The following is a 57,671-nucleotide window of genomic DNA, read 5'->3' as shown; positions in this document are numbered from 1 at the left end:
GTGAAATCTGCCGTGATAATTTCATCACCTTCTTTCAGATCAAGCGCCATTAAAGCAATCTGAAGAGCATCTGTACCATTGGCGCAGGGAATAACGTTTTTTACGTCCAAATAAGACTCCAATTCATTTTGGAAAGACTTTACTTCCGGCCCGTTGATGAAAGCCGCTGAATCCATTACATTTAAAACTGCATTATCTACCTCATTTTTTATCTTGTAATACTGACTTTGTAAGTCAACCATCTGAATTTTTTTCATAAACAAATATTTGTGTAAAAATAAGGATTTTAAAATCCTATCAAAAATTTTATTGATTTTGTTTTATCTTTATAGAAAATAAATACATGAAAAAAACTTTACTCTTTTGTCTTTTAGCGGGTTACTCTGTCAGTTTTGCGCAGACATCGCTTGTTTTTGTATTTTTTAAAGACAAACCCAACAAGGCTGCATTTTATGCAAATCCCTTGTCAGAGCTGTCTCAGAAGTCCCTCAACCGAAGAACTTCACTCGGAATTGCGCTGAATGATCAGGATGCTCCGATCGAACAGTCTTACATTCAAGCTGTTCAGAATCTTGGATTTACGGTGACGGATTATTCCAAATGGCTGAATGGTGTTGCGGTAAATGCAACTCCGGCTCAGATTACGACACTTCAATCCCAAACTTATGTTCAGTCTGTTGAAAGCTTTGCACGAAATTCTTCAGTTGTTCCGAAATTTAAAAATATAAATAAATGGGAAAACCCTACCGATAATTCCACAAACAAAACCTTAACGGTTTTCGATTACGGTTCAGGAATGGAACAAATTGATCAGATTAATCTTCGTCCGCTTCACCTTGCAGGTTACACAGGAACAGGCGTTACCATTGCGGTGATTGACACAGGATTTCCTATGGTAGATACAGGTTCTGCCTTTGCAAGATTATGGACAAATAACCACATCAAAGGTGGATATGATTTTGTAACCAAAAGCAGTACAAATATTTACAACACAACTTTAAATAACCACGGTTCAGCCATTTTAGGTTCAATCGGAGGCTACATACAGGATACTTTTGTAGGTTCTGCACCCGATGCAGATTTTTATCTTTACCGAAGCGAAAATGCAGCCGTTGAAATCCCTGAAGAAGAATTGTACTGGATCGAAGCTGCGGAAGAAGCCGATAGAAAAGGCGTTGATATGATAACAACATCTTTAGGTTACGCAACTTTTGATGATCCGAAATACAATTATACGTACGCCAACCTCAACGGAACAACATCTTTCATTGCAAGAGGTGCAGAAATTGCCGTTAATAAAGGGATCTTCACCTTATTTGCAGCCGGAAACTCAGGGGCGCAAACATGGCATTATCTTTTAACTCCGGCGGATAATGCAAAAGTTTTTACCATCGGAGCGGTAGATTCGGCAGGAGCTTCTTCCAACTTTTCATCTTACGGGCCAAACTCTGTGGGTGTAGTAAAACCGGATGCAAGTGCAAGAGGAACATTGGCGACTTCAGTTTATAACAATTCGACAATTTCCGTTACGGGAACATCGATTGCAACGCCGATTGCAGCAGGTGGAGTTGCCTGTCTTATTCAGGCTTTTTATACCATGAATCGTGATTTGATGAGAACGAAATTAAGAGAAACCGCATCACTTTTCCCCAATCACACCGATCAGATGGGATTTGGAATTCTGAATTTCGGAAAGTTCTTTAATAATGTTTTAAGTACCTCGGAATTGGTAAAGAAAAACAATATTGCCATTTTCCCGAATCCGGTTAAAAATATTTTAAATATCGCCTCCGAAAGTGAAGTTCTTTCGCTGGAAGTGTATGATAATTTAGGACGATTGATTATTAAAGCTAACAATCAAAAATCTGTGAAAGTCGAAGATTTTGCGAAAGGTGTTTATTACCTGAAAATTCAGACGAAGGATAAGATGTATTATGAAAAATTTATAAAGGAATAAATTGAAAAACCTCTCGGATTGAGAGGTTTTTTTGTTATTCTTTGTCCTGACTTTCTTTTTTCTTTCTTAAAAATCTTCCTGCAAAAAATGTTATTAAAGGAAGAATAATGGAAGGAATTGTATACTTCGGATTTTCTGCAAGATATTCCAAATATCCCCAAAAAGTATTAGTAACAGAGATATTTACATTTACAAATTTCTCTTCTTCAAATAAAATTTCATTATTATCCATCGATTGAAATACAAAAGTAAGATGCGTATTTGATGAATATTTTTTAGGTTTTAAAAGCCATTTCCAAACAATTTCTTTTTGGTTTTTATCTAAAATTTTGATTTCGTCATCATCAGAATTCAATACATCAAAAATATCTTTATCATATTTCATCGTTACTTTTATTTTATTGGTAACCGTCACATTTTTAGATACTTTAATATCAGAAGATTTTATCTTTTTATTATTCGATTCAGTTGCTTCTTTTTGCATTGACGCAATGCTTTTTTCAATATCATTCATATTTACCATCGCTAAAACATTGTAACTGTTGTCTTTGCTCATATCTTTTGGAGCATAAATCAAAGTATTTGCTTTAATCTCTTTTGTCTGAAAAACAGGTTTAGCAGCAACACTATCTTTTTTAGTTATGACTTTAGAAGAATCAGGTTTATTCAAATTGATGGTATCTTTTCCTGAGGAAGTTGCGGCAGTACTGTCTGAAGCAGCTTCTATAGAATCGGGTAAGGTAAGAGTATCTTGTCCTGAAGAAGCTCCTTCAGTTGGAGCAGAATCTTTATTATTACAATGAATACAAAGAAAAATAAGAACAAAGAATATTGTTCTTCTAAGAAAAGTTTTTGTTTTCATGGCTTTTCAGTTAAAGTTTTTAGTTAATATAAAATTACACAAAATCCATCATAATCAATTGATTTAAAATAAAAAACACGACAAAATTGCCGTGTTCTTATATTTTTAAAAGTTTTAAATTTTTACGCCGAATTCCTACTCGCATTAATATTCCCAAACAAAGAACGCGTCACCAGTTTTCCATACGCTTCCAAATCGCCCTCTCCTTTCTGAATTTTCATTAAAGCATATTGCTGAATACTCAACAAAGGCAAAACAATTCTTTCACGGATTTTCACCGATTTTCTGGAAAGCGGATCTTCTTCCTGAAGCATTTTAAAGCCTGTTAATTCAAGCATAATATTTTTGGAAAGATTATATTCATCAAACAAAACATTCCAGAATGCACCGAATTTTGGGTTGTTTTTAATATAATACGTCAGTGGAAAATACGTCTTATTCATACTCATCATCGAGTTCAAAACTAAAGTTTTAAAGAAGTCAGAACCTTTGTACAATTCCCTCACCTCATCAAACCTTCCCTGCTCTTTCATTTGCTGCATCGCAAAACCGAAACCGAAAAATCCGGGAACATTCTGCTTCAACTGAGCCCAAGAACCTACAAACGGAATGGCTCTTAAGTCTTCAAATTTCAATTCGTTTCCTCCTCCTCTTTTCGAAGGGCGGCTTCCAATATTGGTTTTTCCGTAATATTCGAGCGTACTCATTTCCTGCAGATAAGGAACAAACATCGGATGCGCCTTCAAATCTGAATATTTCTGATAACTGATATCCGCCAATTCAATAATTAAAGCTCTTTCTTTTTCCGTTAAATCTTTTTTAGCATTTTTAAAAACATCATTCTCCACACCGGCGGTTAAAAGCTGTTCAAAGTTGTATTTTGCCTGTTCTTTATTTCCGAAAATACTTGTAATTGTTTGCCCTTGAATCGTTAATTCAATTTTATTATTGGCAATCGTCTTTCCCTGAGAAGCATAGAAATCGTGGGTTTTTCCGCCACCTCTTGCGGGAGGTCCGCCTCGACCGTCGAAAAAGACTACTTTAATTCCGTTTTGCTCGGAAAGTTTAGTTAAAACTTCTTTTGCTTTATAAATTTCCCAGTTTGCCTTCAGATAGCCACCGTCTTTCGTTCCGTCTGAGAAACCAAGCATGATTGTCTGCTGATTTCCTCTTTTTGATAAATGCTTTTTATAAATCGGATTTTGATACAATTCAGTCATTACATTTTCGGCATTGGCAAGACCTTCCATCGTCTCGAAAAGCGGAACAATATCCATGTTGATTTCTTCATCCTGATAACCGCAAATCTTGAAAAATGCGTACACATTCATCACATCTTTTACCGCATCGGAATTGGAAATAATATAACGGTTCATCCCTCTCAATCCGTTCAGTTGCTGGATTTCTGAAACTTGGAAAACCGTGCGTAACGTATCTTTTACAATATCTTCAAAGTCATCAGGATTTATTCTTTCTGAGATTTGAATTAATTGATTAAACTTATCTTCAAAACTTGCTTCCTTAGTTCCATTCAATTTAGCAAAAACCGTATCGATTACCTGCTGATGAATTCTGCTGTCCTGACGAACATCCAAAGTCGCAAAATGAGTTCCGAAAATCTTCACACGATCTTTGAAATTCACTAACAGATCGATGAACAAAGAATTGTGTTGCTCAACCAAAATCTTTTCTGCTTCTTCCAGCCTTTTGATGATATCTTCTGCCGTAATTTTTTCGTTTCTGAAAATTGCAGAGTACAATTCGTTGCTCAACTTCGTCAAAACATCAGAAACACCTCTGAAACTCAGTCTTCTTCTTACTGTTTTCAGATTGTTATAATACGCTTTTAAAATCGCAGAATGAAGTTCTTCCGCTACTCTTTTCGTAACATCTGCTGTTACAAAAGGATTTCCGTCGCGATCACCTCCCGGCCAGAAACCAAGCTGGATCAAGTCCTCGTGCAAGTGAAAATGATCGCTTCCGAAAGTCGTTTTTATCTTCGTAAAAAGTTCGCCAATTGTGTCGTAATAAACATATCTCAAATAATAAATAATGCTCAAAGCTTCATCAATCGGAGTTGGTTTTTCTTTGTTTACGAAAGGGGTCTTTCCCAACTGCTGCAACAGCATGTCGATATTGGTGATAGAATCTGTCGTGATCGCGTTTCTCAAATCATGAAGAATTCTCTGCACTGAATTTGGATAAAACTGTGTCGGGTGAGCTGTAAATACAATCTTCACCGCAAAATCTTTAAGTTTTTCACGAATTTTCTCGAGTTTATGGTCTTGTAAAGATCGTTCGTACATATTGGTTACTGTTCCGTTATCACTTTCGGAATGCAGGTTTGGAAAAGCAGCATCTTCAATACTATCGAATAAAACAACCTGTCTTTCAATATATTGTATGATTTTAAAAAGCAGCTCTGTTTTTTGCTCTTCGGCTTGTAAATCGGTATGATTTTTAAAAAATTCTTCAACGATTTCTTCGGGTGTTTTTCCGGCTTCGTAACCGATCTTACTTTCTTCGCAAAGGAAGGGAAGCAACATCCCGATATTCGTCATTTTATCATAAGGCAGGCTCATAAATAATGAATTGTAGATCTGGAACTTATTTTCCACGATCTGCCTGAATTTTTCTGCGCGTTGGTCGTGTATCATATAACAAATGTAGGGGATTTGAACTAATATTAAAATATTAATTTAGGTAAAAAAAAATTAAGTTTTTAATTAAATTAGCAATTAAAAACTAATGGAAAAAATTTGTGTATTTTGTGGAGAGAAACCAGAAAATAAAAATAAAGAACATATCTTACCTCAATGGTTACTTAAATTAACTGGTGATCCTAATAGAATTGTCAAATTTGGAACTGTTAATGGAAAAACCATAAAGTTTAATTGGAAACAATTCACGGCACCAGCATGCACAAAATGTAATGATAGGTATGCTAATTTTGAGGCGGAAATTAAAACTATTATTGAAAAAATATGTTTTAAAGAAGAAATAAATGGTAGGGAAGCTTTGAAAGTTTTGAATTGGCTTGATAAAGTTCGAATAGGTTTATGGTTAAATTATTATTTTCTCGAACAAAATAAGGGAGGAATAATACCTAGGCTATGTATTGATAATAGAAGTGGGAAAAAAGATAGATTCTTACAAATTCATTTTTTAGAATCTGAAACCCACAGCAAAGGATTAAATGCTTTTGGTGTAGAAACTTTCTTATTTCAATACAATCCTTCTTCTTTTGCATTAAAAATCAATAATTTACTTTTAATTAACGGCTCTACCGATTTTATGATTTCTGAAAATTGTGGATTTCCATTCCCAAAAAATATTGAAGTAATAAAGAATGGACAATTATCACTTTCTGGATGGGTATATAATAGAGAAACTAATTTAGATATATATGGAATGAATTTACGTAAAGCTGCTTTAACTTTATATCAACCTATTCAAACCGAATTAACTAATCTTTTTAATTTTTATAATGATTCATATTTAATCCTAAATTGCCTAGATAGAGATAAAAAAATTGGCAATATTTTTTTACTAGAAGATAATCAATTAAAATCAATATACGAATTAGAAAAAAAGATTAAGTATAATTCAATAACAGGAAATGATGTAAGTTATATAGGTGAAATAGTTTCTCAAGTTTATCAATTGCAAATTAATGTTATTAAAAATCTAAAATTTAAACAAGAAAATAGATTCGCAAGAGAAATAGAATTAAATAAAGAATATGCTGAATTTTATACTAAATTTCACGAATATAATAATATTGTCGACAAAAATTAAGTAGCTTTAACTCATATTGAACAATCCCATGAAAAAAACACTCCTATTTCTAATAATAACTCTCCTTTTCATCTCCTGTGAAAAAGACTGCTACAACGCACCACAACCCATCGTTTTCGAGTTCGTCAATTCCAATAATGAAAATCTTATTGCCAACGGAACATTGACGGCTTATTCAATTCAGGACGAAAATAATGTGGGTGTACAACTCACCAAAACATCCGATAATATGGTTATTTTGGAAAATGTGGGCGCTTACAATGGCGTAAAAAATTACAAATTCTATTCTAATGTCAAACTTTTTGATTTTTCAATATACTCATCGGAATTCAAAGGAGGTTGTGATGGTTTTCAAATCAATAAATTAACCTTTACAGGTGTTGGAATCGACGTAACAGACGAAAAAGGATATTACAAAATTGTCTTGCAATAAATCCTGACTTTACTAAATTTGCAAAAACAACAGAATGAAAGTATTATTTCCGGCTTTATTGTTATTATCAGGTTTGGTTTTCGGTCAGAAAGCCGTCCCCTTCGATTTCAAAAAAATTCCGGAAATATTAGATAATACCGAATTACTCTACCCTTTCATCATTCCCAACAAGAGATACAACTACTGGTCGGTTCTTCGTAATAATCCTGATCCTGATAAAGCGATTATTTATGAAAGTCAGGCTCCGGATTTTATGACGATCAATGATCCCGCTCCGGAAAAAGGTTTCTTTCAAAAATGTTTGGGAGAAGACTGTTTTTCATATCTTATTGCTTGCAAAAATAGTCAGTCAAAATATTTTTCCAATGAACAGCAGTTGAGAGATTTCATCGGAACTGTTGATAATCTTCCTGAGGCGATTTTAATTGCCAATACTTATGGATACACTGTGGACTCCTCGAATCCATTAAGCAGTTCTTATAAGACTGATGAAAAATATGTATCTCTGTATCTTTCTAAAATCAACAGTAATTCCGGAATCAAAGATTATTCTTTTATTCAGATCAATAGAAAAACCGGAAAACTGGAAGTAAAAAAATAGGAAGATGGATGGAAACGGGAAGTTACTACTAGGCGTATCTTTTTTAGAATGATCTTAATAACTGCCAACCTCCAGCTCCAAACTTCCAACCAAATTAAATATTTATCGCGCCTTGCCCAGAAGCAATTAAATAAGCATCTTTCAACGTTTCAGAATATGTTGGGTGTGCATAAGAAATTCGGAACATATCCTCTGCTGTAATTTCGTATTCCTGAGCGATAACGCCTTGTGCAATCAAATCTGCAGCTCTTGCTCCGATGACGTGAACGCCCAAAACTTCGCCATATTTCGGATCCACCAAAACTTTGGCAAAACCATCCATATCCATCGAAGCTCTTGCTCTTGCACTTGCCGAAAATGGAAATTTCCCAACGTTGTACGAAATATTATTTTTCTTTAAATATTCTTCGGAATAGCCTACAGAAGCCACTTCCGGCCATGTATACACCACACCCGGAATTCTATCGTAATGAATATGATGTTTTTGTCCGTTGATCGTTTCTGCCACCAAAACACCTTCTTCCTCGGCCTTGTGAGCCAACATTGCGCCACCAATCACATCGCCGATTGCAAAAATATTGGAAACTGCAGTTTGATTATTTTCATAAACTTTAATAAAACCTCTTTCATCCAGCTCTACATTTGTATTTTCTAAGCCCAAGCCTTTGGTAAAAGCCTTTCTTCCGACTGCAACCAAAACATATTCGGCTTCCAGTTCATTTTCTGCTCCATTTTTATCTTTAAACAAAACTTTTGCGGAAGATCCCAAATTCTCAGCTTTGTAAACTCCTTGATTTAAGCGGATATCAATTCCTTCTTTTTTGAGAATTTTCTGAAGATTTTTTCCTAATTCATTATCCATCGTTGAGATCAAGTTATCAGCATATTCCAAAATGGTAACCTGAGTTCCAATACGGTTGAAAATCGATGCCATTTCAACACCAATAACTCCTCCTCCAATAATTACCATTGATTTTGGCAGTTCTTTCAATGACAATGCTTCTGTTGAAGTGATGATTCTCTGTTTATCGATTTCAACTCCCGGAATTGTGGATGGTTTTGAACCTGTTGCGATGATGTAATATTTTGCAGTGACATCGATAGTTTCACTTTCATTCGTCACTTTTATGGTTGAATTATTCACAAAACTTGCCGTTCCTTTCAGCCTTGTGATTTTATTTTTATTCATTAAAAAATCAAGTCCGGCAGTATTTTTTGAGACAACTTCTGCTTTTCTTTTGTACATCTGCTGAAAATCGAGCTCGATCTGGTTTAATTTAATTCCATGCTCATTAAATTTATGCTGAGCGTCTGAAAAATGATGTGTACTGTCCAGCAAAGCCTTTGTAGGAATACATCCAACGTTGGTACACGTTCCTCCCAAAGTATCATATTTTTCAATAATTGCGGTTTTGTAGCCCAATTGCGCCGCTCTGATTGCAGCAACGTATCCACCAGGTCCGGAGCCGATTACGGCGATGTCATAATTTTCCATTTGATTTATTAATTATTTATGATTAAATTTACTTTTATTTTGCAAGTAAAATTAAAACAAAAACTTTCATTTTACAAGTAATATTTTAGATATTGATACTATGAATAAAAAGAGATCAGACTGCCCGATAAGTTGTTCCCTAGAAATGTGGGGAGATAAATGGTCGTTGTTGATTATCCGTGATCTGATGATTAAAAAAGAATGTACTTACGGAGATTTCCTGAAATCCGGAGAGAAAATTGCGACCAATATTCTGGCTTCCCGTCTTCAAAATTTAACGGAAAACGGAATTATTGCAAAAAAAGATCATCCTGATAATAAATTGAAAATTTTATATCATTTAACAGAAAAAGGAATTGATTTAGTTCCTTTGATTGTTGAAATTAATCTTTGGGGAGATAAATATCTCACAATTCCGGATGATAGAAAAAAACTGATTGAGGATATTAAAAAGGATAAGGAGAAGTTTATTAAAAAGGCGAAGGTTTATCTTTCTAGTTGATTTTAAATGATCGAACACGGCCACTCTGTCATTCTGAACGAAATGCAATGGAGTGAAGAATCTCTAAAAGTGCTGTTTAGATTCTTCCTTCGTCAGAATGACAACTAACTGTTATATTATTTCATCAACTGATAGTTTCAATCAAAATTAATCATCATAATTTTAAAATTTCTTTAACTTAAATTTTATTGGGCAATGCGTAAATTTGGATTAAAATAAATTTAAGAACATGCTTAATTTTGAATTTAAAAATCCAACAAAAATACTTTTCGGGAAAGGTGAAATTGCAAAAATTTCAAAAGAAATTCCTCAAGATGCCAAAGTTTTAATGATTTACGGTGGCGGAAGTATCAAAAATAATGGTGTTTACGATCAGGTAAAAGCAGCTTTGAAAGATCATGAAGTTCATGAATTCGGCGGCGTTCCTGCCAATCCTGAATACGAAGTTTTGATCAATGCTTTAAATTTCATTAAAGAAAAAAATATTACTTTCCTTCTAGCAGTTGGTGGCGGTTCTGTGATCGATGGGACAAAATTCCTTTCTGCAGCAGCAAACTACGATGGTGAACCTTGGGAAATCCTGAAAAAACCGGTAAGAACTTTTGAAGGTGAAGGAATGCCTTTCGGAAGCGTTTTAACATTGCCGGCAACAGGTTCTGAAATGAATTCAGGATATGTGATTTCTAGAAGAGAAACCAACGAAAAATTATCAACCGGAGGTCCCGGACTTTTTCCACAATTCTCAGTTTTGGATCCGGAAGTAGTAAGATCTATTCCTCCAAGACAGATTGTAAACGGGTTGACAGATGCTTACACCCATGTTTTAGAACAATACATGACCGCGCCTTCTTCTGCAGATCTACAGGAGAGAATTGCTGAAAGTATTTTAATCAGCTTACAGGAAACAGCGCCAAAAGTTTTGGCAGATGAATTTAATTACGATGCTGCCGGAAATTTCATGTGGTGCTGTACAATGGCTTTGAATGGTTTAATTCAAAAAGGAGTAATTACAGACTGGGCGGTTCATGCGATGGGACACGAATTGACGGCTTATTTTGGAATCGATCACGCAAGAACTTTAGCCATCATTGCGCCTTCTCATTACCGTTATAATTTTGAAGCTAAAAAAGGAAAATTGGCTCAATATGCAGAAAGAGTTTGGGGAATTAAAGACGGAACTGTTGAGGAAAAAGCAGAATTAGGAATTCAAAAACTGGAAGAATTTTTCCATAGCTTACATATTCAGACTAAACTTTCAGAATATACAGAAGACTTCAACGGAACTGCAGAACGCGTTGAAAAAGCCTTTACAGAAAGGAATTGGCTGGGTCTTGGTGAATACAAAAAACTGACTCCCAAAGATGCTTACAAGATTGTGGAGATGAGTTATTAATAAAGTAGGAAGCTTGAGAGTGGATGAGGGAAGTTTTCCCATTTCGTATTAAAAAAATAAACGATTTGATAGTAGACTTCCCGCATCCATCTTCAAACTACCAGCCTAAATTATTTTTTCTACAAACATTCGTTTAAAAAACCTTAATTTCATTACAGATATTTCAAATTTATTTATATTTTAGCATATTCTTAAATTTGTGAAAATGAAAAAACAATTACTTTTATTTGCCTTTTCAGCGTTAGCGCTTTCTTCTTGTTCAGATGATGATATCCAAGGTTATGAAATGGATATGATGAAAGGTGAGTGGAAAACTGTAAAAAGAGAAGTTATTTCAGGAAAAGACGATAAAACAGTAATTTCTACAGACGTTCCTACAGGATGCTCTGCAAAAAACATTACAGAGTATAGAACAGACTACTACACTTCTTATTCTGCATACACAGGAGTTGGAGCGGACTGTCAGTTAAATACAAAAAGTGAAGGAACATACGATTACAATACTGATACGAAAGAATTGGTCATTAAATATAAAAATGATAGTCCAAGAAAATATCAGGTTGTTGTTCTTACAAGCTCTGAAATGAGATTGAAACAAATGTTTAATAATATAGACGAAAACGGAGATATGATAATTGATGTCAGTTACATTTCTTACAAAAGATAAAACACAAAAACTCTCGAATATTTCGGGAGTTTTTTAATGAAAAAGAAAAATTTTAATATTAATTTAAAAAATTATTAAAACAATGAAGAAGATTTTTTCAGCATTCTTATTGCTGACTTTTGTCCTTTTCTTTTCACAGGAAAAAAAGCCGATGTTTTGGCAGGACATTCAGAATTTCAAAACATTAGATCAACAAAATCCTCCGGTGAAAGGTGCTATTCTTTTAGTGGGAAGTTCATCTTTCACAAAATGGACGGATGTTGCGAATTATTTTCCGAATAAAACGATTATCAACAGAGGTTTTGGAGGTTCTCGTTTAACTGATCTTAATTATTTTGCGAATGATCTTTTAAATTATCAACCCAAGCAAATTATTATCTATTGCGGTGAAAACGATTTTGCAGACAATGATAAACTTAAAGCAGAAGTTGTAGTCGACAGATTTAAAGAATTCTATAAAAAAATCCGTGCAAAATTCCCGAAAACTGAGGTAGATTATATTTCCATTAAGTATTCTCCAAGCCGCGAAAAGCTCTGGCCACAAATGAAAATCGCCAACGAAAAAATCGCCGCTTTTATGAAAAAAGAGAAAAATGCAGAATTTATCGACATTACAAAAGTAATGCAGGATGCCAACGGAAACGTAAGAAAAGATCTTTTCGTAGGAGATATGCTTCATATGACTCCGGAAGGTTACAAACTGTGGACTTCTGTGATGAATCCTTATATGAAATAACTTTTAACCATGATAAAAAAACGAATAACCATTTTAATTCCAATTTTCATTTTTTCTTTATTTTTTGCTCAAAAAGAAAAGAAAAACGGGCTCAACAAAGAAAAATTAGTTCAAGAGCTTTCTGACAATGCTTGTAAATGTGCAGATTCAATTCCCTTACTCAATAGAACTAAAGATGCTATTTTAAAAGATGTTCATCGTTGTATTGATGAACAGGCAGGAGCTTTACAAATGGGTATTTTATTAGGAAGTGCAGAAGAACTGGAAAAAACCGCTCCGGTTGTAAATGGTAAAAAGCAAATATCTTTAAACTTTAATACTGATAAAGATTCTGAACAATATATTGAAAGTTACAATGAACTTGAAAGATATTTGATGAGAAACTGTAATGCTGTAAAAAAAGCTGCAATAACAACAGAAACCAGAGATGAAGGGTTTTCGAAGGATAAAGAAGCAATGGATTTTTACCATAAAGGACAAAATGCTGTAGATAAGGAAAACTTTAAGGAAGCAATCATTAATTTTGAAAAGGCTGTAAAAAAAGATCCGAAATTCATTTATGCTTGGGATGCTTTAGGTATTAATTATAGAAAAGCTGGAGAGTTCGATAAAGCTATTTTTGCTTATAAAAAATCTTTAGAACTAGATCCAAAAGGGAAAATGGCTTTGCAAAATCTTCCTATTGTATATATTTATAAAAAAGAATTTCAAAAAGCGATTGATGCTTATATGGATCTAGACAAAATGTATCCTGAAGATCCTGAAGTTTATTATGGTGCTGGTAATGTTTATTTTAATGCATTAAAAGATGATGAAAAAGGTTTGGATTACGTATGTAAAGCATATCGAATTTATACCAATCAAAAATCTCCTTATAGAACTGATGCAGAAGCTTTACTAAGTTCTATTTATAAAAGCATGAAAGAAAAAGGAAAAACTGAAAAATTCAAAGAAATTCTAAAAAACAATAACATACAGTTTGACTAAATAAAAGCTCCCAAATCGGGAGCTTTTTTTAGGACTTTACATAATATAATAAATTTGGAACTCGTCTCTTTTTTTCATTTCTTTGCCGAAAATTAATAACAATAAATTAAACAATGAAGAAATTCTTATTTCTAGCAGTAGTTTCTACTATTGCCTTAGGATCTTGTAGCAACGATGACGACGAAGACCTTTCAACAACAGTCGTAGGAACTTGGAAACCCTCAATGGAAAAAGTACTTTCAGGAAGTAATGGAGCCGTACTTTCAACCGATAATTTTGATACTTGCTACAAAAAAAGTACATTTAATTTCAAATCAAACAATACATTATCTACCAACACTTACGAAAATGTAAGCGGCACATGTACAAACTACGGAGAGCAGAACATATCTTACTCTTACAATCATTCAGGCAAGAAAATTACTATTGATGGTGATGATTACGAAGTAATTAGCCATACTCAAAATGAGTTTCAAATAGTAGGTGATTATGATGATAGAAATGGCGATAATATTGAAGATAAAATCGTTTTGGTTTTAACAAGATAACAACTTTTCCATAAAAAAAATCCCTCAAATTGAGGGATTTTTTTTATTTCTTTCTTTTAGATTTCGATATCGCTTTTTGCTGGGCTCTGTTTGCTCCAAATTTCTTAGGCGCTTTTCTTTTCGAAGGACCACCCCAGTTTTCTTTGGTGTTCTTCGCTTTCTTCTCGTGGAACGCTCCTCCTCCTTCATTCAGTTTTACCTGAGCAGGATTTTTCATCACGATTTGTTCCTCTTCTGAAGCGATCTTTTTAGGATTAATTTTAACCTCTGTAGGGAAATCGATGTATTTTAATTCTTTATCCATCAACAATTCGATGTCTAAAGCAAGTGCTTCTTCTTTTTTGGTTACAAAAGTTACCGCTTTACCATCTTTGTCCGCTCTACCCGTTCTACCAATTCTGTGAATGTATTGTTCAGGAATATCAGGAGTTTCAAAATTGATAACGTGTGTAATATCAGAGATATCCAGACCTCTTGCCATTACATCTGTTGTAATTAATCCTTTAATTTCTTCATTCTCAAAACGTTTCATTGCTTTTAATCTGTAGTTCTGAGATTTATTCGAGTGAATTACATCAAATTGTTCAGGGAAAAGCTCATCAATTTTTGTAAATAAAAGGTCTGCATTTTTCTTATTATTAGTAAAAATCAATACTTTCGACATATCGGCATCGGTCTTCAACAAATGCTCCAATAAATTAATCTTAGTATTAAAATTTTCTACTTTATAACCAGTCTGTTCAATTTTTTCAAGCGGAGTTCCCGATTTAGCTAATGAAATTTCAACAGGGCTTGCGAAATATTCGTCAAGCATATCATCCACAGCTTCCGTCATCGTTGCAGAGAACAAAATGTTTTGTCTCTTTTCTTTCATCATTTCGAAAATGTGCGTCAACTGCGGTCTGAAACCAAGATTCAACATTTCATCAAACTCATCAATGATTAATTTCTGAACTTCTTTTAGCGAAATTGCATTATCAATCGCTAAATCCATCACTCTTCCCGGAGTTCCCACCAAAATATCGCAACCATTATCAAACAATAATTTTTGTGTATTGATATTTTTTCCGCCGTAAATTCCGATTACTCTTGCAGTTGTATTCTCCGTCAGTTTTTCAACGATTTCCGATACCTGAACCACCAATTCTCGCGTAGGAACAAGCACCAAAACGGTTGGATTTCCTGTTTTGTTGTATTTCCAAGTCTTAAGAACAGGTAAAAGATATGCCAATGTTTTTCCGGTTCCGGTTTGTGCAATTCCCATTACATCTCGTCCGGAAAGTATTGGTTTAATACTTTTTTCCTGAATAGGCGTAGGTTCAAATAAGTTAAGATCCGCTAAAACATCAAGAATTTTAACCGGAAGGTCAAAATCTGCAAAAGTGAGTTTTTCCATTTTGCAAAGATAGGTAATTAATTTTTTAACTTCGGAGGGAAGCTTGAAGATGGATGACGGAAGTTTTGTAAGCGTAAATTCTTGCATCTTCAGTCTCAGACCTCTAACTAAAAAAATTAATTAATCTTTACGCTTTTGCTAATAATTTTAATATCATCATCTTTCCAAACGCTGGTCATTATGATGACATATCCTTTCTTTTTCGGATCTTTCTTAATAGGAAATTTTTCGTCTTCCCATTGTGAACAGTGGGTCGAAATCGGAGAAACCAAAGGTTCCCATTTGTCTTTTTTTAATGTATAAACGTACAACGGATGCCAACAGCTTGTGCACCAATCTGGATAAAAACCAATGTCGTCTTTTCCGTCGTTATTTAAGTCTTTAAGATTGTATAAAGTCCCATTTTTTGCAGGTGAAATGGTGAATGGCTTTATATTTTTATCACTGAAATAAATGACAGTTTCACACTTTCCATCACATTCATCGCTGCAATCATTGACCTTTGTGTAAGCATATTCACTTTTTCCATCGCCATTGAAATCGCCCAGAATTCCTTCTTTTTCTTGAGCGAAATGAAAGGTGCTAAAAAATGTAAAGAATGATAGTATAATCGTTTTCATTTAATTAATTTGATTTTTTTAACTATTATTTCCTCGTAATTCTTAGCAAAATAATAATTACCAATAAAATCGAAAAAATAAAACCTAGAACTGCAACCAAAGACATTTCTCCAATTCGGGGGCCTGATTCCGAAACAAAAACAATCGCGGTCGCAATAATATTCGCTCCTAAAATCATGGCTAAAATTAAATTAACAATACTTGATTTTATTAATTGATTGGTCTTTTCAATATTCTTTATTTCGCTGGAAACAGTGAATTTATTTTCGTCTAATTTTTGTAAAACAGAACGTAATTCTTTCGGAATTTCATCAACATTATCGGTGAAAGTAAGCATTCTGTCCATTCCGGTTTTTACAATATTCTTTGGATTGATCTTTTTTGTGAATATTTTCTTTGTATAAGGATTCAAGCTTTTCACAATATCCAAATCAGGATTGATGGTTCGTCCAACGCCTTCTATCAGACCGATTCCTTTAAATAAAAGATAAAAGTAATCCGGCATGTACAAACGGTTATCTTTTAAAACATCCTTCATTTTATTGATAATCGATTGAGGATTTATTTCTTTTAAAGAAGTACTGTGAACAAAATTAAGAATATCTTCAACATCGCTTTCAAATCTTCTTTCGTCAGGAATTTGATAGCTTACCGCCATTTTTTTCAGATAACGAACAATTTTGTGTGGATTTTTAGCTACAAAACTTACAATTAGATTTTCAAGGATTTCCTTATCATTAGGTGGAATTTTTCCTACCGCACCAAAATCTATAAAAACAACTTTTCCGTCTTTTTTAACTAATATATTTCCCGCATGAGGATCGGCATGGAAAAAGCCATAATCTAAAATCTGAGTAACAAAAAGCCTTAAACCAACCTCAGAAATAGTAACAGGATCAATATTGTATTTTAAAAGTGTCGCAGTATCCGTAACCTTGATTCCATCAATAAATTCCATACAAAGAACATTATTGTTGGAAAATTCTTCGTAAATTTTTGGAACGTAGGTTTCTTTATTATTTTTGAAATTTCTTCTGAATTGTAGAATATTTTCCTTTTCATTAATTAAAGAAACTTCTTCCAGTAAAGATTTTTCAAAAGTGGAAATCGCCTGCTTCAAATTCAGCTTCTCTCCTAGTTCAGAATACGATGAAACCAGTTTTTCTAAATCTTTAATCAACAGCAAATCATCTTCAATAACCGTCTGAACATCAGCTTTTTTAATTTTCAAAATAACTTCAGAACCATCAATTAAAGTAGCTTTGTAAACCTGCGCAATCGAAGCTGTTGCTAACGGATCTTTCTGAATGTCAGAAAAATGCTCATTAACGGAAATATTAAATTCATTTTCAAGAATTTCTTCAACATTCATTTCAACCATATCTACTTTATCCTGAAGTTTTTGCAACTCCTGAATCAATTCTGGTGGAAGAAGATCCTCCCTGTTACTGAATGTCTGACCAAGCTTTACAAAAGTAGGTCCCAGCTCTTCCAAAACCAATCGTATTCTCTCGTAGACAGTACCTTTTGAAACAACTTCATCTGCATTATTGGGAATTTCTATCTGTTTATTCCCGCTTTTCATTCGTGCCAAAACGTCTTTAAAACCGTATTTACTTAACACGGAAATTAGTTTAGCGGATCTTTTTAGTTTTCTTTGTTGTTTATCGAACATGTCTTGAAATGTTGATGCAATTTAATTCAAAAATTATTCCTTTTAAGAATTTACTAATTTCTTTTGTCTTGAAACAAAAGAAACAAAAGAAACAAAAGTTCAAGACTTGAAAACTTTCGTTAATTTTTTATTTTCTTAAAATCGGTGAACCTTGACAAGGCTCTTCCATAATTTCCCTTCCAATTTGTCATTCTGAAAGAACGTAGCGGATTGAAGAATCTATTTTAAACGCAAAGATCGCTAAGATTTTCTTTAAAATGTTTGAAAATATTTCTTGTTCGCAAAGGCGTTCCACTCAGCAAATGATAACAAAGTGATTCAAACTTTCATTTTTATCTTTTCAATTTAGTTCCATCTAGTTTGTGGTTATTTTTCTATTGTTTAATGAAGTGACTTCCACCCTAGCCCCGATTGCAACGGTTACCCCGCAACTGCGTGGGAGAGTTAGAAGGTTTTAGCGTTGGAGCGCTGTTGGCGTGAGAAGTATGAGTGGAAAGCGGGAAACAGCTTCAAAAAAAATTAAATTAAATTAAATTAAAATATCAATTTCAAAGATATTTTTTAACTTTACAATACCAAAACATTAAAACTAGACTCTAAAAATATTAAAATGAAAAATTTAAAGAAAGTATCAAGACAACAAATGAAAAGTATCGCAGGAAGCGGAATCATTAAAAACTGTTCAAACAAATGCTGTCCGGATGACGGAAGACCAAGATGTCCGGGATTGATTTGTCCGGCTGTTCTTTGTCCGCAGCTTGCTTAGGTTAACAATAAATTGTTAGATAAAATAAACGAAAAGACTGCATCCAGGTGCAGTCTTATTTTATTTTAAATAGGTTTCGTAAAGGTCTTTTCGTCGGTCTTTCATCACCTGAACAGAGCCGTGGTGATGGAGATCTTTCAGTAAATTTAAGTCTACATCGACAATTAAAGTCATTTCCGTATTTGGAGTGGCTTCCCCTTTCACTGCATTCGATGGAAAGGCAAAATCTGATGGTGTGAAAACCGCAGCCTGACCAAATTGAATGTCCATATTGTTGACACCCGGAAGATTTCCGACGCAACCTGCAATGGCAACATAACACTCGTTTTCAATCGCTCTAGCTGCCGCGCAATGACGAACACGCATGTAAGCGTTCTGTGTATCAGTAAGATAAGGCACAAAAAGAATTTTCATTCCCTGATCTGCTAAAATTCTTGGAAGTTCCGGAAACTCAACATCATAGCAAATTACCAAACCTATTTTTCCGCAATCGGTATCGAAAACTTTGATCTCACTTCCGCCTTTCATTCCGTAATATTTTCTCTCGTTTGGCGTAATATGAATTTTTCTGTATTCATCGATTCTTCCGTCTCTGTGAAGAAGATAACTCACGTTGTACAGCTCATAATTTTCGAAAACAGGCATGCTTCCTGAAATAATATTAACATTATAACTGATCGCCAATTCTGAAATTCTTTGCTTGATTTCTTCCGTTAATTTTGCCAACTCGATCATACTGTCTCTCTCCGAAAGCTTATTGAACGGAGCCAATAAAGGAGTGTTGAACAACTCCGGAAACAACACGAAATCAGACTTATAATCACCCATTACATTGACAAAAAACTCAACCTGCTCGTAAAAAGCATTCACATCTTTAAAATGCCTCATCTGCCACTGTACCAATCCAAGACGAATGATGCTGTCCTGCATTGTATTTGGTTTTTTGCTGTAATAAATGTTGTTCCATTGAAGAAGAACTGCATTTTCTTTTGACGATTCATCTTCGGGAAGATATTTCTTTAAAACCCTGATTGGGAGAAAGTTATTCGAAAGCTGGAAGGACAAAACCGGATCGTAAATTTCCTTATCTCTTACTCTTCTAATGTATTCTCTTGGTGATAATTCGCTGTGTTTATGATAATTGGGAATTCTGCCACCTAAAACGATAGATTTTAAATTGAGAAGTTCACAAAGCTCTTTTCTTGCGTCGTACAATCTTCTTCCCAGACGAAGTTCACGGAATTCGGGATCTACAAAAACCTCGATTCCATACAAGACATCGCCTGTTGCGGAATGGGTATTAAAGGTATAATTTCCTGTGATATCACTGTACGTATGATCATCGCCGAATTCATTATAATTGACAATAATGGAAAGCGCCACTGCAGCCAATTTCCCATCAACAGTGATGCAGATTTGCCCTTGTGGAAATATTCTTGTGAGCTTTTCTATACTTTTCTTAGACCAGATTGATTCTGACATTTGCGGATATGCACGCTTCATTGTTATTACTAATTCATCGTAATCCTGTACTGTCAGTGGTCTTGTTTCTATTTGCATTTGATGTAATTTTACTTAAATTTAGGGAAAATTCAACATTTATTAATTAAACTTACTTAAATTTTTAAGCATCAAAAATTTACAAATTCTTTATTGACGTTTTAAAATGTTTATATACAGTTTGTCATTCCGTAGGAATCTAGATATCATTATTAAATTTATTTTAAATCATTGTTTAGATTCCTACAGAATGACAAATCCTGTGTATTTTTCCAATATTGAATTACCAACTAAAACGATAGCCCTGATGTTCTATGTTAATATGCAAATTCTTCAAGTTAAAATTTTAAAGTTTTTCTGATAATCTGCTTGATAAGCTATTTTATTTTTGACCACACCGAAACAGATTCTTAAGAGTTTATTACAAACGGCAATCAATGCCAATTTCTTAGGTTTGCCTTTGGCCAATAATCTTAAATAAAGTTCTTTGCAGTGAACGTTGTGTTTTATTGCGGTCCACGAGCAAACATACAGTAGACTTCTGATATGAGTTTTAGAGGTTCTGCACTTTCCCGGAGAATAACATTTTTTTCCAGACTGATAAATTCTGGGAGCCAATCCAAAATATTTAACCAATGACTTTGCAGATTCAAAATTCTTAAAACCGGAAGTTGCTGCCATTAATTGTAATGAAGTCTTTTCGCCAATTCCCGATACACTTTGTATTAAATCCTTCACTTCCTTAAACTCTTCATCCTGAAGTTTTGGAAGGCGTTGCTCAACTTCATTGATTTCTTTTTCCAACTGTTTCAACCTCCTTTCATAATGCTTTTCTGTATCTGGATTTAGGTAAGGATTAAAACGAAGCGATTTTAGTTTTACAGCATATCGGCGTTTTTCTTCTTCCAAATCATTCAACAGTTTAATCTCTTGGTCAAGATGTTCAATCTCAATACTTTTGGGCATGTAATTCTCAGGACGGAACATCTCACCATAAAGCCTGATCAACTTGGCGTCTTCGGCATCAGTTTTTGTAATAATATTTTTCATCCTTGCAAAATGCTTGACAGACATACAGTTTATAAGGCTGGATTCAAAATCTTTACCCAAAGAAAAATGAAGAATTCTACTACTGTAATTACCGGTAGCTTCAATAACAAAACAATAATCATCTGAGGATATTTTCTTTAAAAATGATAATATCGAGCGCTGATTGTTTTCGATATTACTAATTTGATCCTGACCATTGTGATCATTAAAACTCAACGTTAAAAACTTAGACCCTACATCTACTCCAATCACTTTTTTTGATAATTTTGCCATCATAAATCTTTTTTATAAAGAGGTTTTCTTCTGATCCATCATGGTAAAAGTTATTACCAACAATGTTCTATCCGGATTTGGAAGAAAACAGCAGCAGGGGAATAAAATCAGGGGCGATATCTATCTATCAATTGAACGTCTGTCTTTATCCTGCTGCTTTTTCTTAAAGTTAATTTTTTTAACTAATTTATAAATCGGTTTTTCTTAATGCAAACTTACCATTGAAGCGACATCCTTTTTGGTTGCGGTTGGAGCGAAGCGAAAACCGTAACCAAAAAGATACAGCGGAAAGCAGGAAATAGCTTCAAATAAAAATAAATTAATTAAAAAACAAAAAAATCCCGCCCAAAGGCAGGATTTATATGTAAAATTCAAGTCAAAATTATTCCCACTCGATGGTTGCAGGTGGTTTGCTCGAAATATCATAAGCTACTCTGTTGATCCCTCTTACTTCGTTGATGATTCTGCTTGAAACAGTATCTAAAAACTCGTAAGGAAGTCTGCTCCAGGTTGCTGTCATGAAGTCAATCGTATTTGCAGAACGAACAACTGCTGTGTATTCGTATGTTCTTTCATCACCCATAACTCCAACAGATTTTACCGGAAGAAGCACCACAAAAGCCTGAGAAACTTTTTCATACAAATCGTTTTTGTACAATTCTTCGATGAAAATATCGTCAGCTTCCTGTAAAATTCTTACTTTTTCAGCGTCAACAGCTCCTAAAATTCTGATTCCCAAACCAGGACCAGGGAAAGGATGTCTGTGTACCAAGTGATGAGGAATTCCCAACTCTTCCCCTACTTTTCTTACTTCATCTTTAAATAATTCTCTCAAAGGCTCAAGCAATTCAAACTCCATTTCTTCCGGAAGTCCACCAACGTTGTGGTGAGATTTGATCACCGCAGAAGGCCCGTTTACTGACTGACTTTCAATTACATCAGGATAAATTGTTCCCTGAGCTAAGAATTTAGCACCTTCAATTTTATGAGATTCTTCATCAAAAACGTGAATAAATTCGTTTCCGATGATTTTTCTTTTTGCTTCCGGATCATCCACTCCTGCTAATTTTGATAAAAATCTTTCAGAAGCATCAACCAATTTAATGTTCATATGAAAATGCTCTCCATAATTGTCCATTACTTTTTTGCCTTCGTCTTTTCTTAACAACCCTGTATCTACGAAAATACAAGTCAATTGATCTCCGATTGCTCTGTGAATTAAAACCGCTGCAACAGATGAATCTACCCCTCCAGAAAGTCCTAGAATAACCTTTTGGTCGCCTACTCTTTCACGGATTTCTGCAACTGTTTTATCAATATAGTTTGTAAGTTTCCAATTTTTCTCAGCATCACAAATTCCGAAAACGAAATTTTCCAACATTTTTCCGCCTTCTTCAGTATGAGAAACTTCAGGGTGGAACTGTACGCAGAAGATTTTCTTTTCTTCATTCGACATGGAAGCAATAACTCCAGATGTTGCATTTAATTCAAATCCTGCAGGCAATTCTCCAACTTCATCAAAGTGGCTCATCCAAACAACAGAATTGTTGGTAACACCTTTTAATAAAGAAGATTCTTTTACGATTTCTAAATGCGCTTTTCCATACTCTCCTTTTACGCCTTTATGAACTTTTCCGCCCAAAAGGTGTGCTGTTAATTGCATTCCGTAGCAAATTCCCAATACAGGAATTCCTTGTTCGTACAATTCTTTTTCAACCAAATGAGCGTTTTCTGCGTTTACAGAACTTGGTCCACCTGAAAGGATAATTCCTCTCGGCTGTTTTTCTAAAATTGTTTCTAATGGTGTATTGAAAGGCAAAATTTCAGAATATACACCCATCTCACGGATTCTTCTTCCGATAAGCTGGTTGTACTGTGATCCGAAATCTAATATGATAATACCGTTGTTCATTTTTATAATTGATAAATGATGATTGATAATGATGAGTTTTTAATTGTTTTAAACCTTAAAAGAATGTTTGTCATTCCGTAGGAATCTAAGCTCTTTAAATTTTTATCATTGCAGTAGAGATTCCTACAGAATGACAAAAATTGGTTTTACTTTAAATCAAATTTAACTCTAATATTTTTTAATTTAATCTTTAAGTTTTGGCTAAAGCCAATTCGATTTCTATTTTCATTAATCGGGCTAAAGCCCGATCCTATTGATGGAAACCTTTTCAATAATAAATTTTTTACAAAAAAAGACCTGGATTTCTCCAAATCTTTTTTCGTGATTTATTTTAAAACTTTCCGATGTCTTCTCTGTAGAAGCCGTAATCGAAATGTACATGACTTGCATCTTCGTAAACTTTCTTACGGGCATCTTCGTAAGTTGCTCCTGTAGCCACGATGTTTAAAACTCTACCACCGTTTGAAACTACTTTGTCACCTTTTCTGATTGCTCCTGCGTATAAAAGTTTGCTGTGTTTCAATTTATCTTCACCCACGATTTCGAAACCAGTTTCGATGTTTCTCGGGTAACCTCCTGAACACATTACAAGGCAAACTGCTTTTTCGTCTTTAAACTTAAGTTCGATATCTTTTCCTTCCATACAGTCATTAATAACGTCTAAAAGATTGTTTTCCATTAAAGCCATTAATACCTGAGTTTCAGGATCTCCGAATCTCATGTTATATTCTAGAAGGTAAGTTCCGTTCTTCGTAATCATTAATCCGAAGAAAATAATTCCTTTAAAGCTGAAACCTTCACCTTTAAGACCTTTTACTGTCGGTTCTAAGATATTTTTCTCGAAATCAGCATAGTGCTCCTGAGTAAATTCCGGGCTTGGAGCCACAGTTCCCATACCTCCTGTATTTGGACCTGTATCACCGTTTCCAGCTTTTTTATAATCTTTTGCAGCTACACAAGGGAATAATTTTTCACCGTTTGAGAATGCAATAATTGAAGCTTCAAAACCTTCTAAATATTCCTCGATAACTAAACGAATTCCGGCATCTCCATAAATTCTTCTGATCATGAAATCATGGATTGTAGCTTCAGCTTCTTCCAAAGTATCGCAAATTACAACACCTTTTCCACCAGCTAAACCACTTGCCTTCACTACTAAAGGAAACTGTTGCGTCTGAACATATTCTTTAGCTTCGTTATATGAATCAAATACCACAGCTTTTGCTGTTTTGATATCATAGGTCTGCATAAACTTCTTAGAGAAAGCCTTACTTCCTTCCAAGCTAGCTACTTTTTGATTCGGACCGAAAACTTTAAGATCGTGCTTCTTGAATTCATCCTTCAAACCAGCTACAAGCGGTGCTTCAGGACCAACGATCGTTAAGTCTACCTTTTCTTTGATCGCAAAATCCCTAAGTTCTTTAATCTCTGATAAATGAACATTTTTTCCTATTACATCAGTGGTAGCGTTTCCGTTGGCGAAAAACATTTTAGAAATTCTTGAGTCATTCTGAAGTTTTGCTGCCAAAGCAGATTCTCTTCCACCTTCACCTATGATTAATATTCTCATACTTTATTTATTATCTAGTCTAATTTTACAAATATATAATTTTGAATGCTATAAATACAATCTCAAAATATAATTTCCGGATGTATGCATTAAATCTCAATAAAAAATTTTAACGCAAAGTCCGCTAAGCTTTTTTATTAACTAACTGTTTTTAAGTTTGCAAAGGCGCTAACACTCAGCAAAGATTGAAAAGCAATTTATCCTAAATTACAGATTTTCACCTATAATTTTTAATTTAAATTTAATTAATGTAAAAAATGTCTAATTCCTGTAAACATCATCGGGATTTTGTGCTCATTGGCTGCCTCGATGCTGTCCTGATCTTTTACACTTCCACCCGGCTGAATAATTGCCGTAATGCCTTCCTGAGCGCAGAAATCTACCACATCACGGAAAGGGAAAAATGCATCAGAAGCCAAAACTAGGTCTCCAGTAAATTTTTCTTTAGCTCTTTCAATCGCCTGTTGAGTTGCCCAGATTCTGTTTACCTGTCCACCTCCGATTCCAAAAGCCTGAATTCCGTTGGAAACTACAATTGCATTAGATTTTACATATTTTACTACTCTTTGAGAGAATAATAATGCTTTTTTCTGCTCTTCTGTAGGCTGAGTTTCAGTTACGACTTTAATATCATCAGAGAAGATACTGTCATTGTCCTGAACCAAGATTCCACCGTCGATTTTCACCCAAGTCTGCTTATCAGAAACAGGGTTTACAATTTTTATAATTCTTAAATTCTTTTTCTTTCTTAAAATTTCTAAAGCTTCTTCGTCAAATTCAGGAGCCATAACGATTTCAAGGAAAGTTTTATTTAATTCTTCTGCTGTTGCTGCGTCGATTTTGTAGTTCATTGCAACAATTCCGCCAAAGATTGAAACCGGATCACATTCGAAAGTTTTTTGGTATGTTTCCAACGCTGAAGTTCCGATCGCAACTCCACAAGGTGTAGAGTGTTTTACTGCACAACAAGCCATTTCTTCTTTGAATTCAGTTACTACTTTCCAGCAAAGATCCATATCACGAAGGTTATTGAAAGACAATTCTTTACCTCCCAATTGCTCGAAATCTTTCATTGCCCCGTTTTCGAAAGTAGAAACGTAGTAAGCTGCCGTCTGATGTGGGTTTTCACCATATCTAAGGTCAGAAACTTTTTTGTAAGATGCATTCAGATAAGTTGGATAATCCTCTTCCAAAAGCATTCTTGAAATCGCAGCATCATAAGCAGAAGTAAGGTTGAATACTTTTCCTGCCAATTTTTTACGAGTTTCGATGTACGTGTCACCGTTTTGCTCCATTTCGATTTTTACGGCTGCGTAATCTTCAACATCAGTAATTACCGTTACAGAATCAAAGTTTTTCGCTGCAGAACGAAGCATTGAAGGACCTCCAATATCGATGAATTCTACCTTTTCGTGAAGAGAAATGTCTTTGTTTACATTTTCGAAGAAAGGATAAAGATTCACGATTACCATGTCAATCAGACCAATTCCATGTTCCTGAACTGTTTTCATGTGTTCTTCATTTGAACGAACCGCCAACAAACCACCGTGAACTTTCGGGTGTAATGTTTTCACTCTTCCGTCCAACATTTCAGGGAAATTGGTAACCTCATCAATCTGAATTGGATTTAAACCAGCGTCTTTCAAATGTTTGAATGTCCCTCCTGTAGAAATCAATTCATAATTTTGGGCTTCCAAAAACTGTGCGAATTCGATTAATCCGCTTTTGTCTGAAACACTGATTAAAACTCTTTTTTTGCTCATTTTACTTTCGATTTTTTGTAATAATTGTTCTTGATCTAAATTATTCTTTCTGAACTCTTTTTAATCAAGAACTTTTACTTTCAATTTTACTTTTTACAGCTATTTCAAACTGTAGATCGGTTCTTTCACCTCCGATCTTATTTACTTTTACTTAGATTTTCTTGTTTTTCGAAATATTTAAAATCTAAATGTGTCTTTAAATTAATGTAACAATGTATCAGTTTAGCAATATAACAATCCTTTTTATTGATAAGTTGCTAGATTACTAGATTGATATATTATTTAGTACCTTATTAATTGCTATTGGAAAAATTTCATATTCAATTAAATGAACTTTTTCTGCTACAGTTTCGGGAGTATCATTTTCTTTGACTTCGAATGATTTTTGAAGAATGGCTTCTCCTTCGTCGATTCCAGGTGTTACAAAATGTACGGTTGCTCCGCTTTCTTTTTCTTTGGCTTCAATCACCGCGTTGTGAACGTGATGTCCCCACATTCCTTTTCCTCCGAATTTCGGAAGCAATGCCGGGTGAATGTTGATTATTTTCCCAACCCAATTTTCACAAAACTCAGGTTTTAGAATGGATAAAAATCCTGCCAATACAATTAAGTCTGTATTTTCCGGGATGATTTTAGCCAATTCGCTGCTGAAGTTTTTTCCTCTCGGAATCAGAACGTTGTCTATGTTATGATTTTTTGCTCTTTCAAGTCCGTAACATTCTCTGTCGGCAACGACCAAAGATACTTTTGCATTCTGGATTTCTCCATTATCAATGGTATCAATGATTCTCTGAAGGTTTGTTCCTGAACCTGAAACGAGTATAACTAAGTTTTTCATAAATTAATGTAGCAATGTATCAGTTTAACAATGTAACAATCTTTTTAAATTGATAAGCTGTTACGTTGTTATATTGGTACATTAAAATGATAATTTTATTTTTTCGCTTCCTTCTGTGATTTCTCCGATTTCGTAAGCATCATCCAAAAGGTGCAATACTTTTTCTGCGTGTTCTGCATCTACAACTACGATCATTCCGACACCCATATTGAATGTTCCGAACATCTCTTCACGAGCTACTCCACCTCTTTTTTCCAATTCCAACATAATGCTTGGAATCTGGATTTTTGAAGCGTCGATTGTCGCACAAAGTCCGTCACCGATAATTCTTGGGATGTTTTCGTACAATCCACCTCCGGTGATGTGAGCAATACCGCAAACTTTAACTTCTTCAAGAACTTTGTGAATATCTTTATAATATAGTCTTGTTGGAACCAAAAGTGTTTCGTACAAAGGTTTTCCTTCAAATTCTTCATTAAAATCAGGGAATACTTTTCTTACCAATGAGAATCCGTTTGAGTGGAAACCTGAGCTTGGCAATGCAATGATTTTATTACCTGCTTTAATTCCTGAACCGTCAATAATCTGATCTTTTTCTACGATTCCTACGCAGAATCCGGCAACATCATAATCTCCAGGCTGGTACATTCCCGGCATTTCAGCAGTTTCGCCACCGATTAATGCGCAGTTGTTGTCTTTACAAGCTTCTACCATTCCTAAAACGATCTCAGCAGCGATTTCTGAATCCAGTTTTCCACAAGCTAAATAATCAAGGAAAAACAATGGTTTCGCGCCGTGACAAAGGATATCGTTCGCACACATTGCGAAGCAGTCTACCCCGATAGAATCATATTTTTTTGAGTCTAAAGCTACTTTAAGCTTCGTTCCCACACCGTCTGTTCCTGAAACCAAAACAGGATTTTTGTATCCTCCGATTTCATAGAAAGCTCCGAAACTTCCCAAATGATTCAGTACATTGGAGTTGTGTGTTTCGCCGACCGCTTTTTTGATCTTGTCAACCGTTTTGTATCCTTCTTCTTTGTCTACGCCCGCTGATTTGTAAGTGTTGCTCATAATATTAAAATAATCTAGCAATGCATCAGTTTATCAATGTAGCAATGCTTTTGTTGCATTGATAAATTGGTACATTTTACAGTTGTTTTTTATTTAAATTCAGAAAACAAAAAAGCCGACAATCTTGGTAGATTATCGGCCGTTATATTATCTCAGAATTTCAGAGTCCACAATATTCCCTTTCTTGGAAAAATATTGATTAAAGGAGGTCTGAATATTCATCTTTTTTCTTTTTGCAAAGATATTAATTTTAAGTTAATATTCAAATCTATTTTTCAAGGATAGATTCGATAGCAGAAATCTTTTGAATTTTCTCTCTTAATTCACTGTCTTTCTCTTCGTTAGAAATCTTATTAGCTTCTTTATCAAAATTATCATTAAAGAAAGGAAGCGTAAACGTATCTACAATATTTCCTCCGTGAAGCGGAAAACGTTTTTCTGCAGCTTCCAAAACTCCTAAACCACCTCTACCTCCGGGAGCTGTAGCCATCAACAACATTGGAACCTGATTCCAAACTGCTCTGTCTTTGATTCTTGAAGTCCAGTCGAACACATTTTTGAATGCTGTTGAATATGTTCCGTTGTGCTCTGAAAGTGAAATTAAAAGCAAGTCCGCTCCATCAATTTTTGCAGCAAAATCTTGAGCTTCCTGTGGAACTCCGCTCTCTGCCTCTCTTTGGTGTTTATAAATTGGCATTTCAAAATCGTTCATATCTACGATTTCCACTTCTGCATTTTCGATTAATGAAGCTGCATAAGAAACTAAAAGTTTATTGATTGACGTCTCGGAATTACTTCCTGCTATTGCTAAAATTTTCATTTATTTAATTGTTTTGTTTAAAATTATTTTTGTTGAACTACTTCATGGTTCGTTGATTTTGCCTATTTTTCTATGGGTTTCATTCAAGGCTATTCATATTGAACCACCTCGTGGTTCCCTCATTGAAATCATTTCATTTATTGTAATAAATCCTGTAATGATATCAATTTGACCCTGCAAAATTAGCCGTTTATTTCAAATAATCAGGTAATTCCATTGGAACTTCCATTAAAAGGATTTCTGTGTCTTCGGTTGCTTCGATGTTGAAACTTTGGGTGTCCCAGATTCCTAAACCATCTCTCTCATTTAAAATTCGGTCGCCAACTTTTGCGCTTCCTTTTAAAACAAAAGCATAAACACCGTTTCCTTTTTTATTTAATGTATAATTCTTGCCGTTTCCTTTGGTGAAATTAGCTAAATTAAACCAAGCATCTTGGTGAATCCAAACTCCGTCATCATTTTTATTTGGTGATAAAATCTGTTGGAATCCGTTGATTTTTTCCCCTTCTTTAATACTTTTCTGATCATATCTTGGTTCAACGTTTTCTTCTTTCGGAAAAATCCAGATTTGAAGAAATTTTACAGCTTCATCTTTATTTTTATTGTATTCGCTGTGCATTACACCTGTTCCTGCGCTCATCACCTGAATTTCACCTTTTTTGATAACAGCCGTTGTTCCCATCGAATCTTTATGTTCCAGATCGCCTTCCAAAGGAATGGAAATAATTTCCATGTTTTTGTGAGGATGTGTTCCGAAGCCCATTCCCTGAGAAACCGTGTCATCATTCAAAACTCTTAAGACACCAAAGTGTGTTCTTTCATGATTTTGATAATTTGCAAAACTGAATGTATGATAAGAATCTAACCAACCGTGATTGGCGTGACCTCTGGTATCTGCTTTATGATATACTGTTTTCATATTGTGATTATTTATGGTACAAATGTACGACGCACCAGTCGGGAAAATGTTGATGTAAGGTAAGAAAGGATTTGGTTTTAGTGTTTTAGTGTTTTAGTGTTTTAGTGTTTTAGTGTTTTAGTGTTTTAGTGTTTTAGTGCAAAATTAATGTTTAAGATCATTTCAGAAATGGTATAAAAATTAATAAAAAAAAAACGGATTGTTTCGAACCCGCTTTTTGAATATTTTGATTTTAAAATTTATTAAAATTCAATTTAAAAATGTACTTGCTGAATTTCTTCTTCAATTTCTTTTGGAGTATCATGTTCTGATTTAACAAAAAGCAACGTTAAAACTGCCCCTAAAAGCATACAAACACCTCCGACAACTACATAATCAATTGCCTGTTTGCCGAAAACCCCACTTACAATTGGTCCGCCAAAAACACCATTGATGATTTGTGGAATAACAATGAAAAAGTTGAAAATTCCCATATAAACTCCCATTTTCTTTTGTGGAATTGAATCAATCAGCATTGCATAAGGCATTGCCAAAATACTTGCCCATGCAAATCCTAATCCTACCATGGAAATCCAAAGATTATTGACATCTTTAATAAAATACATCGAGATCAAGCCCAAACCTCCACAAGCCAAAGCTAAAGCATGAGTTTGTTTTTTGCCTATAAATTTGGCAATTGGCGTTAAAGCAAAAGCAAAGAAAATTGCATAAAAATTATAACTTCCAAATAAACTTCCCGTTAAATCTCCGGCCTTATTAAACTCCGCAGAATGCGTATCATCCGGTGAAAGCCCAAAGTGGTGAGTTGCCAAAGCACTCGTTGTAAAAACCCACATTGTAAATAACGCAAACCAAGAGAAGAACTGAACAATTCCCAATTTTTTCATCTGGGAAGGAATATTATTAAAGTCTTTGAAAATATCAGAAAATTTAGACTTGTGCTCTGCTATTTCTTTACCATCTTCAAATGCTGCGAATTCTTCAGGTGAGTATTCTTTAGTTGTAATAATCGTATATAAAATTGATACAATTAAAACTGTTGCACCAATATAAAAAGCGTAAATCACATTATCTGCAACAAAACCTTTGGGAGCAGAGTTTGAAACACCCCATTTTGTAAGCCAATTGGGTAAATCCGAACCAATAACGGCTCCAATTCCAATTAAAATAGTCTGAACCGAAAAACCAATCGTCCCCTGATGTTTTGGCAACATATCTCCCACCAAAGCTCGGAAAGGCTCCATTGCAACATTGATTGAAGCGTCCATCATTGCTAAGAAAATTACTGCCAATAATAAAACATTTGCAGTCATCATTTGTGTTGCAGAAGCAGCATTGGGAAGCATTACCAAACCAATTGCGCACAAAATTGCACCAATTAAAAAGTATGGTTTTCTTCTACCAAGCGGACTCCAAGTATTGTCGCCCATGTGACCAATAATCGGCTGTACAATCAATCCTGTAATCGGCGCAACCAACCAAAACCATGATAATTCGTGAACATCTGCTCCGAAATTCGCCAAAATTCTACTCGCGTTTCCATTTTGCAGACCAAAAGCCATCTGAATTCCCAAAAACCCCATGCTCATGTTGATGATTTGAAGCATGGATAAATTTGGTTTTGTTTTTTTCGTCATCCTGTTATTTTGATTTTAATTGTTGAATTAAAGCATCTTCAATCGGAGTTTTTTCTACCACTACTTTGTCTACAACATCATTCGGAACGGTTACAGAAAGGACATACTGCTTTACTTTCCATTCTCCGTTGATTTTTTCGACCACTCCAGAGCCACGGCATATTTTCATTTGAGTGTCCAGCAGTTCATCGAACCAAGCCAACTTTGCATCTTTGCTGAAATAAATATTTCTTTTTAAGGATGTAAAATTCCAGGTTCTTTTCTTATCAAAATAAGGTTTTGCCCAAACCATGAATGCTTTTTTATCCCAAACTTCCGTAGCATCTGTTCCGATAAAAGTCGATTGGTCGGCGAAATAATTGAAATATGCAGTGTAATCTGCTTTTGCGGCAGCCAGGTTGAAACCATCAAGCATGGTTCCGATTTCAGTCTTTTCTTTCTCTAATTTTGATTGAGCCGAAACGGTTGTATAGCTCAACATAAATAAGATGAAAGCGAAGAATATTGTTGTTTTTTTCATATTTAATTTTGAATTTTCAAATTCTATTTTATATAAACCTCACAGGTTTTAAAAACGTGTGAGGTTTGTGATTATATCTGTTTTTTTTTTAACACAAAGAGCGCAAAAGTTTTCTTTGACTACTAAACTTTTTTAAGTTCACGAAGGCGTTTCACTTAACTTAGGTCACAAGGATTTGATTGTGAAAACATTTGTGTCATTTGTGTTTTAATTCAATTCAATTACCATCGATGTTTTTGCAGGAATTGTTAAACCATTTTGTAATGAAAATTCTTTGTCTGAAATGATATCTTTCCCTTTGGAAAATCCGTTCAGAGATTCTGCAAAGTGTTTTAAATCCAATGTTTGTTCTTTATCATTATTATTTAAAATAACCATTACGCTTTCTTTTTCATTGTATCTAAAATACACAAAAACATTATTCTGAGGAACGAAATTTTTAGTTTTTCCGGTATGAATTACATCTTTCCCCTTTCTCCAATTCAGCAGCTTCTGGGTCAACTGATAAAATTCCTTTTGTTCAGGCGTTTGTGTTGAAGGATTTAATGCATTTTGCTTATCCGATTTCCAGCCACCCGGAAAATCTCTTCGGATATCTGCATCACCACCTTTATTTTTGTCACCGCGCATTCCAACTTCAGAACCGTAATAGATTTGTGGAATTCCGCGAACCGTTGAAATAAGGGTTAGACCCAATTTATAAGCTTTCGGGTCATCATTAAAAATCTCATTCCATCTTTCGGTATCGTGATTTTCGAAGAAAACCATCACATTATTGATGTCAGGATACAGAAAATCGCTCGACAAGCTGTTGTAAATGCGATTCATTCCGTTATCCCATCCTTCTTTTTCCTTCACCGCTTTTGGCATACTTTCGTACAGCATAAAATCCATCACAGAAGGAAGATTGGAATTATAGTTCGCCGCCTCGCCCGTTTTGGAATTCTTCTGCCAAGCCGAAATATGTCCGGCAGTATACAGCCAGGTTTCGCCAACAATATTGAATTTCGGATACTCATCCGTAATTGCTTTTGCCCATTTTGCCATCGCTTCTTTATCGTTGTAAGGATACGTATCGACACGGAAACCACCCAATTCGGCGTATTCTATCCACCAGATAGCGTTTTGCGTTAAATATTTTAAAACTAAAGGATTTTTTTGATTGATATCGGGCATTGTCGTATCAAACCAGCCATCCAAAGCAGATTCTTTATCAATTTCAGAAGCATTGGTATCTACCTGGGTCGTAGTTTTGTAATTTGAACGCTTGAAACCGTTTTCCCCATCATTAAACCAGTGGATCCAGCTTTTTGTCGGAAGATCTTTAATCATCCAGTGCGAAATTCCCCAGTGATTGGTTACATAGTCCATCACCAGTTTCATATTTCTCTTGTTTAATTTTTGGGAAAGCTCCCTGTATTCTTCATTCGTTCCGTAACGTTCATCGATTTTGTACAAATCTGTCTGTGCATACCCATGATAAGAGTAGACTTTTTCATTGTCTTCATTCACCGGAGTAAGCCAGACGGATGTTGTCCCTAAATTCTGGATGTAATCTAAATTATTGATAATTCCGCGTAAATCTCCGCCGTGGCGTCCGTTTGGAAGGCTTCTGTTTGCTTTTTCCGTTAAATTTGGGCTGGAATCGTTTTTTTCGTCGCCATTTGCAAAACGGTCAGGCATAATTAAATACATTACATCTTTTGATGTAAAAGATTCTCTGTCGGCAGAATTTGGGTTTCTCTGTTTCAATTCATAAGTATAAGAACCTATATTTTTTTTGCCGTTTTTAATGTTGATCTTAAATTTCGGAACGTTGATTTCATTGGTATTCACGGTTACAAAAACATAGTTCGGATTTTCGACTTTTTGAATATCTTTAATCTGAACACCATCTGAAAGTTCAATCTGATTTTTCGCTATATCTTTTCCGTAAACTAAAATCTGAAGCTCCGGGTTTTTCATTCCTTTCCACCAGAATGCGGGCTCTACTTTATCTAAAGGTTTTTGGGAAAAGGCGATGACTGCTGTTGAAAGTGCGATAATCGTATATAATTTTTTCATTTTTTTGTTTTAATAATTTATTAAATATGTTCTTTATATTTTCTTTTAAAGCAAAGAGCGCTAAGTTTTTTTTTACTACTATTCTTTTTTAAGTTTGCAAAAGGCGTTTCACTCAGCAAATGATAGCAGAAATTATTGTTAAGTGATGTCTTTGATTAAATGAATATTTTACTTAATTGGTATTTAGATTAATTCATTTTATCTTCTTGATCTAAATTCAGATTGCTGTGAAAAAATTTTGTCTAGATTTTAAAGTTTTGACAAACTTTTTAGATGCGTACTTGCTCTTAGCCCCGATCGTAGCATTTGTTTGAGCTCATTTTTTTTGAATCGGCGCGGCGGCTTTGCCGCCGCGCCGATTCAAAAAAAATAGCGAGTGCGGAGAGCGGGAAATAGCTCCTAAAAAAATTTATTTACTATTTCAAACTCTTCACTCTCGCTAAAAGTTTATTTTACAGGCTTGATAGAAACAGCAAAACCACCGCTTCTTACCATCTTGAAATTGATCTTCGACTTGCTTGTAATCTCCTTTTTGTAGATGTTGTAGCTTTGAGGATTGTTGATGTAATCCGCATCTTTTCCATCTTCGTAGATCGTTGCTTCGTATTTCTGACCTTTGTTCAGGAAAGAGAAATCTACCGTGTAATCACGTTTGTTTTCGTCTGTAATACCTCCTACAAACCAGTTTTCGGTACCTTTTGCCTTTCTAGCAGTTACCACATAATCTCCCGGTTCAGCCGATAAGATTTTCGTATCGTCCCAATCTGCCGCTACATCCTTGATAAACTGGAATGCATCCATATGTTTTTTGTAGTTTTCAGGTAAATCTGCAGCCATCTGAAGAGGCATATACATCGTCACATACAACGCTAATTGTTTCGCCAAGGTTGTCTTCACAAAACGTGTATCTCCAGGGAAATAGTAATCTAATTTGGTCTGGAAAATTCCCGGTGTGTAGTCCATAGATCCCCCCATCCATCTTGTAAACGGAAGAATGGTCTGGTGATCCGGATTGTTCCCTCCGAATGCTTCGTACTCCGTTCCACGAGCTGCTTCTGCAGAAATATAGTTCGGATATGTGCGGCTTTCCCCCGTCGGACGTACAGATTCGTGAGAGTTTACCATGATTTTATACTCATTGGCTTTCTCAGCAATTCTATAGAAATGGTTGATCGTCCATTGAGAGTAATGATGTTCTCCTCTCGGAATGATGTCTCCCACATATCCTGTTTTCACTGCATCATACCCGTATTTGTTCATCAACTGGAATGCTTTGTCTGCCCATCTTTCATAATTCGTTGCCGAACCTGAAGTTTCGTGGTGCATAATTAGCTTAATTCCTTTTGAATGAGCATATTCATTTAACATTTTAATGTCAAAATCAGGGTAAGGTGTGATAAAATCGAAAACAAATTCTTTGGAATGACCAAACCAGTCTTCCCAACCGACATTCCAACCTTCAATCAATAAACCTTGGAAGCCGTTCTCAGCTGCGAAGTCGATGTATTCTTTAACTTTTGTATTATTGGCTGCATGTTTTCCGTTTGGTGTCAATTTAGAAAAATCTGTTACACCAAGACGAACGTTGGATTCCGGCTGACCGTAAGCCCACTGAGATTTTCCAATGATCATTTCCCACCAAACTCCCATATATTTTGTCGGGTGAATGTAAGACGTGTCTTTGTATTTTGTAGGTTCATTAAGATTAAAAATCATTTTTGAATCCATCACCGCTTCAGCTTTCGGTGCTACGATAATTGTTCTCCACGGCGTTACAGAAGGTGTCTGAATATATCCTTTCGCTCCCTGTCTGTCTGCAGTAAGGTGTGTTTTCAGCTTAAAATTCTGAGCATCCACTTCAAGGTGAGAAGCCGGATAATCCAATACTGCCGCTTCTGCTACGTTGATATATAAAGGTTCTTTCCCTTCTTTTTTCAACATTAAAGGAGACTGAACCGCATTTTTAATTAAAGTCTGAGAAGCGTTTGCATCTGCAGCCTCAGGCCATCTTGCAGGAATTTCAGAAACTTTGGTTTCCTGATATTTGTATTCCTGAGAATCGTAATCTGCAACGATCCACCAAGATTTCATATCTGTCGGGAAATCGAACTCAGAATCTTCTTCACGGATCGTGAAATAGTTTAAGTTTTTCTGTTGAGGAAATTCATATCTGAATCCTAATCCATCATTAAACAATCTAAATTTCACAACAATATTTCTCTCTGTAGAAGCCTGATTCAGCGTTACAGCCAACTCATTATAATTGTTGATATAGTTTTTCTTTTCTCCTAAAACAGGCTGCCAAGTTTCGTTTTTAGAATCTCTTTTTTCGTCTGTTTTTGTGAAACCGTTGTTAAGGTCAAATTTTACATCTTCAGGTTTTGCAATTTCTGATGCAAATTTTATCGAAGTATCCTTAAATAATCTCAATCCCAATTTAGAATCTTCCACTACTACATTCCCATTGTATTTAAGGTTGTAATATGGTACGCCTCCTTTCAACTGAAAATTCATTTCAAACTTCCCGTCCGGCGATTTTAAAGATTGTGCTTTAACACCCACAAACATCATTGAGAGCAAAACTGCTCCAACTGTAATTTTCTTCATAATGATTATCTATAAAACTTTAAAAATAAAGAAAGTGCTGCCGAAAAGCAACACTTTGCTATGTTATTTAATTTAATATTAATTTATTTTTTAATGAAAAGATATCTTCCGTCTAGATCATTAAAATAAACATCATAGTTACCCGCTTCATTTAAGGGAATATTAGAGCCTCCTAAAGCTGCAACGCCTGAAAACGGAGTACTACCACCCCAATTTGTACCCCAATCATTATTCGCTCTAAACTTAGCTTCTCCTGTTATAAGTGAAATATTAGTTATCTTCCATACGTGAGGATTGAAGGCAGATGCTGTCATATCCTGATCGCTATTCCATCCATCAGGCGTTGAAGAACCAATGATACCAATAGTTGGATAGACGGCTCCAGCGGTAGAAGATGTTAAAGAATAAGTTTTCGCATTAATATCGATTTCGAAGCTGTAGTATCCAGCTGTAGGTATGCTAAATACTGCAGGTTCATTAGTCCCATCCGGATTACTGGCAGAAACTCCACTTCCATTAACTCCCCACTGAGGATGCCAATCTCCAAGCTTTTCCAACAGTTTGAAAGAACCAGCAGTAAAATATCCTCTAAAGTAAAATTTATTTACATTACCGGGATCTCTGAAAAGAGCAGTATTATTATTGTTATTATTCCAGCCTGCTTCCGTTGCATCTCCTACTAGATATAGATTTTTCAGATTAACAAAAGGAGTTACCTTCAATGAAAGAATATTAGAATAATAATTTGCATTTTGACTGAAAGATGTTTTAAATCTTACCTCAACATCGGTCTGCTCTCCAGGCTTTGCCCCTAAAGCTATTAATAAATCATTAAAAGCTTTGTGTGTAAGCGTGGAAATAGCCGGATCTTTTGTTGTAGATACTGATTGAGACTTACTAAAATTTGTACCTTTAAGCCCTATCTCAACGAAATACTGAGGTACAACGTTAATATCAAACGTTGGAATAGTATATGAAAACTTTATAGCTTCTACTGCCGGTGTGGCATTATTAAGCACTAAAACACTCTTATCCGCAGAAATTTTCCCTGCTGAAACTTCATTCAAAACTATATTATCATCTTCACCTGCGCAGGAGAAAACAAATAAAAATAGCAATGAAGACAATAAAATTTTAAATATATTTTTCATTTTAATAAGAATTAATAACCAGGGTTTTGTGTTAAATTAGGATTAGATTGTAATGCTGAACTTGGAATCGGAAATACTTTATAGTTATCCGAAATTGAAGTTCCATTTTTCACACCACCTTTCCATGGCCATAAATATGTTCCTCCTGTAAATTTTCCAAATCTAATAAGATCCTGTCTTCTCATTCCTTCGAAATTCAATTCTCTGGCTCTTTCATCTAAAACTCCATCTAAATTTATTGATGTTAATGGTGTTGCTCCAGCTCTTACTCTTACAAGATTTACATAGTTTAATCCCTGAGATACTGTAGTTCCTATAGCACCTCTTAATGCACATTCAGCATACATTAAATAAACATCCGCCAATCTGAACAGAGGAAAATCTGTAGAAGAGAATTTGGTAGCCCCACCAATTCCATTAGAATCTTTATTCCAAAATTTATCTGATGGTAAACCATCTGACCACGCCTTATAATCATTCATTTCCCAATTATGTCCCTGAGTCCAAAAGAGTTTTGCTCTTTTATCGGAACTAGTCTGTAGATCTGCGATAGTGTTCCCAAATAATCCATACCACGCTTTAGTGGCTCTATGACCTGCCCAAGCTTCCAACGCTCCAAAATCAGAAGGAACCATAGTATCTGTACTTATACTACCATTTACCAAATAAGTTGTATTACCAAAACTCTGACTAGAAACCGCGTCAGCCAAGAGTGGAAAAATAATTTCTTTAGAAGTATTGTTATCAGAAGAGAAGTTTTTTCTGATATTAGATTCTAGTTGATAACCACCTTCGTTAATTATTTTATTAATATATACAGCAGCATCATTGTATCTGGCTGTTCCTGTATATACTTCTGCATTAAGATATAATTTTGCTAAAAGCATTCTAGTGCAAGATTTATTAGCCCTGCCATAAGAATTTGTAGTTGGCAAAGTAGATTCAATGGCTAATAGTTCGCTTTCAACATAATTAAAAAGATCTTTTCTTGAGCTTTCTTGTAACAATGTACTTGTATTAAAATTTTCATCCTTTACCAGTACCCCTTTTCCGAAAAGATCAATAAGATAATAATAAGATAACGCTCTTAAAAATCTTAATTCATCAACAACCTGATCTTTATTGGCATAATTCACTTGTCCGCTTTTCATAATGAGAATAAGATTTGTTGCCTGAGGAATTGTATAATATATTCTATCGTATACATACTTGAAGAATTTATTATTTGAAGTCCAATTTGAGGTTGTTGTTAATTGATCCAGCCCATTATCTCCCCATCTATTTTTCATATCATCAGCTGTAAAGTCCTGTAAATTTACCAAACCTCTTACAAAAGGAGATTCTCCAGGATCTGCTCCGGAAATATCTGATTTGTCCGGGCTTTCCACACTAGAAAGTGCAAAACTTGCATATAGTCTTGAAAGCAATCCCTCTACTGCATTTGGATCTGAAGCCAAAAGGTTTTCTAATGTTAATTCAACTTTTGGTTTAGTATCTAAATCATTTACACAAGCCGTATTTAAAGCTAAAAATGTAAGGAGAGCAAGTACTTTGTATTTAGTATTTTTCATTTTAGTTTTTTTAGAAATTAAAGTTAAATCCTACGGTATACGTTCTAGGTCTAGGATAAAAATTATTGTCAATTCCATTAAAGTTTTCAGGATCTTGTCCTGAATAATTTGTCCATGTGTAAACGTTATTTACAGACGCATATACTCTTACGTTTGTACTTTTAAATACATTTTTAAACAAATAACCTACAGTAACATTATCAAGCTTTAGAAAAGAAGCATCTTCTAAAAAGTAGTCTGATAAATACAAATTATCCGAAATAGTAAATTGTGAGTCTGCGGTTGACACTAAAGTGTTGTTCAGATTTTGAGAGTTTGAAGGAGTTGTATAACTCTTTAGACCCTGCGCAATTTTTCTTGTATTATAGACCAAACCTCCTATTTGTCCTCTGAAAGCAGCATTGACATCCCAATTTTTATAGTTCAGAGATGTACTGAATCCATAAGTCCATCTAGGTCTAATAGCTTTATAGTATCTGTCATTTTCATTAATGATCCCATCATTATTTCTATCCACATATACGTTGTCCAGTGGTTTTCCATTAGCATCATAAACCTGCTGTAAAACCCATGCAGAGTAAGGAATTCCTCCAACGACATTAGCCGCCAATTTAACTCCTGTTCCTACAGGAAGTGTACTACCATCATCTTGAAAATTATTTATATCTCCCAGATTCAATACTTTACCATCATTATACGCTAAGTTTCCGGATACAGACCAGTTTAAATTTTCTTTCTTAACGGGAACTACAGTCAAATTTAATTCAACTCCTTTGTTTTCTAGTGATCCAACGTTTTTTGTAAATTGATTTGTCAATCCCTGTCCTGGAGGAAGAGGAAGTTTTGCCAACAGATTTGTTGTTTTTCTTTGGTAAACATCAATACTTCCTGATAATCTTTCTTGTCTAAAAAACGAGAAATCAATTCCTCCATTCCATGTATCTGTTGTTTCCCAGGTCAATCCAGGATTAAATGCTAAAGCACTGTACGTTCCTACTCCTGGAAAATATTGCGAATTCGATCCTCCAATTGCAAAGTACGGACTAGAAGGATAGAAACCTGCTACCCCAACAATATCCGCATTTCCAGTTCTTCCCCATCCTAATCTTAATTTCAAATCATTAACATTTGAGGAATTTGTAAAGAAATCTTTATTCGCTTTCCAAGCAAAACCTACACCTGGAAAATATCCCCATCTCTCACCTTTCTGAAATAGAGATGAAGCATCTGCCCTGAAATTTAATGTAAATAAATATTTGTCATAAAAATCAATATTTGCTCTACCTAAAAATGACTGAAGATTTAAAACATTATAATATCTGTTATTAGGATTTAAAGCTGTACCAGGATTTGGAACTCTTAAACCTGTTGCATCATCATATCTGTATTGATCTTTATATCCATCATTTTTAAAATTCTGATAAGAATAACCTCCTTGTACTAAGAAGTGAGAAATGAAACCAGAATATTTTTTCTCATATACTAGATATGCATCCATTGTTTGATTTACAATATTTTGATGCTCAGCATAATCTACACCAGGACTAAAAACATAATCATTTGGTATTACAGAACTTTGAGGGTTTCTGTAAGTAGCAATTGCATTATCCGAAAAAACAGTTTTAAGATCAGATCTTGAAGCCTCCAAACCTAGATTTACAATAGCCCTTAAATCAGGCAAAAAATGAAATTTGTAATTAATTTCTGCGTTTCCTAAAAATTTAGAAATTCGCTGTGGCGATTGCCTTTGCATCAAAATAGCTAATGGATTCGTCTGCCCTTGAATAAGATACTGATTTCCTTTAGGTATAGTGTACTGATAATATCCACCAAACCTGTCATAAGGTTCCCCTGTTAATCCTGTCTGAGATTGGTAAATTGGTAGAGTTGGATTCATATTTAAAGCACCACCTATTGCTCCCCCATCATCAATTGCATTAAGTTTTGAAAATAAACCTTTTAAACTAAAATCAATTTTTAAGTGATTATCAAAAAATGAAGGGGTGATATTTAAACCCGCTGAAAACCTTTCATAGTCACTTGTTCTTACAACTCCTTCTGTCCTATTATATCCAAGAGATAATCTAGTAGGAACCTTATTAAACAAGCTTCCTGAAATACTTAAATTATTATCTGATGATACAGAATTCCTGTAAATTACCTTTTGCCAATCTGTATCATAAATTTTCCCTTGCTGAGTAGGATTAGCAAAGTCTCCTCCCACACCTAATAAATAGTTGTAATTAGGATAATTTTGGTTGATAAAATTCTTAAATTCATCGGCATTCATAACATCAATATATTTTGTTACTGTACCGACAGAAACATTCGTACTTAAATTTACTTTAAGTTTACCCCCACCTCTTTTTGTCTTAATAATAATAACTCCATTAGAACCTCTGTTACCATAAATAGCAGTAGCAGAAGCATCTTTTAATATTGAAAAAGACTCAATATCATTGGGATTTATTAAGTTTAGTGGATTCCCCACTCCTGCAGGATTATTCGTATCCAAAGGAACTCCGTCTATAACGATCAAAGGATTATTATTTGCACTAAATGATGAGCCTCCACGAATTCTAATATTTGGAGCAGAATCTGGAGAACCCCCTGCATTAGTAATTCTTACACCTGGAGCTTTTCCTGTAATTAATTGGTCAGCAGAAACAATAGCACCTTTGTTAAATTCTTTTTCAGATACTGCCGTCACAGATCCCGTCAAATCCGATTTCTTTTTAGCTCCATACCCGATCAAAACAACTTCCTCTATTTTTTTCTCTTTTGTTGTAGAGTCTGTCTGCGCATGAATCATTGTACTAGCCAATAAAAATGCAGGCGCAATTTTTAATACCGTTGTAAAGTTTTTCACAATATTTCTTTTATATAGTTTCGTATTTCGTACAGTTTACACAACTTTTTGCAAAGAGTGTGCTCTGCAATTTATAAAAAAAATAGAATTATCATAAAATTATTTAAAATTTACATAATTTTATTTAAATTAAACGACATTATAAAACTAAAAATCTATTTTTCAATTCTTTACATTAAATTATGCAAAACATAATAACAGTATAGATTTAACAAAAAGTTAAACATTAGTTTAACTAAATGTAATATTTCACCATTCAAAACTGAATAATCTCTTGTAAAATCGCCAATTTTTAATCTTTCGAGGATTATCCGTATCTTTGTACTTCAAAACTTTACTATAAATGTCAAACAGAAAGATGATTACGGCGGCTTTGCCTTATGCAAACGGACCGGTTCATATTGGGCATTTGGCGGGTGTTTATATTCCTGCGGATGTTTATGCAAGATTTCAGAGAAGATTAGGAAAAGATGTAGCGTTTATCTGTGGATCGGATGAGCACGGAATTCCTATTACCATAAGAGCTAAAAAAGAAGGAGTTACCCCTCAGGATATCGTAGATAAGTATCACGAAATCATCAAAAAATCTTTCTCAGATTTAGGAATTTCTTTTGATGAATATTCAAGAACGACTTCTAAGAATCATTACGAAACAAGTCAGGATTTCTTTAAAGTTCTTTATGAAAAAGGGAAATTTACGGAAGAAATGTCTGAGCAATATTTTGACGAACAGGCTAATGAATTTTTAGCTGACAGATACATCGTTGGAACGTGTCCGAACTGTGGAAACGAAAACGCTTACGGAGATCAGTGTGAAAGATGCGGAACTACCCTTTCGCCATCAGAATTGATTAATCCAAAATCAATGTTGAGCGGAAACGTTCCTATTTTAAAAGAAACAAAAAACTGGTATTTACCATTAAATGAATACGAAGACTTCCTGAACGAATGGATCATTGAAGGTCATAAAGACGACTGGAAGCCCAACGTTTACGGACAGGTTAAATCTTGGTTAAACGACGGGTTGAAACCTCGTGCAATGACCAGAGATTTGAACTGGGGAGTTCCTGTTCCGCTTCCGGGTGCAGAAGGAAAAGTATTGTATGTATGGTTTGATGCACCTATTGGTTATATTTCTTTTACGAAAGAATGGGCGGAGAAAAACGGAAAAGACTGGAAAGATTACTGGCAAAGCGAACAAAGTGATTTAGTTCATTTCATTGGAAAAGATAATATTGTATTCCACTGTATTATTTTCCCAGCGATGATGAAGGCTCACGGAGATTATATTATGCCGAAAAATGTTCCTGCTTTTGAATTCCTTAATCTTGAAAATGATAAAATTTCAACATCAAGAAACTGGGCAGTTTGGGCACATGAATACGTTGAAGATTTCCCAGGACAAGAGGATGTTTTGAGATATGCTCTACTTTCATCCGCTCCGGAAACAAAAGATAATAATTTTACGTGGAAGGATTTTCAGACGAAAAATAATTCTGAATTAGTTGGAATTTTTGGAAACTTCATCAATAGAGTCGCGGTTCTAATTCATAAGTATTATGACGGAATTATTCCTCAAGGTGATGTAAACACCCCGGAATTAAAAGAAATAAATAAAGCGGCAAGTGAAATTTCAGGATTCTTAGAAAACTATGAATTCAGAAATTCTTTAACGGCTTTAATGAATTTAGCACGTTTCGGGAATCAATATCTTCAAACTGAAGAGCCTTGGAAAACTATTAAAGATAATCCTGAAAAAGCTGCGCATTCATTATTTGTTGGAGCTCAGATTGCTGTTGCTTTGGCTCAGTTATGTGAACCATTCTTACCTTTCAGTTCAGAAAAATTATTGAATATGTTTAATGTTCAAAAATCGGATTGGAATGATGTTGAAACTAAATCTGTTTTAATTGAAACTGGTCACAAAATTAACGAAGCATCACTTCTTTTCTCAAAAATTGAAGACGATGTCATCGAAGCTCAAATCCAAAAACTGGAAGACACAAAACAAAACAATAAAAAAACAAACCCTAACGCAAACCCTATGAAAGACGAAATCACTTTTGATGATTTTACGAAAATCGACTTAAGAACAGCAACGATTACAGAAGCTGAAAAAGTAGAAAAAGCCGATAAATTACTGAAACTGACTGTAGACACAGGTGTTGATGTAAGAACCGTAGTTTCAGGGATTGCAGAAAGTTTCACTCCGGAAGAGGTAATTGGAAAGCAGGTAATGATTTTATTAAATCTTGCTCCAAGAAAGATCAGAGGAATCGAATCTCAGGGAATGTTGTTGCTAACAACAAAACCGGACGGAAAATTATCTTTCGTAACACCGGATGACAGCAATGTTGAAAACGGTATTGAGATTGGATAATCTTAACTAACATAAAATGAAATGGGCACTAAAAATGCCCATTTTTTTAATAGCACAATGGTAAAGAAAAATGTTTTAAATAAGCTATCCGACTTTGAGTTAGAGAAATATCTTAAAGAAGGTAACCAATTCACACCCGAAGCCTCTGAAATGGCTTTTGACATTTTAAAAGAAAGAGGTCGTATTTTTACCGAACAGGAAACAACTGATATTCAATAACTTATTCGAAATAAAAGAGAAGTTGAAGAAACAAAAGAAAATGAAGAAAAAGCGATTTGGAAAGACCATATCACGGAAGATCCGAATGCAATAAAATTACATTCAAGAACTACAATATTAGTTATAAGTCTTCTTTTCAGTACTATTCCAGGATCAATTCTATTATTTTTAAACTTTGTTAAAGTCAGAAAGTATGTTCCTGCAATTTTAACATTATTTATTGGTTTTGGATTTTTTTATATTCAAAATTATATACTTTTAGCTAATTTCGATTTCGACACACCCTCCCGTTACAGTCCTGAAATGGGCATTATTGCTTTAGGAGCAATTATACTATTAATTACTTCCGTTATATTAATGCCAAAGAAGCTACCTTATCAATCGCAATCTTTAGTTCTTCCTGTTATTCTAGCTGGAATTATGACCTTTCTTATGTATTTAAACTTTCAGCAATTATTTTCAGCTTATCCCATTACATCAATTTTCAATTTATTGAGAAATTTCTAAAAAATAATTATTTATATTACTACATTGCAATTACTTATATTTTATTTTTTAATCAATTTCGCTAGATAAGCATCCTCATCCTGCAAAACTTTTTCAATTTTAAAACCATTATTTTCAGCAGCATTTTTCAGTGTATTAAAATCAAGATACAGCCATTTTATTGGATCTTCGGATTCACCTTTGTAATGAACAATATAATCCAACTCGCCATAATAACCTTCTGCCGGAATATAAACTCCACCGTCTTCATCGCGATCAAACATATATATGATATCTGTACTGTCGATTAAAATTTGACCTTTATCATTCAATAAAGAATATAATTTTTTAAGATAAATATCAATTACAGTAAGACTTTGGAAAATCCCCGTTCCATTCATTAATAAAAGAATTGTATCGAAAGTTTCGCCAGAAAAATGAAGCATATTTTGGGGAACCGCTTTTTTAATTCCTCTCAATGTGCAAACTTTAATAGCTTTTGGTGAAATATCCAATGCGGTAACATCCAGGTTTCTTTCGTTTTGAAGATACAAAGAATGTGAACCTGCTCCTGCTCCGATATCCAAAGTTTTTCCTTGAGCTAATTTCAATGCTTTTTGTTCGATATCATTCATTTCTTCGAAATCACGGAAAAGATAATCGACCGGAAGCTCATCCAGTTCAGAAATTGAAGTTTCGGTCTGTAAATCTTTTGGATCTTCATTGTGGAAATAGTCCCAGATGGCTTTACCCATTAAATCTTTCATAGCATTATTTATACTGCAAAGATAAGAGTTTTTGAATTTTTTATGTAAACACTTTTAAACACTAATCACACAAATATTTTTCCCGAATAATTCCATTTTGTACTGTACGTTTAGTTGTGATTCTGTAGTAATCTAAGCGCGAATTTTTCAATATTATTTTTCTAATACTATGCTTAGATCCCTTCGGGGATGACAAACATTGTGGTTATGACATACTTCATAAGTAATTTCATTCTCCTCATCGATTAAAACGAGTACAGTTTCTATGGTGATTGAGGCTCTTGAAATTACCAATCCTACTACCCTAGCCCCGATTGACGCGACATCCTTTTTTGGTTGCGAGCGAAGCGGAGCCCGTAACCAAAAAGATACAGCAAAAAGCGGGAAAAAGCTCCTAATTAAATTTGATAGTTATAGAATTTGAGAGTTTTAGTTTAAGGGTTTGCTATGATTCTTTTCTATTATAAATCGCAAAGCTCCACTTTAAAATCTAAAATGGAGCTTTGACTAAGTAAATGAAAACAAGGTTTCTTTACAATGCAGATCCTGCTGCATCTTTTATTTCTTCTGCAAGCTGTTTATTTTCCTGCAATCTGCGTTTCGCGATCTTCGATTTTCCTTTTAAAAGTCTGATATAGCGGACATATTGAAAACGTTCTCTGCCAAAATGATGGGTAAGAATGTAAATCAAAATTCCAAAACCTGCCAACACAATGTAACCGAAAATCTTTTTATTAGAAGCAATTATAGCGTTCAACTGAAGAGTTTTCATATTAGCGGCAACATTTTGTGAAGTCACCGTCATTCCATCGATATACACCGCCAAGTCTCCCAGACTTACAATTTGAAACTGATATTGAAACCAAGAAAATATGGCCGAAAAAAAGCCTACTGTAAGAAAAGTTCTCCAGACCAGAGCCAACCCGATTGCGGCCAACATTTCGTTTAATTCCAATTTATCTAATGTGTAATACCAAACCGAGATGAACAAAGCTGTCATTCCGTACCCTTTAAAAAACATTGGTAAATACCAGCTTTCGTAATTAAATTCAAGAACCATAGAAAAATACATCACAATCGAATATCCTAACATCGCAGAAAATCCTGAAAAGATGTACATTTTTAAAGGTTTATCTTTTTTAAACCAAAATATGGCGACGATTCCGGCTAGGATGATTCCGGGAATCATTAGTATATTTAGTTTTGCGTTGGTTAATTGATCGTATCCCAAAACTCCGACCGCGAAAATATTCTGAAGCGAAGTCGTTCCTAAAAACATCCCCAGACACACGAGCATGAACAATCCATGCATTACATTGTTTTTTGAAAAGGTTTTAAAAGATAAATAAGGTCTTTTCAAATGCGTCTGTCGTGTTACCAGAAGTGCAAAACTTACAAAAGCTGCAATGCTTGCATTGATAATTTTCGTTGAATTTAGCCAGTCCTGCTGTTTTCCAAATGCTAAAACATATGCTGAAAACATAAATGTGGATGCAAAAAGTATAATACTCAGCCAATCGATATAATGTAACGGAACTTTTAAAGCAAAATATTGATCATGCATACAAATCCACTGCAATAATGCCAAAACAAAGCATAAAATAGAAATTATGATGAAAAACTGCTGCCAATTATACAATATCGAAACTTCTACTGCATAATATCCCGCAATTTGGTTCATTATGAGAATAAATGAATAAAAAACACCATAAAACATTCCCCGGTTTCCGATCATTGCCATTACGGGTAAAAATAATTCTATGGCTACAATCATTTTCAGAAAACCCAAAATCAAGGAACTTCCGATAATTACAGTGGGTTCTGAAGTCGTTGCATTGATGTAATTTAAAATTCCCAAAAAAACCAAAACAAGTGTAATTTTATCACGGATTTTGAATCTCATTTTCAATCTCAACACAATCGGCATTGCCGCTCCCATTCCAATCGTAGTCGCATAGTTTGCGAAAATATAATACTCTGAAAGTACACCAGTTCCCCCTGTCATATAACTGATATTTCCGGTGTATACTCCACCGAGTGGCATCACAACAGCCATTAATAAAACAATCAATAAAAGCTGTACTGCCTTTGGCACCCAATCGTGGTATAATCCTTTGTTGTACATGATATTTTGTTTGTGAATTGTCAATGATTATTTGTTAATTTTTTCCGCATAAATTGACACTTCATCATTCATATTTGATTACTTACTAATATTGACGTTCACGTTCATTCCCGCACTCAGTTTTTCTACGTCTTCTTTTTTATTAGAAGCTGTAAACTCGATTCTTACAGGAATTCTCTGTTGAACTTTGATAAAATTTCCGGTCGAATTGTCCGTCGGAATATTCGAATATCTTGAACCTGTTGCTGCAGAAATAGCTGTCACAACACCTTCAAATTTTTGTCCGCCCAATGCATCAGCTGTCATCATCATTTTTTCTCCGATTTTAATGTTCGGCATCTGGCTTTCCAGGAAATTGGCGGTTACCCATTTTTGATCATTTAAAACGATCGTTGCTACTTGTTGTCCGGGCTGAATTAACTGACCTTCGGAAATCGTTCTTCGTCCCATTACCCCGTCATAAGGTGCTGTAATTATGGTGTAAGAAAGATTGATTTTCGCCATATCCAAAGCCGATTTCGTTCTTTTAATCTCAGCATCAATGATTCCAAATTTACTTTTTACTTCGGTTGTAGAAAGATTTGCAGATTGTTTTTGATTTATTAAAGTTTCATAAGCTGCTTTCTGAGCATCATACTCCGTTTTCACCTGATCGTATTGCTGTCTTGTCACCGCCTCCGAAGCCAATAGATTTTTATATCTGTTTAGATTTTGCTCAGCATTCCAAAGTCTTGCTTTTGCTCCTGCAATATTGGATTCCAAGACATTTACGTTATTGGAAACCGTATTTACCGACGAACTTGTAGCAACTCTCTGAGCCAATGCATTTTGATACGCCGCTTCTGCTTGTCCGATCTGTGTTAAAATTTCACGGTCATCCAAAATCACCAAAGTATCACCTTTCTTAACTTTCTGATGTTCAATGAATTTTATTTCTTTAATATAAGCTGAAACTCTAGTGTTGATCGGATTAATAAATTCCTCAACCTGAGCCGCTTCCGTATACGTTTTATCTCCGATGTGAAAATATTGAGCAATCAGCCAGTACAATCCAAAACCGACAATTGCAAACACAACGATATTCGAAATAATGGCTTTGATTTTATTTTTCTTTCTTTCTTTTTTGTTGGCAGCTCCACCTGTATTTGCAGCAGTTTGTTGTGTATTTTGAGTATTTTGCTCCTTGTTTTCCATTGTTTTCAGTCTTAAAAATTAAAGAGTTCCGGTAGATTTCAGAAGATTATAATATTGATACAGTACATTGATTTCTGCATTGGCATAATCCAGTTCCGATTGAAGTTTTTGATTTTGCGCATCAATCATTTCTGCCTGTACCGCTAACTGATTCAAGTATTTAGCTTCTGTAATCTTGTAGTTTTCTTCGGCTAATTTTTTAGCATCATTTAAAATATTCGCCTGTTGAATCGATTCCTGATATTTTACATAAGCTGCATTTACAGCCATATCAATATTTTGCTGAGTTAAAGTCATTGCATCATTTGCCTGATTTTTCTGCAACTCGCCTAATTTTACTCTTTCCTTTGTTTTATACAGATTATCAATATTATAGCTTAGCGAAACTCCGGTTTGCCATCCACTTGAGTACATATCTAAAACCGGATTTCTTGTCGTAATCGGTCTTTGCAAAGTATAACCTCCAAAACCTGCTACAGTAGGCATTTTATCGGTTTTAATGATTTCAATATTTTTGTCTGCAACATCGATATTGGTCTTTGCAGATTTCATTAATGGATTGCTGTCGTGGGCGAGATTTAAATAATAATCTATCCCAATTCCAGCATCTTTGTTTTCCAAATTTTCTACAGGAAGAATCTCTGTATCAGTCGGTAAACCCAAAGCAATACTTAGATTATAATTAAGAATTTTCTTGTTGTTAATTAAAGTCAAAATTCCCTGATCTAAGTTTTTGATAGCCAATTCACCACGAATCACTTCATTTCGGGTAACCATTCCCTGCTGATAAAATTTCTGGATATTTTTTAATCGTTCCTGAGCCAGTTTTTTGTTATTCTGAAAAACTTCCTGCTGATTTAAAATTTTATAAACATCTAGATAATTGGATATTACCAAAAATTTCACATCCTGTTTATTCTTTTCTAAATCTAATTCTGAAAGCTGTTCTCGAAGTCCTGCCAATTCAATTGATTTTTTTACCAAACCTCCTTTGAAGATCAGTTGAGTTGCCTGAACCGCATATGAACTTCCGTAATGAGGCATCGGAATTGTTGTTGAATTTGAAAAATCTTTATCGATCGCAATCACATTTCCCAAGTAAAACTGACTTGTAGATGCTGTAATTGTAGGTAATTTCTGAAGTTTTACAACATTAGTATTCTGTTTTGCAATGTCGATATTCTGTGCCGAAACTTTCAACTGCTGATGATTTTGCACCGCGAGTTCGGCAACCTCATTCGCTGTCATCTGTTTTATTTCTTGTGAAAAAAACAGCGCAGGAAATAATGCTATCATGAGTGATAGTGCTGTTTTTATATTCTTTGCCATTTTACCTTGTTTTACGAGTACAAAGTTATGGCGAACAGAAACTCAAACAAATGTTTAAGAATTGGAAAAAGATGTTCAAATGTAAGATTTTAACTTTCGAACTGATTTCGATATTGTGAAGGACTTTCACCCAGATGTTTCTTAAAAAAATGAGAAAATGAGTATTGATCGCTGAAACCTAAAATAGAAGAAATCTCAGAAACAGGCTTATTAGAAGAGTTTAGCAATACTTTAGCTTCATTCATAATAATCAAAGCAATGATCTGGCTCGCAGACTTTCCTGTAATTTCTTTTATGACTGCAGAAAGATGTCTCGTTGTAATGGATTGGCGTTCGGCATAAAATTCTACACTGCGCTCAGTATTATGATGGGTTGCAAGATCATTCAGAAATACGAATACGATCTCTTCCTGTCTCGACATCTGACTCATAGAGTTGGAGTCTTCTTTAGAAATAATTCCCGCCATTTGATAACAGAAAACCGAAAAAAGATGTTCAACAATCTCCTTTTTGTACGTCATTTCTGTTTCAGAATCTAAAATATATTTCAGAAAATTGACACTTTTCCAGACGACTTCCATTTCATCCGGCTCAAAAGGAACGCCAATATTCATCTGTTGCCTAAAATAACGGTAAGTAATCAATCTGTTGAATTTCAATGATAAAGCTGAAATAAATTCTCTTTTATAAGAAACCATTCTCGACTGAAAATCATCACTTACGGAAATCATTTCATAAACAGTCTGCGGATCGGTCACCATGAACATATTTGCCGAAAGCTCAAGATCTCTGAAATGCTGTCTCAATTTTATAGAACCTGTTTTAATAAAGATAAAAGCCGGATTATCAGGACGAAAAGGTTTATCGACAGCGATCCTTTCGAATATATTGTGTTGCGTAAAAATCTCAACTCCGAATTTTTCTAAGACAGACATAGCACAAATGTAAGCAATCTCTTGAGCGATTACAAAAATTTATTATTTTAGTATTTTCCAAATTCCTATTATGAGAAAGATTGATTTACTATTTGCTGAATATGCCGAAAGTCACAGAAACTCTACCAATAAAAAGATTCACTGGATCTGTGTTCCATTGATTTTCTGGACGATTATAGGATTTATTTCACTTATTCCGTCGAGATCAATTGGTTTCAAATACATTGGTGAGATAAGTTTTGTGAGTCTTGCTGCAATGGCTTTGGTTACCATTTTTTATATGAGACTTTCTTTTTTAATAGGTTTAATCATGATTTTCGTGATGACCTTAATGGAAAGTTTTGCTTATGGAATCAATATTCGTTTTAAAGAAAATGCTTGGATGGTTTATCTTGGCGTTTTCATTATCACATGGATTTTACAATTCGTAGGACATAAAATTGAAGGTAAAAAGCCATCTTTTTTAAAAGACTTACAATTCCTTTTAGTCGGTCCAATCTGGCTATTAAGTTTTATCCTTAAAAAACTGGGAATCAAATATTAAAATTTGTTTTTAAAGTTGGAAGTTTGATGTTGGAAGATGAAAGTTTGTATGGCGTAGAAAATCTCCAGCCTCCATCTTCCAGCCTATTAATCTTCCAGAGCGTAAACGGCAAAACTTGCTAACCAATGATCCCCACCATAATTTCCTTGGAAAAGTAATGGTAATCCATTGTTTAAAAAGATGGTTGCAGTTTTTTCAAATTCCTTTTTTAATGGATGATTATTTGGAAGAGATTTTGCAATTCCTTTCATACACCAAGCCTTTGTGAAGGATAAACCTACCAAATGAACCGTTTGATAATCAGATAAATCGCTTACAACCGGAATCTTTTCGATATTCTCTAGACTTCGCTTTTCGTAAAAATTATTTAACCAAGAAGTAAATTCTTTTTGCGGTAAAACTCTTCGCATTAAATCAGCAATTTCCAAGCTTGGCGAAAAGAAATCCGAACCATCCGGTTCAAGATAAGCCGGAGTTTTCGTATTGTTTAAATAAAAGTATTTTGCTTTTTCTATCAATTGATTTTCAAATGCTTTGTCACCGGTTGCTCTCGCCCAATCTAAGGCAAAAACCATTGCAAAAGCTGTGTTTGGATGAACTCCCGTTCTGTTTGGATACGTTTGTTTAGGCAAAAAAGACTTCCATGAACTTAGAATTTTATCCGTTAAAGGTTTCAAATTCTGATGCCAGATTTTCGCTTTTGGATTGTCCCAAGTTGCCAATTCTTCATCTAATTTCAACAACCAAGCCCAACCATAAGTTCTTTCAAAAGTTCCCGTCAATTGATACTTTGTGAAATAATCTGCCTCAACTTGAAGATTTTCTTTTTTAAATGAATTATCAAGAATATTTTCAATGTCTTTTGCAATCGATAAATTCGGTTTTGTCTTCAACAGAAGCACCAGCATCCAATGTCCATGAACCGAGCTATGCCAATCGAAACAGCCATAAAAGCTGGGATGCAAATCTTTTGGACTTAAAGGAACTTCATTTGCGGTATTGATAATATGCGCCGTTTTGTTCGGATATTCCTGATTGATACAGTGAAGCGGTTTCTCGGATAATTTAATCGCCATTTCATCAGTCAGTTTCGGAACTTCCTGAGCATACATTAAAAATGGAGAAAATAGTAGGGCAAAAAGACTTTTTTTCATTTAATAAAAATATAAAATAAATTCAGTTTTTATCGTTTTAAAGCCTTTAAAATAGTTAACAATAAATATTTTACATTAATTTTTAATAATTATTGAAAAATTAAAAGCAAAATTACTTTTCGAGCACACTTTTTGATAAGATATCACAAACTTTTAGTTATGAAAAAATTAATTGTACCGTTGTTTTGTTTAATTCTTATCAATTGTGGAAAATCTGAAAATTTTGCGAAAGAGGAAGTTATGGAAATGGCCATTCCTGAAGATAGTCCAAAAGATAAAAATTTTGCAAATGTACCGCCGCCACCTCCAAGTTCCATTTCAGAAAAAACAGAGTCTGACGATAAATATTCAAATCAATATATAAATGATACAATCACCAAAAAAATCATTAAAAATGGGGAGATGAGTATTCAGGTTGGAGATGTCATAAAAGCTCAGAATCAAATCAATGAGATTATAAAGAGTAATAAAGCTTACATTCAAAAAGAAAAATTTCAAAACTCTGATACACAAGACAATATAAATATTATCATTCGTGTTCCACATAAAAATTTTGATTCTTTGATTAATTCTTTTTCAAATGGATTGGGTTCTATTGTTACAAAAAATATTTATACAGATGACGTGACAGAACAATATTCTGATACTTCTATAAAACTCACTAATAAGAAAATATATCTTGAGAAATATCGTGATATGCTGAAAAAAGCAACTACAACAAAAGATATGCTCGAAATTCAGGAAAACATCCGTGAATTGGAAGATGAAATTGACGTTTCGGAAGGCAGCTTGCGTTTCATCGATGATCGAGTGAATTACAGTACTTTAGATCTAAATTTATTTAAAGAAAAAGTAAGAAGTTCGGCTACTTCAAAAATTGGTTTTAGAAATCGTTTTGGAGATTCGGTAACGGAAGGCTGGAATAGTTTTGTCGCGTTTTTCTTAGGAATTATTTCGCTTTGGCCATTCTTTTTATTGATACCAGTCATTGTTTTTTTTTGGAGAAAATGGAGAGGAAGAAAGAGAAAATAAATAATCTGAATAATTTTTATTTCTTATTTTCTTTAATTTGCAAAAAAAACAAATGAATGAAAATGAAATTTCTTACCTCGTAAGAAAATGTATCTTTAATGTTTACAATAAACTTGGTCCTGGTCTTTTGGAGATTGTTTATCAGAAAATTCTGATGTACGAATTAGAAGAAAACGGACTAGACGTGAAATCCGAATTAGAACTTCCTGTTATCTATGAAGGCAAAAAATTCGACTTAAATTTTAGAATTGATATCTTGGTTGAAAATAAAGTGATTTTGGAATTAAAATCTGTCAAAAACATTGAAGATATTCATTTTAAACAATTGCAAACCTACCTTAAGCTTTCAAACAAAAAACTTGGATTGCTGGTAAATTTTAATACTACGAATATTTTGGATGGTATTAAAAGAGTGGTGAATAATTTGTAGTTTTTTTGTTTTTCTCTCGCAGATTTAGCAGATTATGCAGATCTTTTTTTGTACTGTTTATTTTAAAATCTGCGTAATCTGCTAAATCTGCGAGAATATAAGAAAAATTAATTTCTTTTAAAAATTATTTCCCCAACACAAAAACAGCCGGTATTTTATGAAGCTCCGGTTTTTGTTTTTGCCATTCTTTTATCGTTTTTGTTTTGATAAATTCATGTTCCGGATCGTTGATATTGGCTGCAATACAAAGCTTTGTATTGGGTGATAAAAACTTGGTTAGATCTTCAAAAAGTTGATTATTTCTATACGGCGTCTCCATGAAAATTTGGGAATAACCAGTCTTTTGAACTAAATTTTCTAATTGCAAAAGTTGTTTTTTCTTTTCACTTTTATCAATCGGAAGATAACCATTAAATGTAAATTCCTGACCATTAAAACCACTGGAAATCAGTGCTAAAATGATTGATGATGGGCCTGAAATTGGGATAACTCTGATATTTTTCTCATGACACCATTTTACCATTAAATTTCCAGGATCAGCAATACAAGGAAGTCCGGCTTCAGAAAGCAAACCGAAATCCTGACCTTTTAACATTAATTGCTGAGCTTCTTTGATATCGGCATTTTCAGTGTATTTATCTAACAAGAAAAGTTTCAAATCTGATTGTTTTTTTTCAGGAGCGAAAAACTTAACGACTTTTCTCGCAGTTTTTTCATTTTCCACGAAAAAATAATCCGTTTGCATGATATAATCTTTTATCACAGGAGAAAAGTGAGTGATAGAAGTATTTTCCGAAAGATAAGCAGGAAGTAAAAAAAGCATTGTATTTATTTTTTAGTTCTTTCTTTTAAAGAAGGTTGAGGGTAATATTTTGTTAAGTCCATAGAAAAAGAAACGGAAGTTATTTTCCAGACACCATTTGTCTTCATTAATGTCCAGATCTCTTTTCCCCAGTTTTCCATTTTTCCGTCGTACCAAAAACTGTAATCGAAGTTGGCAGAAGCGATAGAACCGTCTTCTATGATTTTGATATTATCAAATTTTTCTTCAGATTTATCATCATTAAAACTTTTAATAAAAGCTTTATAATCATCCGTAAAAAAGCTTGTCGCTTTTGGATTTTTCTCCAGCCGCTTTGCATGCGTACGCTCCGTAAACATTCCCGTCCAAAGTACAGGTTCCTGAAACAAAGAAACAAACTTTGCTTCATCTCTTGTTTTAATGCAACCCATAAAATCGTCCATCACTTTTCTGATGGCAATTTCGTCTTTGGTTTGTGCAAAAGCAAAATTACAGCCTAATAAAAAGAGAATAAATAACTTCTTCATAATTTAATGTGAAATTTGGTTTAAAATCGCATCACAACCACGATCCAACAACTGATAAACATCTTCAAATTCTTTCATTTCACCCCAATAAGGATCGGGAACTTCTTCATTTTTAGGATCTCCTAAAGCTTCTAAAAATAGCGAAACTTTTTGCCTTTGTTCTTCATTTTTAGTTTTTGAAACAACATCCGCCAAGACATCAACATCCATACAATAAATTTTATCAAAAAGATCAAAGTCTGCCTTGGTAATAGGTCTTGATCTTTGTTTTGAAATATCAATTCCGTGATTGGCAGCAGTTTTAATGGCTCTTTTATCGGGATGTTCACCTTCGTGCATAGAAATTGTTCCCGCAGAATCCACAACAAAATATCCGGGAGCTTTATCTTTCATAATTCCTTCAGCTAAAGGACTTCTGCAAATATTTCCCAAACAAACCATTAATATTTTCATGTCTTTTTCGGAATTAATTATTAAAAAATTGAATGATTAGATATTACTGTATTTTTTTAAATTTAGACAAAACTAAATAAAAAATGAAGAATAAAAATTATTCTCCATTTTTCTTATTTAAATTAAATTATTTCTTACTGTTTGATTCTCTCTCCCAATTCTTTCACGTACTTCTTGATTTCCTTATCGATTTTAGAAACATCTTTAATCGTATCGCAAGCGTACATTACTGTCGAGTGATCTTTACCTCCCATTTCTTCGCCAATTTTAGTGAAAGTAGAGTTGGTAAGTTCTTTTGAGAAATACATCGCTAATTGTCTTGGAAGAGCGATTTCTCTTTTTCTTGTTTTTGATAAAAGCTGCTCCTTTTTAATACCGAAATAGTCGCAAACAACCTCCTGAATGTAAGGAATATTGATAACCTTTTTCTGATTTGAAGCAATCTTGTTAATTGTATCTTTTAACAAAGTAAGACTTAAATCCTGCTTATAAATAGTAGAATATGCAATTACAGAATTAATGATTCCTATAAGCTCTCTTACATTCGTTTTCGCTTCTGCAGCAAGGAAATCAAGCATATCATCAGGAAGAACGATTCCGTCTCTGCTTAGCTTATCAATGATAATTCTTTTACGAGTCGAAATATCCGGAGATTTGATTTCCGCAGAAAGTCCCCACTTGAAACGGGAAACAATCCTGTCCTGAATATCCATAATATCC

The 57,671-nt window shown here is 34.3% G+C and carries 49 protein-coding genes (2 of these 49 running past the window's edge); 16 read left to right on the top strand and 33 right to left on the bottom strand.

What is annotated here, in order from left to right; genetic code table 11:
• Nucleotides 1-257: the 5' portion of a DegT/DnrJ/EryC1/StrS family aminotransferase gene (locus ACKX2A_RS19685; protein ID WP_415326689.1), read on the bottom strand. The gene continues 868 nt to the left of window position 1, outside the view; only the first 257 of its 1,125 coding nucleotides appear in the window; its start codon is at nt 255-257; its stop codon lies off the left edge, out of view.
• Between the two features lie 86 nt (nt 258-343).
• On the opposite strand from ACKX2A_RS19685, the gene ACKX2A_RS19680 reads away from it, so the two are divergent.
• Nucleotides 344-1,957: a S8/S53 family peptidase gene (locus ACKX2A_RS19680; protein WP_415326687.1), complete on the top strand. Its 1,614-nt coding sequence runs from the start codon at nt 344-346 to the stop codon at nt 1,955-1,957.
• Nucleotides 1,958-1,991: 34 nt separating this feature from the next.
• Here the strand turns inward: ACKX2A_RS19680 and ACKX2A_RS19675 are convergent, their stop codons facing one another.
• Nucleotides 1,992-2,819, bottom strand: a complete 828-nt coding sequence (locus ACKX2A_RS19675) for a hypothetical protein (RefSeq protein WP_415326685.1) — start codon at nt 2,817-2,819, stop codon at nt 1,992-1,994.
• 122 nt (nt 2,820-2,941) lie between these two features.
• Complete coding sequence (locus ACKX2A_RS19670) at nt 2,942-5,476, bottom strand: phosphoenolpyruvate carboxylase (RefSeq protein ID WP_415326683.1); 2,535 nt, start codon at nt 5,474-5,476, stop codon at nt 2,942-2,944.
• A 91-nt stretch (nt 5,477-5,567) separates the two neighbouring features.
• On the opposite strand from ACKX2A_RS19670, the gene ACKX2A_RS19665 reads away from it, so the two are divergent.
• From ACKX2A_RS19665 to ACKX2A_RS19655, 3 genes are read left to right on the top strand one after another with little or no spacing between them, the layout of a single operon-like run.
• Entirely contained in the window at nt 5,568-6,617 is a 1,050-nt protein-coding gene (locus tag ACKX2A_RS19665; protein ID WP_415326681.1) for a hypothetical protein, read from the top strand.
• Nucleotides 6,618-6,645: 28 nt separating this feature from the next.
• Complete coding sequence (locus ACKX2A_RS19660; protein WP_415326680.1) at nt 6,646-7,050, top strand: hypothetical protein; 405 nt, start codon at nt 6,646-6,648, stop codon at nt 7,048-7,050.
• A gap of 34 nt (nt 7,051-7,084) precedes the next feature.
• Complete coding sequence (locus ACKX2A_RS19655; RefSeq protein WP_415326678.1) at nt 7,085-7,651, top strand: hypothetical protein; 567 nt, start codon at nt 7,085-7,087, stop codon at nt 7,649-7,651.
• 94 nt (nt 7,652-7,745) lie between these two features.
• Here the strand turns inward: ACKX2A_RS19655 and lpdA are convergent, their stop codons facing one another.
• Entirely contained in the window at nt 7,746-9,146 is a 1,401-nt protein-coding gene (lpdA, locus tag ACKX2A_RS19650; RefSeq protein WP_415326677.1) for a dihydrolipoyl dehydrogenase, read from the bottom strand.
• Nucleotides 9,147-9,246: 100 nt separating this feature from the next.
• On the opposite strand from lpdA, the gene ACKX2A_RS19645 reads away from it, so the two are divergent.
• The 6 genes from ACKX2A_RS19645 (at nt 9,247) to ACKX2A_RS19620 (ending at nt 13,979) form a co-directional block, all read left to right on the top strand.
• Entirely contained in the window at nt 9,247-9,648 is a 402-nt protein-coding gene (locus ACKX2A_RS19645; protein WP_415326675.1) for a winged helix-turn-helix transcriptional regulator, read from the top strand.
• A 229-nt stretch (nt 9,649-9,877) separates the two neighbouring features.
• Nucleotides 9,878-11,041, top strand: coding sequence for an iron-containing alcohol dehydrogenase (locus ACKX2A_RS19640; protein ID WP_415326674.1), 1,164 nt, complete (start codon nt 9,878-9,880; stop codon nt 11,039-11,041).
• Nucleotides 11,042-11,246: 205 nt separating this feature from the next.
• Nucleotides 11,247-11,708: a lipocalin family protein gene (locus ACKX2A_RS19635; protein ID WP_415326673.1), complete on the top strand. Its 462-nt coding sequence runs from the start codon at nt 11,247-11,249 to the stop codon at nt 11,706-11,708.
• An 82-nt stretch (nt 11,709-11,790) separates the two neighbouring features.
• Nucleotides 11,791-12,444 carry a GDSL-type esterase/lipase family protein gene (locus ACKX2A_RS19630; protein ID WP_415326672.1) on the top strand — a complete coding sequence of 218 codons (654 nt, stop codon included), beginning with the start codon at nt 11,791-11,793 and terminating at the stop codon, nt 12,442-12,444.
• A gap of 9 nt (nt 12,445-12,453) precedes the next feature.
• Complete coding sequence (locus tag ACKX2A_RS19625; protein WP_415326671.1) at nt 12,454-13,431, top strand: tetratricopeptide repeat protein; 978 nt, start codon at nt 12,454-12,456, stop codon at nt 13,429-13,431.
• Nucleotides 13,432-13,544: 113 nt separating this feature from the next.
• The gene (locus ACKX2A_RS19620; RefSeq protein ID WP_415326670.1) at nt 13,545-13,979 is read left to right on the top strand and encodes a lipocalin family protein; all 435 of its coding nucleotides are present in this window, start codon (nt 13,545-13,547) and stop codon (nt 13,977-13,979) included.
• Between the two features lie 43 nt (nt 13,980-14,022).
• On the opposite strand, the gene ACKX2A_RS19615 is transcribed toward ACKX2A_RS19620, so the two are convergent.
• From ACKX2A_RS19615 to ACKX2A_RS19605, 3 genes are all read right to left on the bottom strand, one after another.
• Entirely contained in the window at nt 14,023-15,375 is a 1,353-nt protein-coding gene (locus ACKX2A_RS19615; RefSeq protein WP_415329509.1) for a DEAD/DEAH box helicase, read from the bottom strand.
• 116 nt (nt 15,376-15,491) lie between these two features.
• Nucleotides 15,492-15,995 carry a hypothetical protein gene (locus tag ACKX2A_RS19610; protein ID WP_415326668.1) on the bottom strand — a complete coding sequence of 168 codons (504 nt, stop codon included), beginning with the start codon at nt 15,993-15,995 and terminating at the stop codon, nt 15,492-15,494.
• A 25-nt stretch (nt 15,996-16,020) separates the two neighbouring features.
• Nucleotides 16,021-17,619, bottom strand: a complete 1,599-nt coding sequence (locus tag ACKX2A_RS19605; RefSeq protein ID WP_415326666.1) for an ABC1 kinase family protein — start codon at nt 17,617-17,619, stop codon at nt 16,021-16,023.
• Nucleotides 17,620-18,280: 661 nt separating this feature from the next.
• Here ACKX2A_RS19605 and ACKX2A_RS19600 point away from each other — a divergent pair.
• A complete protein-coding gene (locus ACKX2A_RS19600) occupies nt 18,281-18,436 on the top strand; it encodes a bacteriocin-like protein (protein ID WP_415326664.1) in 156 nt (51 codons plus the stop codon).
• A gap of 60 nt (nt 18,437-18,496) precedes the next feature.
• Here the strand turns inward: ACKX2A_RS19600 and ACKX2A_RS19595 are convergent, their stop codons facing one another.
• The 16 genes from ACKX2A_RS19595 to ACKX2A_RS19520 form a co-directional block, all read right to left on the bottom strand.
• Entirely contained in the window at nt 18,497-19,996 is a 1,500-nt protein-coding gene (locus ACKX2A_RS19595; RefSeq protein WP_415326662.1) for a nitrilase-related carbon-nitrogen hydrolase, read from the bottom strand.
• Nucleotides 19,997-20,269: 273 nt separating this feature from the next.
• Nucleotides 20,270-21,262, bottom strand: coding sequence for an IS110 family transposase (locus tag ACKX2A_RS19590; RefSeq protein WP_415326660.1), 993 nt, complete (start codon nt 21,260-21,262; stop codon nt 20,270-20,272).
• A 379-nt stretch (nt 21,263-21,641) separates the two neighbouring features.
• Nucleotides 21,642-23,171 (bottom strand): glutamine-hydrolyzing GMP synthase, encoded by a 1,530-nt coding sequence (gene guaA, locus ACKX2A_RS19585; protein ID WP_415326658.1) that lies wholly within the window; start codon nt 23,169-23,171, stop codon nt 21,642-21,644.
• A gap of 331 nt (nt 23,172-23,502) precedes the next feature.
• Nucleotides 23,503-24,741 (bottom strand): phosphoribosylamine--glycine ligase, encoded by a 1,239-nt coding sequence (purD, locus tag ACKX2A_RS19580; protein WP_415326656.1) that lies wholly within the window; start codon nt 24,739-24,741, stop codon nt 23,503-23,505.
• Nucleotides 24,742-24,986: 245 nt separating this feature from the next.
• Nucleotides 24,987-26,504: a bifunctional phosphoribosylaminoimidazolecarboxamide formyltransferase/IMP cyclohydrolase gene (purH, locus tag ACKX2A_RS19575; RefSeq protein WP_415326655.1), complete on the bottom strand. Its 1,518-nt coding sequence runs from the start codon at nt 26,502-26,504 to the stop codon at nt 24,987-24,989.
• A 265-nt stretch (nt 26,505-26,769) separates the two neighbouring features.
• Nucleotides 26,770-27,342, bottom strand: a complete 573-nt coding sequence (purN, locus tag ACKX2A_RS19570) for a phosphoribosylglycinamide formyltransferase (protein WP_415326653.1) — start codon at nt 27,340-27,342, stop codon at nt 26,770-26,772.
• 81 nt (nt 27,343-27,423) lie between these two features.
• Complete coding sequence (gene purM, locus ACKX2A_RS19565; protein ID WP_415326652.1) at nt 27,424-28,416, bottom strand: phosphoribosylformylglycinamidine cyclo-ligase; 993 nt, start codon at nt 28,414-28,416, stop codon at nt 27,424-27,426.
• A 268-nt stretch (nt 28,417-28,684) separates the two neighbouring features.
• Entirely contained in the window at nt 28,685-29,236 is a 552-nt protein-coding gene (locus ACKX2A_RS19560) for an NADPH-dependent FMN reductase (RefSeq protein WP_415326650.1), read from the bottom strand.
• 190 nt (nt 29,237-29,426) lie between these two features.
• Nucleotides 29,427-30,155, bottom strand: coding sequence for a pirin family protein (locus ACKX2A_RS19555; RefSeq protein WP_415326648.1), 729 nt, complete (start codon nt 30,153-30,155; stop codon nt 29,427-29,429).
• 254 nt (nt 30,156-30,409) lie between these two features.
• Nucleotides 30,410-31,792: an MFS transporter gene (locus ACKX2A_RS19550; RefSeq protein WP_415326647.1), complete on the bottom strand. Its 1,383-nt coding sequence runs from the start codon at nt 31,790-31,792 to the stop codon at nt 30,410-30,412.
• Nucleotides 31,793-31,796: 4 nt separating this feature from the next.
• On the bottom strand, nt 31,797-32,312 hold the full coding sequence (locus tag ACKX2A_RS19545; protein ID WP_415326645.1) for a nuclear transport factor 2 family protein: 516 nt from the start codon (nt 32,310-32,312) through the stop codon (nt 31,797-31,799).
• Between the two features lie 207 nt (nt 32,313-32,519).
• Nucleotides 32,520-34,376, bottom strand: coding sequence for a glycoside hydrolase family 13 protein (locus ACKX2A_RS19540; protein ID WP_415326644.1), 1,857 nt, complete (start codon nt 34,374-34,376; stop codon nt 32,520-32,522).
• 447 nt (nt 34,377-34,823) lie between these two features.
• Complete coding sequence (locus tag ACKX2A_RS19535) at nt 34,824-36,983, bottom strand: glycoside hydrolase family 97 protein (protein ID WP_415326643.1); 2,160 nt, start codon at nt 36,981-36,983, stop codon at nt 34,824-34,826.
• 83 nt (nt 36,984-37,066) lie between these two features.
• Nucleotides 37,067-38,134, bottom strand: coding sequence for a SusF/SusE family outer membrane protein (locus ACKX2A_RS19530; protein WP_415326642.1), 1,068 nt, complete (start codon nt 38,132-38,134; stop codon nt 37,067-37,069).
• Nucleotides 38,135-38,145: 11 nt separating this feature from the next.
• Nucleotides 38,146-39,705 carry a RagB/SusD family nutrient uptake outer membrane protein gene (locus tag ACKX2A_RS19525; protein WP_415326641.1) on the bottom strand — a complete coding sequence of 520 codons (1,560 nt, stop codon included), beginning with the start codon at nt 39,703-39,705 and terminating at the stop codon, nt 38,146-38,148.
• 10 nt (nt 39,706-39,715) lie between these two features.
• Nucleotides 39,716-42,574 (bottom strand): SusC/RagA family TonB-linked outer membrane protein, encoded by a 2,859-nt coding sequence (locus ACKX2A_RS19520; RefSeq protein WP_415326640.1) that lies wholly within the window; start codon nt 42,572-42,574, stop codon nt 39,716-39,718.
• A 343-nt stretch (nt 42,575-42,917) separates the two neighbouring features.
• On the opposite strand from ACKX2A_RS19520, the gene metG reads away from it, so the two are divergent.
• Both metG and ACKX2A_RS19510 read left to right on the top strand, forming a co-directional pair.
• Nucleotides 42,918-44,954, top strand: a complete 2,037-nt coding sequence (gene metG / locus ACKX2A_RS19515; RefSeq protein WP_415326639.1) for a methionine--tRNA ligase — start codon at nt 42,918-42,920, stop codon at nt 44,952-44,954.
• Nucleotides 44,955-44,975: 21 nt separating this feature from the next.
• Complete coding sequence (locus tag ACKX2A_RS19510) at nt 44,976-45,173, top strand: hypothetical protein (RefSeq protein WP_415326638.1); 198 nt, start codon at nt 44,976-44,978, stop codon at nt 45,171-45,173.
• Nucleotides 45,174-45,721: 548 nt separating this feature from the next.
• On the opposite strand, the gene ACKX2A_RS19505 is transcribed toward ACKX2A_RS19510, so the two are convergent.
• From ACKX2A_RS19505 to ACKX2A_RS19485, 5 genes are all read right to left on the bottom strand, one after another.
• On the bottom strand, nt 45,722-46,426 hold the full coding sequence (locus ACKX2A_RS19505) for a class I SAM-dependent methyltransferase (protein ID WP_415326636.1): 705 nt from the start codon (nt 46,424-46,426) through the stop codon (nt 45,722-45,724).
• Between the two features lie 532 nt (nt 46,427-46,958).
• Nucleotides 46,959-48,551, bottom strand: a complete 1,593-nt coding sequence (locus ACKX2A_RS19500; protein ID WP_415326634.1) for an MFS transporter — start codon at nt 48,549-48,551, stop codon at nt 46,959-46,961.
• Between the two features lie 78 nt (nt 48,552-48,629).
• Nucleotides 48,630-49,745 (bottom strand): HlyD family secretion protein, encoded by a 1,116-nt coding sequence (locus tag ACKX2A_RS19495; protein WP_415326633.1) that lies wholly within the window; start codon nt 49,743-49,745, stop codon nt 48,630-48,632.
• An 18-nt stretch (nt 49,746-49,763) separates the two neighbouring features.
• The gene (locus ACKX2A_RS19490; RefSeq protein ID WP_415326632.1) at nt 49,764-51,074 is read right to left on the bottom strand and encodes a TolC family protein; all 1,311 of its coding nucleotides are present in this window, start codon (nt 51,072-51,074) and stop codon (nt 49,764-49,766) included.
• 89 nt (nt 51,075-51,163) lie between these two features.
• Nucleotides 51,164-52,009 (bottom strand): helix-turn-helix domain-containing protein, encoded by an 846-nt coding sequence (locus ACKX2A_RS19485; protein WP_415326630.1) that lies wholly within the window; start codon nt 52,007-52,009, stop codon nt 51,164-51,166.
• Between the two features lie 70 nt (nt 52,010-52,079).
• On the opposite strand from ACKX2A_RS19485, the gene ACKX2A_RS19480 reads away from it, so the two are divergent.
• Complete coding sequence (locus ACKX2A_RS19480; RefSeq protein ID WP_415326629.1) at nt 52,080-52,553, top strand: DUF962 domain-containing protein; 474 nt, start codon at nt 52,080-52,082, stop codon at nt 52,551-52,553.
• An 86-nt stretch (nt 52,554-52,639) separates the two neighbouring features.
• Here ACKX2A_RS19480 and ACKX2A_RS19475 read toward each other — a convergent pair whose 3' ends face one another.
• Complete coding sequence (locus tag ACKX2A_RS19475; protein WP_415326627.1) at nt 52,640-53,707, bottom strand: DUF2891 domain-containing protein; 1,068 nt, start codon at nt 53,705-53,707, stop codon at nt 52,640-52,642.
• A gap of 159 nt (nt 53,708-53,866) precedes the next feature.
• Here ACKX2A_RS19475 and ACKX2A_RS19470 point away from each other — a divergent pair, with 159 nt between their 5' ends.
• Together ACKX2A_RS19470 and ACKX2A_RS19465 are read left to right on the top strand one after the other, a co-directional pair.
• Nucleotides 53,867-54,739 carry a DUF4349 domain-containing protein gene (locus ACKX2A_RS19470; RefSeq protein WP_415326626.1) on the top strand — a complete coding sequence of 291 codons (873 nt, stop codon included), beginning with the start codon at nt 53,867-53,869 and terminating at the stop codon, nt 54,737-54,739.
• Nucleotides 54,740-54,791: 52 nt separating this feature from the next.
• Entirely contained in the window at nt 54,792-55,169 is a 378-nt protein-coding gene (locus ACKX2A_RS19465) for a GxxExxY protein (protein ID WP_415326625.1), read from the top strand.
• Nucleotides 55,170-55,293: 124 nt separating this feature from the next.
• On the opposite strand, the gene ACKX2A_RS19460 is transcribed toward ACKX2A_RS19465, so the two are convergent.
• From ACKX2A_RS19460 to dnaA, 4 genes are all read right to left on the bottom strand, one after another.
• Entirely contained in the window at nt 55,294-55,992 is a 699-nt protein-coding gene (locus ACKX2A_RS19460) for an SAM-dependent methyltransferase (RefSeq protein ID WP_415326624.1), read from the bottom strand.
• Between the two features lie 5 nt (nt 55,993-55,997).
• Nucleotides 55,998-56,498 (bottom strand): nuclear transport factor 2 family protein, encoded by a 501-nt coding sequence (locus tag ACKX2A_RS19455; protein WP_415326622.1) that lies wholly within the window; start codon nt 56,496-56,498, stop codon nt 55,998-56,000.
• A 3-nt stretch (nt 56,499-56,501) separates the two neighbouring features.
• Nucleotides 56,502-56,951: a low molecular weight protein-tyrosine-phosphatase gene (locus tag ACKX2A_RS19450; protein ID WP_415326621.1), complete on the bottom strand. Its 450-nt coding sequence runs from the start codon at nt 56,949-56,951 to the stop codon at nt 56,502-56,504.
• A 134-nt stretch (nt 56,952-57,085) separates the two neighbouring features.
• On the bottom strand, nt 57,086-57,671 hold the final stretch of the coding sequence (gene dnaA / locus ACKX2A_RS19445; protein WP_415326620.1) for a chromosomal replication initiator protein DnaA. Its footprint extends 869 nt past the window's final position; only the last 586 of its 1,455 coding nucleotides appear in the window; its start codon lies beyond the right edge, outside the window; it ends in the stop codon at nt 57,086-57,088.

Origin of the sequence: Chryseobacterium sp. MMS23-Vi53, assembly GCF_047651245.1 — a bacterium.
GTDB lineage: Bacteria > Bacteroidota > Bacteroidia > Flavobacteriales > Weeksellaceae > Chryseobacterium.
This window is presented reverse-complemented; position numbering and strand designations above follow the sequence as displayed.

Bases quoted from the DNA above. Each gene is read 5' to 3' on its own strand.
- ACKX2A_RS19680 (WP_415326687.1), top strand. From the start codon at position 344: ATGAAAAAAACTTTACTCTTTTGTCTTTTAGCGGGTTACTCTGTCAGT.
- ACKX2A_RS19675 (WP_415326685.1), bottom strand. From the start codon at position 2,819: ATGAAAACAAAAACTTTTCTTAGAAGAACAATATTCTTTGTTCTTATT.
- ACKX2A_RS19670 (WP_415326683.1), bottom strand. From the start codon at position 5,476: ATGATACACGACCAACGCGCAGAAAAATTCAGGCAGATCGTGGAAAAT.
- ACKX2A_RS19665 (WP_415326681.1), top strand. From the start codon at position 5,568: ATGGAAAAAATTTGTGTATTTTGTGGAGAGAAACCAGAAAATAAAAAT.
- ACKX2A_RS19660 (WP_415326680.1), top strand. From the start codon at position 6,646: ATGAAAAAAACACTCCTATTTCTAATAATAACTCTCCTTTTCATCTCC.
- ACKX2A_RS19655 (WP_415326678.1), top strand. From the start codon at position 7,085: ATGAAAGTATTATTTCCGGCTTTATTGTTATTATCAGGTTTGGTTTTC.
- lpdA (WP_415326677.1), bottom strand. From the start codon at position 9,146: ATGGAAAATTATGACATCGCCGTAATCGGCTCCGGACCTGGTGGATAC.
- ACKX2A_RS19645 (WP_415326675.1), top strand. From the start codon at position 9,247: ATGAATAAAAAGAGATCAGACTGCCCGATAAGTTGTTCCCTAGAAATG.
- ACKX2A_RS19640 (WP_415326674.1), top strand. From the start codon at position 9,878: ATGCTTAATTTTGAATTTAAAAATCCAACAAAAATACTTTTCGGGAAA.
- ACKX2A_RS19635 (WP_415326673.1), top strand. From the start codon at position 11,247: ATGAAAAAACAATTACTTTTATTTGCCTTTTCAGCGTTAGCGCTTTCT.
- ACKX2A_RS19630 (WP_415326672.1), top strand. From the start codon at position 11,791: ATGAAGAAGATTTTTTCAGCATTCTTATTGCTGACTTTTGTCCTTTTC.
- ACKX2A_RS19625 (WP_415326671.1), top strand. From the start codon at position 12,454: ATGATAAAAAAACGAATAACCATTTTAATTCCAATTTTCATTTTTTCT.
- ACKX2A_RS19620 (WP_415326670.1), top strand. From the start codon at position 13,545: ATGAAGAAATTCTTATTTCTAGCAGTAGTTTCTACTATTGCCTTAGGA.
- ACKX2A_RS19615 (WP_415329509.1), bottom strand. From the start codon at position 15,375: ATGGAAAAACTCACTTTTGCAGATTTTGACCTTCCGGTTAAAATTCTT.
- ACKX2A_RS19610 (WP_415326668.1), bottom strand. From the start codon at position 15,995: ATGAAAACGATTATACTATCATTCTTTACATTTTTTAGCACCTTTCAT.
- ACKX2A_RS19600 (WP_415326664.1), top strand. From the start codon at position 18,281: ATGAAAAATTTAAAGAAAGTATCAAGACAACAAATGAAAAGTATCGCA.
- ACKX2A_RS19595 (WP_415326662.1), bottom strand. From the start codon at position 19,996: ATGCAAATAGAAACAAGACCACTGACAGTACAGGATTACGATGAATTA.
- ACKX2A_RS19590 (WP_415326660.1), bottom strand. From the start codon at position 21,262: ATGATGGCAAAATTATCAAAAAAAGTGATTGGAGTAGATGTAGGGTCT.
- guaA (WP_415326658.1), bottom strand. From the start codon at position 23,171: ATGAACAACGGTATTATCATATTAGATTTCGGATCACAGTACAACCAG.
- purD (WP_415326656.1), bottom strand. From the start codon at position 24,741: ATGAGAATATTAATCATAGGTGAAGGTGGAAGAGAATCTGCTTTGGCA.
- purH (WP_415326655.1), bottom strand. From the start codon at position 26,504: ATGAGCAAAAAAAGAGTTTTAATCAGTGTTTCAGACAAAAGCGGATTA.
- purN (WP_415326653.1), bottom strand. From the start codon at position 27,342: ATGAAAAACTTAGTTATACTCGTTTCAGGTTCAGGAACAAACCTTCAG.
- purM (WP_415326652.1), bottom strand. From the start codon at position 28,416: ATGAGCAACACTTACAAATCAGCGGGCGTAGACAAAGAAGAAGGATAC.
- ACKX2A_RS19560 (WP_415326650.1), bottom strand. From the start codon at position 29,236: ATGAAAATTTTAGCAATAGCAGGAAGTAATTCCGAGACGTCAATCAAT.
- ACKX2A_RS19555 (WP_415326648.1), bottom strand. From the start codon at position 30,155: ATGAAAACAGTATATCATAAAGCAGATACCAGAGGTCACGCCAATCAC.
- ACKX2A_RS19550 (WP_415326647.1), bottom strand. From the start codon at position 31,792: ATGACGAAAAAAACAAAACCAAATTTATCCATGCTTCAAATCATCAAC.
- ACKX2A_RS19545 (WP_415326645.1), bottom strand. From the start codon at position 32,312: ATGAAAAAAACAACAATATTCTTCGCTTTCATCTTATTTATGTTGAGC.
- ACKX2A_RS19540 (WP_415326644.1), bottom strand. From the start codon at position 34,376: ATGAAAAAATTATATACGATTATCGCACTTTCAACAGCAGTCATCGCC.
- ACKX2A_RS19535 (WP_415326643.1), bottom strand. From the start codon at position 36,983: ATGAAGAAAATTACAGTTGGAGCAGTTTTGCTCTCAATGATGTTTGTG.
- ACKX2A_RS19530 (WP_415326642.1), bottom strand. From the start codon at position 38,134: ATGAAAAATATATTTAAAATTTTATTGTCTTCATTGCTATTTTTATTT.
- ACKX2A_RS19525 (WP_415326641.1), bottom strand. From the start codon at position 39,705: ATGAAAAATACTAAATACAAAGTACTTGCTCTCCTTACATTTTTAGCT.
- metG (WP_415326639.1), top strand. From the start codon at position 42,918: ATGTCAAACAGAAAGATGATTACGGCGGCTTTGCCTTATGCAAACGGA.
- ACKX2A_RS19510 (WP_415326638.1), top strand. From the start codon at position 44,976: ATGGGCACTAAAAATGCCCATTTTTTTAATAGCACAATGGTAAAGAAA.
- ACKX2A_RS19505 (WP_415326636.1), bottom strand. From the start codon at position 46,426: ATGAAAGATTTAATGGGTAAAGCCATCTGGGACTATTTCCACAATGAA.
- ACKX2A_RS19500 (WP_415326634.1), bottom strand. From the start codon at position 48,551: ATGTACAACAAAGGATTATACCACGATTGGGTGCCAAAGGCAGTACAG.
- ACKX2A_RS19495 (WP_415326633.1), bottom strand. From the start codon at position 49,745: ATGGAAAACAAGGAGCAAAATACTCAAAATACACAACAAACTGCTGCA.
- ACKX2A_RS19490 (WP_415326632.1), bottom strand. From the start codon at position 51,074: ATGGCAAAGAATATAAAAACAGCACTATCACTCATGATAGCATTATTT.
- ACKX2A_RS19485 (WP_415326630.1), bottom strand. From the start codon at position 52,009: ATGTCTGTCTTAGAAAAATTCGGAGTTGAGATTTTTACGCAACACAAT.
- ACKX2A_RS19480 (WP_415326629.1), top strand. From the start codon at position 52,080: ATGAGAAAGATTGATTTACTATTTGCTGAATATGCCGAAAGTCACAGA.
- ACKX2A_RS19475 (WP_415326627.1), bottom strand. From the start codon at position 53,707: ATGAAAAAAAGTCTTTTTGCCCTACTATTTTCTCCATTTTTAATGTAT.
- ACKX2A_RS19470 (WP_415326626.1), top strand. From the start codon at position 53,867: ATGAAAAAATTAATTGTACCGTTGTTTTGTTTAATTCTTATCAATTGT.
- ACKX2A_RS19465 (WP_415326625.1), top strand. From the start codon at position 54,792: ATGAATGAAAATGAAATTTCTTACCTCGTAAGAAAATGTATCTTTAAT.
- ACKX2A_RS19460 (WP_415326624.1), bottom strand. From the start codon at position 55,992: ATGCTTTTTTTACTTCCTGCTTATCTTTCGGAAAATACTTCTATCACT.
- ACKX2A_RS19455 (WP_415326622.1), bottom strand. From the start codon at position 56,498: ATGAAGAAGTTATTTATTCTCTTTTTATTAGGCTGTAATTTTGCTTTT.
- ACKX2A_RS19450 (WP_415326621.1), bottom strand. From the start codon at position 56,951: ATGAAAATATTAATGGTTTGTTTGGGAAATATTTGCAGAAGTCCTTTA.